Source organism: Tessaracoccus palaemonis, from assembly GCF_019316905.1.
Classification (GTDB): Bacteria; Actinomycetota; Actinomycetes; order Propionibacteriales; family Propionibacteriaceae; genus Arachnia; species Arachnia palaemonis.
This window is the reverse complement of the sequence record NZ_CP079216.1, coordinates 3,139,470-3,197,140: the sequence shown is the minus strand read 5'-3', so window position 1 is coordinate 3,197,140 and position 57,671 is coordinate 3,139,470. Positions and strand designations below refer to the sequence as shown.

Genomic DNA, 57,671 nt, shown 5'->3' with positions numbered 1-57,671 from the left:
GCGGCTCCCAGCTCGCCGAGGATCAACGGCTGGTCGGAGTAGGTCTCCTGCGCCCGGCCCCAGGCCGGATGGCGCGGAAGATTGATGCAGACCCCGCCGAACAGGTTGCCGCCGCTGGCGCGGACCTCCCGTCCGATCGCGGCACCGATCTGCTCCTCAAGGTCGCGGTCCCAGCTGGCGCCGCGGGCCATCGCGACGGGGAAGGCCGTTGCGTTGCCGACGACGACGCCGCGCGGCCCGTCGATGAAGCTGATGCCTGGAATGCCGAGCCGGGGCAGGGAGCCCATGACGAAGGGGACATAGCTGTAGCCGTGCTCCATGATGCGGCCACGGCCGGGCCAGAACTCGACGTCGCCATGGAGGATCGAAAGTTGCTCGTCGGCGGACATCTCGCCCAGGAGCAGTTCCGCAGCGTCCTCGGCGCTTTGTCCCGCGCGGACTGACACAACCAGCTCGTCGAACATCGAGACCTGTAACGCAGTGTCGGGGGCGACCTGGACTCGGGTCATTGGCACTCCTCAGTGAGTTACTTAACACTTAACAGGTATTAAGTTAGCAGTACGGTAACCCGGCATGGCCCCCGGGGTCAAGAGGAATCCCGTTCGGGCGGTACGGTGGCTGCGGACCCTCGGGCCGTGGCGCCCTTGACCCGAAAGGAGGCTGAGCTTGGCAGGCAACGGTGTTGCGCGCCGTACCCGGCTGTCTGGGGCTGAGCGGCGAATGCAGATCATCGAAACGGCTGGCGAACTCATCTCGTTCAGCGGCTACTGGGCTGTGTCCCTGAACGACATCGGCGTTCGATGTGGGGTGACCAACGCTGCCGTCCTGCACCACTTCGGGTCGAAGGAGAAGCTGCTCATGGCGGTGCTCGCACACCGCGACGAGGTCGATCGCGTTGCCCTGGCGACCGGGCTGGGCGTCGATCGAGCAGACCTCTATGCCGTGCTCCCCACCATCGACCTGGCGGTGATCTGTTCCGCCATGGTCCGTCGTAACGCCCAGCAGCCTGAGATCGTGCGTCTCTACGCCCTACTGAGCGCTGAGTCACTCGACCCCCATCATCCGGCGCACGAGTACTACCAGAAACGCGAGGCCACGGCGATCTCCACCTTCGCCTCTGCCAAGGCTCCTGGGGGCAACTCCCCCGAGCTCGCCCGGCTGGTGCTGGCGGCGATGGACGGTGTGCAGTTGCGCTGGCTTCGCAATCTCGATTCGATCGATCTCGTTGCCGACTGGGAGCTTGCCTCGCGCAGGATTCTCTCGGGTTCCTGAGGTGGGTCCGGTTCTCGCATGCCGTGTCCGTGCTTCTCCGCGGCGGCGATCTTCCCACAGTCGTGATTCCGTACGCCTTCGTCGCGGCTCACCTCGCCCCGAACTGTGAGGGGTCCGCGTCCGGCGTCGGGCCTGTCCTGTGTTGCGGGTACGTGCTACCTCGCCTTCCCGCTCTCGCGCTGGATCCGAAGGTTCTCCCTCGACGAGCCGGACGCACCACCATAGGATCAGGTCCGCGCCAACCGACCTGGGGCCTTCGGCACACCGAGGCACGGAGGGAGCGTTTCACGTGGAACCCTGGTGTAGTTAATAAAACGAGAAAACAATATATCGATAAACGGGTGAATATACTCTTCGCGGTCGGGAGTGGCCCGGTTCACAGGAGACCGGCCGAGTGGGGGTTGTGTGCTGCGCAGGCGGTCTGCTGCTTCGCACTCAGCCTCGGAGTCGGGTTCACCGCTCTTCCGCTCTACCGCTCGCCTGACTTGCACTCATCTGTGGTCGGCGGACCGTTGGAGAGTTGGTTCATCTCGGTCAGGGAATGGGCGCTTGAGGAGGACGGACTTGTTTGACTCCCCGGTACATGGCCGTCGGCTGTCAGGGGGACGACACGTGGAACGCGGGGAGATCCCGGCGCTGCGAGCGTGAACGCGGATGCAGACTGGCGCGTCAATGGACTTGACCCTCATCTTCCCGGGCATGCATGCGCTGGCCTTGCGGCTCGGATCGAGTACTCGTCTGCGGGATCACCCGAGTGGTGGGGGGCCGGGGCTCGATCTGATCCAGGAGGATCTCGTGCAACGGGGGTCATGGCCGTCCAGGAGCAGCCGGGTCGCCTTCCGTTTCACGTGAAACGGCATACTCGGTCGGCGGGCTACGAAGGGTCGTTCACCGGGCAAGGGGCAGGCTCTCCGTTCGTCACTGAGAGTGGCAAGCTCGTCCTGGCACCTCACGCGCCCAGGGCTCCGGGGCACACCAAGGTCGGGACTGGGCCTGCCGACGCGAGGTGAAACCGGTGAGGTGCGCTACGGATCCGATCTGGCCGGCACGCGGTTGGTGAGAGTTGTACCGACGCATGTTCGAGAGGGTCCCCGGACAGAGGGTTGATCCTTCAGGCGCGACGGACCTGGAAACTGAGGAGGGAATCGTCGACGCCGGGATGTGGCGGCAGAGTCCCTCCTCACGTCAGCACAGCAGCGTGGCGAGCACGCGCAGTGGTTGAACGAACGAACGAGAGCGCCCGGCTTGAGGCTCTGGCTCGTCGCCAGCGGCCGGACCGCTGCGCGACGGCGCACCGGTTTCGGCTGCCCGGAGGGTGTTGGGTAGGGTTTGTGTCGTATCGGTGAGGAGTCAATGGATGCCCCTGTTCTTCCGCAAGCGCAAGCCTGCTGATGTTGATGAGCCCTGGAAGGATCACGCGAGCGTTTCACGTGAAACGGGCGCCCAGCCGCGACGCGCGGCAGCCCTGGGCAATGCCGACGTCGACGACGAGTACGGCGAGGAGATCGCGCCCACCGAGGCGACTCGCCCCGAGTACCCACGACCGACGAGTCCGCGGGTCTTCGTCGTGGCGAACCAGAAGGGCGGAGTCGGGAAGACGACGACAACGGTCAACATCGCGACGGCTCTCGCGCTCGGCGGCCTGAACGTCCTCGTCGTGGACAACGACCCGCAGGGGAATGCCTCCACGGCACTCGGGGTCGAACATCCTCCCGGTACGAAGGGAACCTACGAGGTGCTGATGGACCAGGTGGGCATCATCGAGCACGCTCAGCCGTCGCCGCATTCGCCGAATCTCCACGTGCTGCCCGCCTCGATCGATCTGTCCGCGGCCGAACTCGAGCTCGTCAACGAGCGTGGCCGCGAACACCGGATGCGCGACGCGATCGCGACCTACATCGAAGAATCCGGCGTTGACTACGTGTTCTTCGACTGCCCACCGTCGTTGGGCCTCCTCACACTGAACGCGCTCGTCGCGTCGACGGAGATCCTGGTTCCCATTCAGACCGAGTACTACGCACTCGAGGGCGTGTCCCAGCTCATGCGAACGATCAACCGGGTGAAGGGCAACCTGAACGACAACCTGGTGCTGTCGACCATCCTGCTCACCATGGTCGACAGCCGCACCAACCTGTCGCGTGAGGTCAGCGAGGAGGTGCGCAAGCACTTCCCCCTGCAGACCCTCGACGCGGAGATTCCTCGATCGGTGAAGGTTGCCGAGGCCCCGAGCTTCGGGCTGCCGGTCATCACCCACCAACCCAAGAGCCCCGGTGCCGTCGCCTACTTCGAGGCGGCCCGCGAAGTCGCGATGCGCGCGAAAACGGAGGACTGAGATGGCAGCAAAGCAGAGCGGACTTGGGCGCGGCCTGGGCGATCTCTTCGCCCGCACCGACGACGACCAGACGGCCCCCCTCGAGGACGGCTCGACGTTCGAGGAACTCGACGTCTCGAAGATCGTCCCCAACCCGCAGCAGCCGCGGAAGGTGTTCGACGAGGACGACCTGGACGAACTGTCAGCGTCGATCAAGGAGTTCGGGGTCCTGCAGCCCATCGTCGTCAGACGAGCTGGCAAGGGCACGTACGAGCTCATCATGGGTGAGCGTCGACTCAGGGCGTCGAAGCTGGCTGGCGCTGCGACCATCCCGGCGATCATCCGGGGCACGGACGACACAGCCCTCTTGCGCGATGCCCTCCTTGAGAACCTGCACCGGGCCAACCTCAACGCCATCGAGGAGGCCCAGGCCTACAGCCAGCTGCTGGACGACTTCGCCTGCACGAAGGAGGATCTCGCGCAGCGGATCCATCGCTCCAGACCGCAGATTTCGAACACCCTCAGGCTCCTGAACCTGCCGCACACGGTGCAGAACAAGGTCGCGGCGGGCGTCCTCTCCGCCGGCCACGCCAGGGCTCTACTCGGCCTGGATGACGCCGATGCGCAGGAGCGGCTGGCAGCCCGCATCGTGGCGGAGGGGCTCTCAGTGCGGTCCACCGAGGAGATCGTCGCGCTCACCCGGATCCCGGGCGGCACCACCGCTCGCACTTCGACCCCGCGCGGCCCGCGACTCCCGTCCGAGCAGGAACAGTCGATCTCGTCCCGCCTCAGTGACCAGTTCGATACCCGCGTGAAGGTCGCCATCGGACGCAACAAGGGCAAGATCACTATCGAGTTCGCCAGTGGGGAGGACCTCGATCGCATCATGGCCATCTTTGACGGTAAAACGATCTGAAGCTACATCGATAAACCTCTAAACTGCTATATCGACAAATCTCTACGACTGGAGACCAGTATGAACGAGTCGGCCACCGCACCAGCGGACCTCGTCGACAAGGAGGACATCGCGGCAGTGCGTTCCGCGCTCGTGCGCTACCGCATCATGGCCTACGTGGTGGGCGTGCTGCTCGTCGTCCTCATGCTCGTGGGCCTCCCGCTGAAGTACATCTGGGGGGATGGCCGTGTGGTGACGTGGACGGGTGTCCCGCACGGCTGGCTCTACATGGTGCTGCTGATCACGGCCTATGACCTCGGGCGCAGGGTGAAGTGGTCTCTGAAGTGGTTCGTGATGATCATGCTTGCGGGCACGGTGCCGTTCCTGTCCTTCGTGGCTGAGCACTTCGCGACGAAGAACGTCCGGGCGACGCTCGCGGCTTCCGAGGCCGCCTGACGATTCTTTGGTCGGCCGGTTCCCTGAGCACTTCGACAAGCTCAGCACAGGCCCTGTCGAAGGGCCCCGTAGCGTGGGCCGGTTCCCTGAGCACTTCGACAAGCTCAGCACAGGCCCTGTCGAAGGGCCCCGAAGCGCAGCGAGGGGTGGTCCAGAGTGTCTCGGGGGAGTCCCTTCGCTTCGCTCAGGGCACCTCGACAGGCTCGGCGATCCGGGGCAGGGCCCCTCGACGGGCTCGGCGATCCGGGGCAGGGCCCCTCGACAGGCTCGGCGATCCGGGGCAGGGCATCTCGACAGGCTCGGCGACCAGGGGCAGACACCTCAACAGGCTCGGCTACCTGATGGGTTGGCTGGGGTGGGCCGGTTCCCTGAGCTTGTCGAAGGCCATCGAGACGCCCGGCTGCCTCCGGACCACCATGGCACTTTCGTGCCACCGGGCATCGGCCTGCCATTGACGGGCCCAGCGGACCGGTGTTGTATGGCGAATATGCTCCTCACAAGTCGACCAATGCACATACGTCTGGTTGCTGTCATCGCTCTCAGTCTCGCGATCCTGGCACAACCAGTGCCTTCAGGCGCACGCTCAGAATGGTGTAACGGTTACTACTTCGAAAACTTGCCCGTGCGGCTGACCGTCTACTCTTGCGGAGCGATCGGCAAGAACTCGTCCTTCGTGTCTGGGTATACCACCATGGGCTACTCGGCGGCAGTGGGACAATACGCATACCGTACGAAGGCCGAGCTCGTTGACAAGAAGGGCCGTGCGGTCGCAGGAGAGGCATTCGGGCAGGCTGAAATCGGAGCCGTCGATGGCGTCTTCAAGGCGCGCTGTTCCAACATCTCCGGGAAGAACAACACCCTGCAATGCGGCTACATCTGATCATCGGACTCGCCACACTGCTGGGGCTCACAGGGTGCTGGCCGACAACTACCCCGAGTTCGCCACCCCCGGCCGTGTCCACCAGCAGCCAGGCAAGCCCCGCGACTTACTCCGAGCCGCAGGCACGCTTCTCAAGCGTTACCGGCCAGGTCAAATTCGCATCTGAACAGCTCTTCGACATGTTTCAGCGCCATCTCGGCCACGGGTTCAAGGCAATCTACCTCGGTGAGCATTCGGGGGCTCGCATGTATCTCGGTACCGGCAGTGACTGGGCCTGCGCGGGCTTTTCGACTTCGACGCATTCCTCTGTTGGCTGTAATCGCATTCTGAGTGCGGGCGACACGCGCATCATGTCCAGCACAACGTTCCCAGGGATGCAGGTGATGACCATCATCGGCGTTCCCGACGGATTCACGACAGCGACTATGGAGGCCGCGACTTGCAGCGTCCATCGGAATGCCGTCGTCATCCTTGGAGGAGACGTGGAGAACGCACGCATCGAGCTGTCCGGGGGACCGTCACCCACCGTGCGATGGGAGGATGGGGTGACCCACGGGGGCGCTACCTGTTTTCCCGCGAGCACTCGCTAGAGAATCTCCTTTTGAGTGTCCACAGAAGCTAGGAAAGCGGCTCTTGACAATCGAGGGTGTGGTGGTGGTGTGAACACTCGACGTGCGCACGCTACCTTCGCGTGCCCTGACGTCGACCCTCTGCCGGCCATGGGCATGCTCGATCACGCCGCAGGCGGCGCAGTGTGGCACGGCAGCACGATGTAGGATCGCGCATCGTCGATGCTTGGCGGCGGCGCAGGTCACAACAGTGTGCTCAAGGCTCGGGGACCCGCCGTGGTCCGGTCAGGTGTTGGTCATCACGGGGTTGTCGACTTGGGCCGGTGGGGCGTCCTCGTCGTCCTTGACCCCACGGGCCGCGTAGACCCCGAACGCGATCGCTCCAGCGGCGAACACCCACCACTGGAGCGCGTAGCCGCGATGTGTCGCGGATCCCTCGGCCTCGGGGAGGGTCAGCGAGGCGGCGCCGAGTCCCTGGGCTGCGGAGTCGGCCTCGGAGAGCGTCACGTAGCCACCCAGCAAGGGGGTCGGCCACTCCTGCGCCAAGGCCTGAATGCGGACTGTCGCCATGTCGGCACCAGCGGAAGCCCGGTCGTCGGACGTCTTGTCGGAGGCCAGGAAGATGCCCTCGATCGACTGCTCGCCTTCCGGCGCCGCCGCCACGACGCCGCCCGCGTCGACCGATCCTCGGACGACGGCGACGTAGCGGCCGTCGGTCAACTGGACGGGAGTCACGACGCGAAGGGTGTCGGTCGTCCCGACCAGCACCTCGTCCTCCGGCAGGTAGACGCCCGTCAAGGTGACGGGCTTGCCGTAGATGTCGCTCATGGTCCCGTCGTCGGAGACCTGATCCTCGAGGACGACGGGGGCCTCCGCGGCACGCTCGGCCGAGACATCGCGGGTCGACTCCTCGTAGGAGTGCATCTGCCAGAGGCCGAGGATGACCATCACCGCGGCCACGACCGCGCTGGCAAGCATGATGAGGACGCGCCGGAGACGCGGGGTCATCCGCGACCCTCTGCCCGGGCGGTCGCCCGGTCGACCAGCTGGGCATACACGTGTCCCACGTCGGTGCCGTCGGCTTCCATCGCCAGCGGCGCGAGCGACGTCTCCGTCATGCCCGGTGCGACGTTGCCCTCCAGGAAGTAGGGGCGAGATTCGACGACCATCACATCAATGCGGGAGATGTCGCGTAGGCCGAGGGCCCGGTGCGCGGCGACTGCCAGATCGCCGGCGGCCGTGAGCACGTCGTCGTCAAGCTCGGCGGGGGTCACGAAGCGCGTGGCGCCGGCGGTGTAGCGCGACTCGTAGTCGTAGACCCCGGACTCGGGTCGGATCTCGACCGGGGGCAGCGCGCGGGGCCCGTCGCCAAGGTCCAGGACGGTGACGGCGACCTCGGTGCCGGTGAGGAACTGCTCGATGACGGCGACGGGGCCGTACGCGTAGGCCGCGACGAGGGCGCTGGCCAGCTGGCCGGGCTCCTCGACCTTCGTCACGCCGAGAGCCGACCCGCTGCGCGAGGGCTTGACGATGAGGGGGTAGCCGAGCTGTTCCCCGATGCCGTCCATCAGTGCCGGGGCGCCGAGTTCACGGAAGATGTCATGCGGGAGAGCGATCTGGAGGGGCGCGTCGATGCCGGCGGAACGCACGATCGACGTCGCGATGGACTTGTCGAACGTCAGGCGCGACGACGCCCCGTTCGGCCCTACGAAGGGGACCTTCAGCACCCCGAGGACCTCGCGCAGCGCGCCGTCCTCGCCCAGTCCGCCGTGCAGCATGGGGACGACCACGGGGTCGTCGGTGCGGTGGAGCAGAGGGACGAGGTCCGCGTTGACGTCGGCCTCGATCACCTGGCGTCCGGCCTCGCGCAGCGCCTTGGCGACCCTGCGCCCCGATCGGAGCGACACGTCGCGTTCATGGCTCAGCCCCCCGGCGATGACGATGATGGTCATGATGCCTCCTTGTCAGGTGAGGTTAGCGCTAGGGCCGGGGGCAGGCCGCGAGAGGGTGGGCGAATGCGACACCCCGAAGGTGTTCATGACCTCGAGCTCGCGCCGCACGACGTCGGCGAAGCGTCGCACCCCGGTCTTGATGCGGTCGGGGGGCGGGAAGCAGAAGGAGAGTCGGGCGTTGCGCGCGCCCTGGCCGTCGGCGTAGAAGGCCGGGCCGGGGACGTAGGCCACCCTCGCATCCACGCCGCGCGGGAGCATCGCCTGGGTGTCGAGGCCCTCCGGCAGCGTCACCCACACGAAGAAGCCGCCGGCCGGCCGGGTCCAGGTTGTTCCCTCGGGCATCTCCTCGGCGAGCGCGAGCAGCATGGCGTCGCGGCGGGCGCGGTACATGTCCTTGAAGATGTCGATCTGGCCTCGCCAGTCGTTGTTGGTCAGGTAGTCCGCGATGGCGTACTGGCTGAACACCGGCGGGCACAGCGTCGCCGACTCCTGCGCCAGCACGAGCTTCTCGCGCACCGCGTGGGGGGCGAGCACCCACCCGACGCGGAATCCGGGGGCGAACGTCTTGGAGAAGGAACCGAGGTAGATGACGTTGTCGTCGGCAGAACGCATGGCCGGGATGGGGTCGGCGTCCAGGGACAGCAGCCCGTACGGGTTGTCCTCGACGACGAGAACGCCCTCGCTCTCGCAGACGCTGATCACGTCGAGGCGACGCTCCCACGGCTGCGTGACGCCGGAAGGGTTGTTGTAGTTGGGGATCGTGTAGAGGAACTTGATCCGCTTGCCCTGCGCGCGCAGGCGCTCGATGGTCTCACGCAGCGCCGTCGGGCTGATGCCGCTCTCGTCGGTGGGGACGTGCACCACCTCGCACTGGTAGCTCAGGAACGTCCCGAGGGCGCCGACGTACGACGGCGACTCGGCCAGCACGACGTCTCCCGGGTCGCAGAAGATGCGCGTGACGAGGTCGAGGCCCTGCTGTGAGCCAGCCGTGATGGTGATGTCGTCGGGGTGGGCGGTGATGCCCTCAAGCGCCATCACGTCGACGATCTGCTCGCGCAGCACCCCCTCGCCCTGGCCGGATCCGTACTGCATCACCTTGGTGCCGTTGGTCTCGATCATCGCGGCGAGCGAGTCGGCGATGTGGTGGAGGGGGAGGTCCTTGATGTTGGGCATGCCGCCGGCCAGGGACACGATCTCCGGGCGGTTTGCGACGCTGAACAGAGCTCGGACTGCGGAGACCCGCATGCCCTCGGTGCGCTGTGAATAGCTGTCGACGAACCGGTCAAGCCGGGTGTCGTGGCGGTGTTGGTCGGTCACTGTCCTGGAGCCTCTGTGGGATGAAGGCGCCGCGGGCGCGGCGTCCTTCCGGCCAGATTAGTCGCCCGGACGCCTCCTCGGGAGGCCCTCTCGCAGGCGCCTGGCCCGGCGGTGCACCGTCGGGAAGGAGTCAGGAGGTGAGCGCGTCGTCGAATGCGGCGACGAGATCCTCTGCGCTCTGGTCCGTCTCGGTGGTGGGGAGCACCAGGAGGCCCGTCGAGTCCTGCACGATGCCGCACGCCTCCAGGCCCGTGTCCGCGGACGTCCCGCAGTAGATTCCGTCGCTGACCAGGACCTGACCGCTGGTGTCGTTCATGGTGACCCCCGCATCCTCGAGGAACTGCGTGATGGTCCGCTCGGGGAAGGTCACGAGTACCACGACGCGGGCGGTGCCGTCGGAGTAATCGGCGCGGACGATCTGTTGGTTCTCAGGGGCCGGGCCCTGGCTCTCGGTCACGTCGCCGCGTACGAGATCGCCGACCTGGACCGGCAGCTCCAGCGGATAGGCGGGGGTCGGTGAGGCGGAGGGCGACGGCGTCGCGGGCATGAACCCCCCGCCCAGCGCGACGCCGATCAGCACGGCTGCGATGACCATGGCCGCGAGCAGCGCCAATCCCCCGAACTTCACGACGGAGGGGAGCGGCGGACGGGCCGGCTCCTCGCGGGAGACGGCCGTCCACTGTCGATCCGGCTGCTCGTCCGGGTCTGGCGTGGACTCAGTGGTCATCAGATGAGCTCGTTGATGGCCTTCTTGAGCGCGTTCTTCGTCTTGCCGCCGGAGAGGGCCTTGGTGACGCGACCCCCCTGGAAGAACTGCAGCGTCGGGAGGGAGAGGATGCCCTGCTCAGCGGCGAGGTTGGGGTTGGTGTTGGTGTCGACCTTGACGAACTTCACGTCGCTGAACTCGCCGGCGAGCTCGTCGATGATCGGGGCCATCTGCTTACACGGCGAGCACCAGTCGGCCCAGTAGTCGACGACCACGAGCCCGTCGGCCATCAGCACCTCGTCGACGAAGGTCTTCTCGGTCACGTCAACAACAGCCACGTTCAAACTCCTTTGGGGTGGGCCCGCCCCGTCGGGGCAGCGGCTCACGATTCTACGCCCTCAGCTCCGGGCCCCTCTCGCAGACGCCAACGATATGCACCGACGCCAACGATATTCGCGTGAATATCGTTGGCGTCGATGAACTTCGTTGGCGCCTGGGAAATACCGTTGGCGTCCGTGGGTGGGGCCGGGTCGGGAGGGCGGTGTCAGTCCTCGAGGGACTGCAGGAAGCGCTCCGCGTCGAGGGCGGCGGCGCAGCCGGAGCCGGCCGCGGTGATCGCCTGGCGGTAGGTGTGGTCGACGAGGTCGCCGCACGCGAAGACGCCGCGCAGGTTGGTGGCCTGCGAGCGGCCGTCGACGACGACGTAGCCCTCGGCGTCGAGGTCGACCTGGCCCTTGACCAGCTCCGAGCGGGGGTCGTGGCCGATCGCGATGAACAGGCCGTTGACCTCGAGGTCGCGCAGCTCGCCGGTCACCGTGTCCTCCAGCGTCACGGACTGCACGGAGTTCTCGCCGTTGATGGTCCGGATGGCGGAGTTCCAGGCGAAGTCGATCTTCGGGTCGCGATGGGCGCGGTCGATCATGATCTTCGAGGCGCGCAGCTCGTCGCGTCGGTGGATCACGACGACGCTGGAGCCGAAGCGGCTGAGGAAGGTCGCCTCCTCCATCGCGGAGTCGCCGCCGCCGACGACGGCGATGGGCTTGTCACGGAAGAACGCGCCGTCGCAGGTGGCGCACCAGGACACGCCCCGGCCGGACAGTCGGTCCTCGTCGGGCAGGCCGAGGCGGCGGTAGCCGGAACCCATGGCCAGGATGACCGACTTGGCCCGGTACTCGACGTCCTCGGAGTCCTTGACGATCTTGACGTCGCCGGTCAGCTGGACCTCGGTGACGTCGTCCGTGATGAGCGTGGCGCCGAAGCGCTCGGCCTGCTTGCGGAGGTTCGCCATCAGGTCCGGGCCGTCGATGGCCTCCGGGAACCCGGGGAAGTTCTCGACCTCGGTGGTGTTCATCAGCGCGCCGCCGGACTCGAAGGCACCCTCGAAGACCAGCGGCTTCAGGTTCGCGCGGGCGGCGTAGATCGCGGCGGTGTATCCGGCGGGGCCGGATCCGATGATGATGACGTCGTGGATCTCCGACATGTGGCTCCTAGCGTTCAAGACAGGCAGCCCAAGTCTAGTGCGGGCCCCGCGAGGCCCCCTCCCCGCGGTTGGTGCTGCAAGCGAACCCCTGACCCCGACCCGACCAGAATGGGCGGGGAAGGGAGCGAGCATGGCGAAGAAGAAGACTCAGGACCCCGGACCGTCGGTGAAGGATCCCGAGGTGTACGAGGCGTTACGCGACGACGGGGCCAGCAAGGAGAAGGCCGCGCGAATCGCGAACGCCGCGGCCGCGACGTCCAGGTCGGCCGTCGGCCGCAAGGGTGGCGAGGCGGCCGACTACGAAGACCGCACCAAGGACGAGCTCCTGCAGCGGGCCCGCGAGTTGGAGATCCGCGGGCGTTCGTCGATGTCGAAGGATGAGCTCATCGACGCCCTCAGGAACCACTGATCCCGGTTCCGAGGGCGCCCGTTCAGCTCTTCCAGGAGGACCGGTACGCGAAGATCTCGTCGACGACCTCGAGCGGGACCTCCTCGATCGACGGGTACAGCCACGTGGGCTGGTTGTCCTTGTCGACCAGCAGGGCGCGGACGCCCTCGACGAAGTCGCCCTTCGGCAGCAGGCGCTCGGCCAGGCGCAGGTCCTGGTCGAAGATCGCGCCCAGGTTGAGGGTCTTCGCGCGGTTCAGCGCGCGGAGCGCGACGTGCACCGACAGCGGGGAGCGCAGGCGCATCTCCGCGGCGGCCTTGCGGGCGTTCTCGTCGGGGTGGTTCTCGAGCGCCGCGATGATGTCGGCGGGCTGGTCGGAGACGTAGCACTCCTCGATCCACGCGCTCGCGGAGTCGAACAGCGGCGCGGGCAGCGGACCGTCAGCGGACTCGTCGGCCAGGTTCATCAGGAGGGCGTCGCCGCCGGTGAAGGTGGCCGACGTGAGCGTGACGTGGCGGCCGACGGCGCCGGCGCGGGACAGCTGGTACATGATGCCGACGTCGGGGAAGAAGCCGATCTTCGTCTCCGGCATGGCCATCACCGTGTCGGCGTAGACGATGCGCCGGTCGGCGTGGGCGCCGATGCCGAGGCCGCCGCCCATCGCGATGCCGCGCAGGTGACTCGTCACGGGCTTGGGGTAGTCCGCGATGAGCATGTCGAGCGAGTACTCGTGCTCAAGGAAGTGCAGCCAGGCGCCACCCGAGGTCAGCGCCTGGGACAGGGCGCGCACGTCGGCGCCGGAGCAGAAACCACGGTCGCCGTTGCCGGAGAGCTCGACGGCGGTCACGTCGTCGTCGTTGCGCCACTGCACCAACGTCTCGGTCATGGTGTGCATCATGGACTCGTCCAGGGCGTTGATGGCCGCCGGACGGTTCAGCGTGATGCGGCCAATGCCGTCGATCACGTCGGTGACGATGTAGTCAGACATGGATGCAGCCTAATAGCTCAGGTGCGTTCATGCCGCATGGCCCCCTCCTCGAAGGGCTGGCGGATGCTCAGGACAGCCGGATGTTCGGCTTGAGCCGCGTGAGGACCGTGCGAGCCGTCTCCTGGTCGATGACAAGGTCCGTTGTCACCCCTGCGCGCAACGCGCCGAGCACCGCGGGAGCCTTCGCGAGGCCGCTGACCACGCAGATGCGACGCGGGATGCGCTGCAGCTCGGCGGGCGTCATCCCGGTGGCGCGCTGGTTGATCTCGAGGTCGCGGTAGGTGCCGTTCTCCCGCAGCATCACCGTGCAGACGTCGCCGACGACGCCCTGGTCTCTCAGGGTCTGGATGTCACCCTCGGTGAGGTAGTTCGACGCGTAGACGTGAGACTGCAGCTCGGAGTTCAGGCCGCCGATGCCGAACAGTGCGACGCGACACGAGTCCCGCACGTGGAGGATGTGGCGCGTGCTCTGCTCCCGCCACATCGCCTCCTTGGTGGCCGGGTCGTCGAAGAACGCCGGGAGGGCGAGCAGCTGCTCCTGGCCGCGGAACGCGTCGGCGAAGCGGTGCAGGATGCTGCCGACGTACGGCAGGCCGGTGGTCTGGTGGTTCGCGCCGCCGTTGAGCCCTATGACCGTGACGCCCGTGAGGTCGCGGGGGCGGAGGTGGGTCGCGACGGCGGAGACGGTCGTCCCCCACGCGACGCCGACGGTGTCACCGTCGGAGACGGTCTCTCCGAGGAGCTCGGCGGCGGTGCGGGCCACCTGGTCGAGCCGGAAGATCCCGCTGGAGCCGGGGCGCACCTGCACGATGTGCGCGCGGATGCCGAAGTTGCGGTGGAACAGATCGGCCATGCGGCCCACCGGGCGTGCCGGGTCGACGATCTGCACGCGCACGAGCCCCTGCTCGCGCGCCTCCTTGAGGAGCCGTGACACCGTCGACCTGGACACGCCCAGGTGGTGGGCGATGGCGTCCATCGTCTCGGACTGCACGTAGTACATACGTGCGACCGTGACGAGCGCCTCGCTGCTCTTGTCGGCCACGTGAACCTCCTTGTCCCGGCCATCTTAGGCATAGCCCTTTGCAGGGACGGGCTCTCGGGTCCGGTAGCCGCCTGGGCTGATCAGTACCCGCGGGAGGCGTCCGCCAGCTCCCGGTCGGCGCCGAGGGCGGCGACGAACTCGTCGGTGCTCATCGGCTTGGAGAACATCGGGTAGTCGAACTTGATCGCCGAGTCGTGCTCCTCGACGGAGGTGGCACCCACCGCGTCGGTCAGGGTGACGACCTCGAAGCCCTTCTCGTAGGCGCTGCGCATCGTGGACTCGACGCAGCAGTTGGTCAGGAAGCCGGCGAGCACGACGGTCGTGATGCCCTTCGAGCGGAGGACGAAGTCGAGGTTGGTCGAGCCGAAGGCGTCGAGGCCGCGCTTGCCCTCGATGACGATGTCGCCGTCGACGGGGGTGAGTTCCTGGCAGATCTCGGCGCCCCAGCCGCCGCGCACGAAGGAGGAGGAGTCGACGACGCCCTTCAGGATGCCGTAGGGGTGCGCGGTGATCTCGCCGTAGCCGGGCGCGAAGGTGATGGGGCAGTGGAGGACGGCGCCTCCGGCGGCGCGAACGGCGTCGGCCGCCTGCCGTGCGTGGTCGAGGACGTGCTCCTTGTCCATGACCTCCTTGACTGCGCCGTGGAGGGTGCCGCCCTCGGCGGTGAAGTCGTTCTGGAACTCGATGAGGACGAGGGCGGTGGTGGTGGGGTTCATCGTGGTGCTCCTTTGCAACCAGGGTCGATTTCCCCTCCAACTCTACGACTTTGAGCAAAGGCCGACGAGGAATCGAACGATCGGATGACAAGGACTTTCCCCCGGTAGATCGGCCGATTTCTGCAAGCTCGTCGTCGCGCAAGTGACGTCGCCTGCACGAACGTGCACCGATGTTGTCCGGAGCGTTCAGAACATGGACAGTGGGGACAAAGGGATTTAAAGGAGTCAAACGTGACGAAAACCTCACTCACGCCCGACCAGCGGGCAGCCTCGGTTGAGGCGATGCAGTCGCAAGTCTTCGACGTGCTCGTCATCGGCGGCGGCGTGACCGGCGCCGGGATCGCACTCGACGCCGCTTCGCGTGGCCTGAGCACCGCGGTCGTCGACTACCAGGACTGGGCCGCGGGCACGTCGTCGCGCTCCTCCCGCCTCGTCCACGGGGGGCTCCGCTACCTCTACAACCTGGACTTCAAGCTGGTGGCCGAGGCGCTGAAGGAGCGCGGGCGCCTGCTCACGACCATCGCGCCGCACCTCGTCGAGGCGCAGCCGTTCCTGTGGCCGCTGAAGACTCCCGTCGTCGAGCGGGCCTACTCCGCGGTCGGCGTCGGCATGTACGACGCGCTCGCCGTGATCGGCGCGGGCGGCCGGAAGACCGTCCCCACGCAGAAGCACCTCTCGAAGAAGGCCGCCATGCGGCACTTCCCCGAGGTGAAGGCCGACGCGCTGTGCGGCGCCATCGAGTTCTACGACGCCCGCGTCGACGACGCCCGCCTGGTCATCACGCTGATCCGCACCGCGCTCAAGTACGGCGCCGAGGCCGCGAGCCGCATCAAGGTCACCGGGATCGTCAAGGACGAGAAGGGCGCCGCGGCCGGCGCGGAGGTCACCGACCTCGAGACCGGCGCATCGTTCACCATCCGCGCCAAGAAGATCATCAACGCCACCGGCGTGTGGACCGAGGAGACCCAGGACATGGCCGGCGGCACCGGCGGCCTCAAGGTGCTGGCGTCGAAGGGCATCCACATCGTCATCCCGCGCGACCGCCTCAAGGCGAAGGCCGGGATGTTCCTTCGCACCGAGAAGTCGGTGCTGTTCATCATCCCGTGGCAGCACTACTGGGTGATCGGCACCACCGACACCGCCTGGCACGAGCAGCTCGAGAACCCCGTCCCGACGAGCGCCGACATCGACTACGTGCTGGCGCACGCCAACGAGGTCCTCGACAAGCTGCTGACCCGCGACGACATCATCGGCACCTACGCGGGGCTCAGGCCGCTGCTGCAGCCGAAGGTGCTCGACGAGTCGAAGTCCACCAAGGTCTCCCGCGAGCACACCGTCTCCGAGGTCATCCCCGGCATGGTCGCGATCGCGGGCGGCAAGCTCACCACCTACCGGGTGATGGCGGAGGACGCCGTCGACTTCGCGCTGGGCAAGGAGGCGGCCGAGGCCACCCCGTCGCCGACCGCCGGCCTGCCGCTGCTCGGCGCCGACGGCTACGACGCCGTCGTCAACCAGTCCGCCCGTCTCGGGAAGCAGTACGGGTTCGACGCCGATCGAATGAAGCACCTGCTGTCGCGCTACGGATCGGAGATCGAGGACCTGCTGGCCAGCATCGACGAGAACCCGACGCTCGCGCAGCCGCTGCAGCACGCGCCGCAGTTCATCCGCGCCGAGGTTTCCCGCGCGTGCACCGTCGAGGGGGCGCTGCACCTGGAGGACATCTTCGTCTCCCGCGTCCGCCTCAACTCCGAGTCCCGGGACCGCGGCGGCGCGTGCGTCGACGAGGTGGCCGAGATCGCGGCGAAGGCCCTGGGCTGGGACGACGCGAGGTCCGCGGCGGAGAAGGCCAACTACCGTGCCAGGATCGCCGCCGAGCTCGCGGCCGAGGAGCAGACGACGGACGCCGCAGCGTCGGCCGAGCGTGAGAAGGCCGTCGACATTGTCGGCGCTGGCGTGACCGCCTGACGCGACAGGGACGATCGTGGGGTGCGTGCCGCTGGCACGCACCCCACGTCGATTCAGGCGAAGTCGTGCCTCGGCGCTGGGCGGAGGTTGAACCATACGGCGGCCTGTCGTCGCGACGCGTCGGTGAGGATGGTGAAGGGGGCGACGACGATGCCCGCGTCGGCGGCCGCCTGAGCGAGGTAGTCCCGCAGCAGCCACACGTCGGCGGGATCCCCCGAGTCGGTCACGCTGAGCGTCCGGCGCAGCCGCTCGGCCGTGAACTCGAGGTCGTCGGCGACGACCTCCTCACTCAGCCCTACGGCGTCGAGGTGGGTGCGCAGCTCGGCTGCGGTCTGGCGCTGCTGGCGTGGGGTCAACGACATGTCCGCAGCATGGCACGACGACGGACGGCGCGGTCCGCTGCGGCCGAGTTGCGCGAGGGGGTGCGGGATGGCGGAGATTGAGCGGAGTGGGCATACTCGCCAGATGACCGTCGAAGCGCTGCGCTCCCTGCCGAAGGCCGAACTCCACCTGCACATCGAGGGGACGCTCGAGCCCGAGCTGGCGTTCGAGCTCGCGCGCCGCAACGGGGTGACGTTGCCGTTTGCGGGCGTCGAGGATCTGCGTCTGCGCTACGACTTCGACGATCTGCAGTCGTTCCTCGACCTCTACTACGCGTGCATGGCGGTGCTCCGCACGGCGGACGACTTCCGCGACCTCGCCCTGTCCTACCTCGAGCGGGCGCACGCCGACGGCGTCCGTCACGCTGAGTTGTTCTTCGACCCGCAGGTGCACGCCAGCAACGGCGTCAGCGGCGACGCGGTGATGGACGGGCTGCTGGAGGGGCTGCGGATCGCGGGGGAGCGGTTCGGCATGACCGGCGGTCTGATCCTCTGCTTCCTGCGGGACCTGCCCGTCGCGTCGGCGATGGAGACGCTGGAGTCGGTCGCCGGGCGGGCCGAGGACCTGCTGGGCGTCGGGCTGGACTCGGCGGAGGTCGGGCACCCGCCGGCGATGTTCACCGACGTCTTCGCGCGCGCCGCCGAACTGGGGCTCCGACTGGTCGCCCACGCGGGCGAGGAGGGCCCGGCCGCCTACGTCCGGGAGGCGCTCGACACGCTGCACGTCGAGCGCATCGACCACGGCATCCGGGCTGCGGAGGACGACGCGCTGGTCGCCGAGCTCGCCCAGCGCCGGGTCCCGCTGACGGTCTGCCCGCTGTCGAACGTGCGGCTGAAGGCGGTCGCCGACCTCGCCGCGCACCCCCTGCGTCGGCTGTTCGACGCCGGCGTCATCGTCACGGTCAACTCCGACGACCCCGCCTACTTCGGCGGCTACGTCGCGGCCAACTACGCCGCCGTCGCGGGCGAGGGCTTTACCGTCGACGAGCTGGTGACCATGGCGAGGAACTCCATCGTCGCGTCCTTCGCGCCCGACCAGCGGAAGGCCGAACTGCTGGCCGAACTGGACGCCTGGGTCGCCGACTCTGTGGGGATACCGAGCCGCTGACCCGACCTGACGTCGGTCAGCTTCCCTGCCCGGGACGAGGATCGGTCGGGTAGGGATGCTGAGGAGCCGGCCGGTACTGGGGAGGCGGGCCGTTCGGTGCGGTCGGCTGACCGTACCCGGGCGTCGGGCCCTGGCCGTTCATCCACGGCGCGGGGGTTCCTGACTGCATGGGCGTGGGTACCTGCGTGGGCTTCGGCCTGGTCATCAGGCGGATCAGCGACGAGCCCGCCACGTGGGCGGCGACCCCCAGCCCGAGGATGACCGCGATCCACAGCAGGCTGCCCTGGATGCTCATCAGGGTGTTGTTCTGCTTGCCGATCACGGTCAGCAGGTCGTTGGTGTACCACCCGTTGGCCACGGCCTGTTGGGGCGCGCCCGACGTGAGCCCGTTGTTCGCGTCGAAGCTCTCGCCCGCGAGGTCGAGGAGGTCCGCATAGCTGCGGGCGGTCATCCTGGAGGTCGTCATCGCGACGATGACGAGCGCTATCGCCACGGCGAACCACAGGATCGAGCGGTAGATCAGCACCGCCGACCCCTCTCGTTTCGGCCGGGGAGCGGCGGGCGTCGGGTACGGCCCTGCGGGCTGTTGAGATGGGTAGGACATGCGCGCCTCCTGTGGCGGGTGTGAACAACGCTCACCCTGCCACCCGGGACTGACAGACTCCCGGCGGCCCCTCCTTGACTGGGTCGCGCTCGGGCTCGATGTGCCGAGCAGGCGACGTTCCCCTATACTTCAGGGGTCTTCGGGGCATTAACTCAATTGGTAGAGTGCCACCTTTGCAAGGTGGAAGTTAGGGGTTCGAGTCCCCTATGCTCCACCGCTGTGATGAGTCGCGACTTCTGTCTCTGATCAGTCACGTGTAACTGCGGAGAGCCCCGCGTCGGCTCGGCTCTTCGTGTCTTGCGCCAGGTCTTGGGGCGGATCGTTGCTCCATCGACGCGTTGGAGTCACGTCGACGTCCAAGCCTTGACGACCCCGTTGTTGCGAAGCACCGGTGTCTGTTGCGTAGTTCACAGGGCTGGAGGCGGTGAGCGCCGGAGCAGGAGTATTGACTCGCTCACTTGCCTGTCTTCGCGTGGCCGGAACCATAGGACGGCGGGCTCGATCAGGGGCAACGCGTCCTTGGAGACCCACCTTCGCGCTGCTGCAGACGAACGTTCTCGACCGTCGCGCCTGGACCACCTGCGGGCGTGTCTGGGCAGATTGACGCCTATCGATTACGAGACCATCATGATGAACAAGACTGGGCCATCGCGGCCAAGTCGAAACTGTCAGCCTCTCGTTCAGCAGTCCCGTCACCTGGCGCTGACCTCATGGTCACGGTGAGGTCGAATCGGCCCCCAGCGTCACAGAATGTGTCAGGGTGGCTGTGTACGATCCGTTGCATGCTCAGGAGAGAACGTGTCCCTCCCACTCCTAAATGATGGCGCGTTGCCTCACGGGCGGTGGACCTGCGAGCCTGCCGACGTTGAGGCCGCTTTCGTGCACGGGCTAGCGCCCGCTCGACAGAGAATCTGGGATGACTGGGTGCAGTTGACCGACACTCTTCGAAGCAACGTGGGCCGGGTACCTGCTGCATGGCTCTCAGGTAGCTTTCTGACCGACAAGCCTGTGCCTGGTGATCTCGACAGCGTCTATGTGGTGGACACTGCCGACCTCCAGGCCTCAATGCTCGACCCGCTGAAGCAACGGTTCGTCACGGTGGTCGCTCAGAGTTCGGTCAAGAAACTCCTCAACATCAAAGTGGATTCGTACATCCTGGAGTGGGATCCAACGGACGGACCCGGCCCAACCTCATCCCCCGACTACTACTCCTATCGCGGATACTGGGACGACTTGTGGGTGAGGCAACGGGACTCCGACCCTCGCGTGGATTCGGTCCCCAGACGCGGATACGTGGAGGTGATTCTTGATGGCTACCGATGAAAACACACCCCGCATGGAACCGGGCGAAACCCTGTGGCGCCGCTTCCTTGCCCTTCCCGGGCTCGACGAGTTCCCTGTGCTTGACGAACCAGGAGACCTGACGCGTGCGGGCATCGAGACCATGGTGGCTAGTCAGCATGGCTCGGCGCGCGAGATGAGGTCCAGCGGCCAGCTCCGATTCACCGGGGACGCTGTCCCTGGGCATCGGGCGGATCTGGACGCGGTTGCCCACCTCTCCTCGGCTTGGCAGAAGTCAGTCACTGCGACGGGCGCCGCATTGGAGGGGATCAAGTCGATCCGCGGGAAACTGCCGGCAGAGGTGGTGCTCAGAACCCGGCTCGTGTTGTCGGCCTCCCCAGCGCGGGGCTCTGTGGTCTTCTTGGTCGAGCCCAAGCAGCTCCCGATGGAAGAGGTCGAGCCCGGCGGGAATCGGGCAATCACACCTGAGATCGCGAAGCGCCCACTTGCTGACTTGGCGTCTGAGTCGCTCGTGGAGTTGCTCGCGGCAACCCACGACACGCCAGATCTCACGGATGAGCTGGTCACAAGGCTTCGTGATCTCGGGCCGCGAGTGGGCAGCGCCGTTGGCGGCCTGGCCCGGGCCATCGAAGAGAGTGGCATCACCCTTGACGTCGCGTGGCGTGAGCCCACGCGGCCGACGCGTCGCGCCATCGTGAAGCCCTTTGAGGCGAAGTATCTAGCCGAGGTCGTTGAGGGCCGGGGACTTAACGCGATGGAGGAGACGCTCACCGGTCAACTGGCCACAATCTCAAACCGGCAGCAGTGGGCCCTGCAAGTAGGTGACAGGTTGCTCTTCCTGGACATGGGGGACCTCGGTGGCGATGAGCTGACCAAGTGGAACGTCGATGACCTGGTGGAGGTCACCGCTCTGACGACCACCCAAGAGCGCCCGGATGGGCGTGTGAGTCGGCGGTACACGATGATGTCCATCCGAGCCGCTCAAGGGACGCCCACCGTGTTGAACGACGAGGCGTAGCCGGCATGGAATGGATCGCGGTTCTTACTCCCGCCGCTGCTTCGCTACTGACGTTGCTACTCGCCAACAGACACTCGTCGCGCATGGCTGACATGGCTAGAGCAGAGTCGAGAGAACGCTTCCGATTCGAGGCCGCGCAGAGTCGATACACGGACCGCCGAGATGCGGTCATAGCCTTTGATCAAGCCGCCGAACAAGAGTCCGAGCGCATCGCTGACTTCGATGAAGACCCGCGTAATTCTGGGCTTTCTGTTACGGATTTGGTAGACGGCTACCGACTGGACGGGCTCATGGCCGCACATGCCAGGGTCGCCGTCCTCACAAGTCGAGAGGTCACCGGGGCCGCAACCGCGGTGAAGGACGCGATTATGGGCCTGCTCTGCGGACGCGAAGGGGCGTGGCTCGCATACGGGGTCGCCATCGACCGGTACCGCGAGGTGAGCAGGCACTTGCTATCAGGAGGCACTGGGCTGAACGCCTCGACCCAGTCCGACTCTTCGCGCTAGCCGGAAGGCGGCGTCTCACACAGGGTCGATGTGTCGCTGTGTGCATGCCGTGGGTTCCGGAGAGCTGGTGCCTCGAACGGCCCCGGACAACGCCCATCAACCGCACTTAGCATCGGGCTCTCGCGCCTCCAGGGTGGGGCGCCCACGGTCTGGGGTCCACACGACATCGAACATAACGCTCGTCACCATCCACTCATCTGCATCCCGTCGTTGCTCGGAGGAACGGTATTCGGGCCGTGGCGGTGATTGCGGTTCTGGTCAGAGTTGCGTTCGCAACGATGACCTGACACCGAGGCGACAAACGCTCGCCAAGACGCGGGCTGGCAGGTGCTGTGCTGTTGGAGCACGAGTCCACGCCTGACCGCGTGAACATCACCATCGTGGCCCGGCTGGATCGGCTACAGAGCGTCAGCGGAGATCGTGGAGAGGCGAAGTCGGGTAACGGTCGGTTGGTGATGACGTCAAGAGATCAGATCCCAGAGAGCCGCTGGCCAGCAGCAATACCGATCGAGAGAGCGCCCCCGAATGCGGCGACCAGTAGCTGTCCGATGACACCGATGATGCCAGCTGCGGCGAGCTGGGCTGGACGTCCAGGCCGACAGCTTCCCGCAGGTCAGATGGCCAACGAAGGAAGGCGGCTATCAATCCTGTAAGGCCGCGCTCGAGCTCGGCGGCCTCCACCGAGTCCTGCCTCGCTCGCCACTCGCCGACTCGACTGACGAGACGACCGTCTCTGGCGAAAACTGGTCGGGATCACGAAGAGTCATCTCCCAGTTTGTGACCGGATCAACATCTTTCATGATGTATGCGGCATTGCGCAGAGTGAAGGGTGCCGCCGTGCCGCGCGTAGGCTCGGGCGGCCGCGCCAGCAGACTCGGCAACGGCAGAGCGTTTGGCCTGCCAGGCCTGGTGATCTACCGGCTCTTCGGACCTGAGCGTGGGGTCATAGTCGTAGACCGCCGCCGATGAGGAGCATTCTGAGGCGGTAGTTATCGGGGTCGCGGAATCCTCGGGCGACGCGGCGGGCGAGTTCGATCAACCCGTTGATGGCTTCGGTTCCGCCGTTGTTGGCGCCGCCGGTGGTGAAGTAGCCCAGGAACGCGTCTCGCCACTGGTTCAGGGTCCGGCCGAGGCGGGCGATCTCCGGGATCGGACACGACGGGAACGTGGCCAGGATCTGCTCTGCGACCCTGCGGCCGTCGGCGTGGCTGGGCTGGTGGTAGACCGAGCGGAGCTGTTGGGCGCAGTGCCAGGCGACCTCGACTTCGACGTGTCGGTCGTCGGCGGTGAACGCGGTCTCGAGGCGTGTCTTCTGCCGGTCGGTGAGGTGTTCCCGGCCGGCGCGCAGTAGGTTGCGGATCCGATACAGCGGATCGTGTCTGCGGCCGCGGTGGCCGTGGATGTCTTGCTGGACCCGGCGGCGGACCTCGTCGACCGCGGTCGTGCCGAGCTTGACCACGTGGAAGGCGTCGATCACCGCGATGGCGTCCTCCAACTGGTCGTCGATGGCGTTCTTGTAGCCGTGGAATGGGTCCAGGGTGGCGATGTCGACGCCTTCGCGGAACGTGTCGCCGCGGGCCTTCAGCCACGACGTGTAGGCCTCGCCGGAACGACCCGGGACCAGATCAAGGAGCCGCGCCCGGACGTGTCCGTGCTGGTCGCGGGTGAGATCAACCATGCCGGTGAACTCCTTCGGGCCGCGTCCACCCTGCTCGACAGGCCTGGTCGAGACGTGATGCCAAATGTGTTCGTCAACACCCAGCGTGGTGACACCGGCGAAGCGCGACTCATCGTCGGCGGCTGCTTCAAGGATCGGTTTGACGGCTCGCCACAGCGTCTTCCAAGCACAACCCAGCTGACGGGCAAGACCCTGAACCGAAGCGTTCTCGCGGCGCATCTGCCCGACCGCCCACGATGTCGCCCGAGCGGTGAGCAACGCTCTGGGCCGCGCCACGTCGGGGTCTTGTTCCATGAACGAGGTCACCGGACACGACGGCTCCGGACACAGCCATCGTCGTTTCCGCCACCACAACCGCACCGGCGCCGTGAAACAGGCAGCGTCGATCAACTCCACCCGCTGCCGGCCATGCGCATGCGCCACGACCCCACATGTCGGGCAACCCATCACCCCCGGCAGCCGGGACTCGACCTCAACCCGAAGCCCCGCGTCGTCGCGATGGACACCGGTCACGTGGAGCCCGGGCAACCCCAGCAGAAGGTCACAGCGCTGGCAGTAGCCGCCGCCGGCACGGCAGCAGGACGTAGGATCGGGCATCGTCGAGGTCCTTGAAGATCAGGTGGTGTGGTAACCCCGATTCTTGAGGGCCTCGACCCCCTCCCGCCCCCCGACACGCCCGCCGCCGGATCCACGCTCACCCCACGCTCAGGTACGAAGAGCCGATCTACCGTCGGCTCGGGTTGTCGCAGCGCGCAGGCGTCGTGTGTGACCACGCGCGCACTGTTCAAGAGGTCCACGTAGGCATTCCGGAACGAGATCATCAAATCCGCATCCTGCCTGTACCGGTTGATTGGCTTCACGACACAAGTCGCGAGGATCAGTCTGACGTCACGCGAAGATGGCACGGCAGCTGTTGGCGTGCTCTACGAAGACCTCGACGAGCGACGGTAATCGCGCGTTGATCACCGTCACTGGAGTTCTGTGGGCGTTGGAGTGTGCTGGGAGCCGGAGCGGACCGTCCGCGCCCGCCTTGCCTATCCTGCCGACCTTCGATGCGTTTCCGATCAACGACCTTGATGATCTGTACCAGCTTGTCAGGCACAATTTGAGCTATCAGCGAGGCGCGCGGGCTCCCGATCAACATAGTGGTCTCATCGGGACGCCCGCCCCAATCCTCTGCCCCGCCGCGGTGCTGAAGTGGCGGCTCCCACCTTGTCCCCGCACATGACCGATCAAGATCGGATTTGAGGCGTATCGCCTTGTCAAGGCACATTCGAGGTGGTCGTCGGCCGATGAGTGTAGGTTTCCATCAACAAACAATCACCGCTCTGGGTCGGCCCAGAACGGGACATGCCTGATCGAGCCAGGGCCGACGGTGGGATCGTAGGTCACGACCATTCCGTCATCGGCGGCTTCCCTGGTGATGCGGGAGGATTGAGCCTTGTTTCGGTCGGAGATGCCGAGGCGGGCACGAACGCTGGAGTTGGTGGTCGGCTTGTTGCTCATGTCCCGCGTCAACGAGGGCAGCGGGACTTCGGTTTCGGAGCTGTGGATGACCCGTGCGAGTCCGGCGACTTGCTCGAGCAGGTCGGAACGTGGGACGTCCAGGTCGAGGGTGTGGGCGATGATCCGGACGCCCGCCCGCTTCACCACGTGTGTCCGCTCGTCCTCCGACCCCTTCGCGTAGACCAGGTGTCCCTCGTCGAGGCCGAGGACCGTGCAGTAGGCGAGCAGCTGGTAGAGGTCCGCTTGGGGGAAGCCGCTGGGCTTCTCCGCCTTGTACTTCGCGTCGACCACGACCCGCGGAACGCCCTGCTCCAGCCAGACGAAGTCGGGCTTGACCGGCACCGTCTCCGCCTCGTCGAGGAAGGCACCGTACTGCAGCTGTGACCGCCCGCCGAAGGCCCGGAACGCCTCTCGCAGAGCGACCGTCACGAAGTCCTCGAAGACCCTCGCCATGTTGAGCAGATATCCGGTGACGACGGTGTCGCCCACGCGCTGCTCGAAGGACCGGCCGGCCAGGATCAACTCGGCGAGCTCGAGGGCGGGAACGTAGCGGGCGTTGAGTCGGCTAGGGGTCCAGGCCGGCCGCACCCCGCGAGGGAGGCGCGACACGTCGGCCAGCTGGAGGCGGAGCCGTTGCAGTCCGCCCCTGTGCCGCCGGGTCACGCCGGGCAGAGCCAACAAACGTTCAACGGCTGCGAGGAGAAGCTGGTTCTCGGGGATGTCGACGGTGAAGTCGTCGTAGCGGACCTCCAACGGGACCTCGCGCCCGAAGCGACGGCGGAGCTGGTCCGCCTCGCGGATGCGACCCCGCAGGACGGGCAGGCTGTCGTCGACGGTCACGTAGCCCTTGAGTAGCCCCTGGTCGACAGCCCGGCGGGTGAGCGCCAGGAATGCGTCGGCGAGCGCCTCGGTAAGTTCGGCGTCCGGGTCCAGGTGGACCAGATCGTCCCGCCAGTGGCTTGGGCGACGGGCGTAGCCCATGAGGAACACCAACCGGTTGATGTCGATCTTCGGGCGGATGATCACCTCGATCCCTGCCACGCTCACGACGCCCACCTGGGTGCCCGCCGCGACCTCCCACCAGCCGGACCGGTCGGTCCTCGTCATCTTGAGGACACCGGACTCCAGCAGAGCGTCGGCGGTACCTCCCCTCAGGTGGACGAGGTGAGGTGGCTCGCCCTCACGAAGGATCGGCGGCCGCGTCGTCATCGTCCGCCTCGGCGGGCCCCTGGGATGCGGCGACGCGCGCCAAGATGGCGTCGAGGCCGTAGCGCTTGCGGACGTCTATCCCGTCGCCGAAGTGGTGTTCCTCCAGCAGCGGCAGGATGGCGGTGCGCCAGGCGCGCTCCAACCCGCCGTCGGCGTGCACCGCGTCGCGCATCAGGTACGAGGGCCCGATCTTGAAATCGTTGTCGTCGATCCGTCGGTTCAGCTCGTCGAGCAGGTCTGCGACCACCTCGTCTCGTCCGGTCGCAAGCAGCCAGCGGCGCAGGACATCGCTGGTGGGAAGCTCGGACGGGTGGAGCGGAACGAACGCGAAGCGGCGGCGCATCGCAGCGTCGACCAGCGCGATCGACCGGTCGGCGGTGTTCATCGTCCCGATGATGAACACGTTCTCCGGCAGTGTGAAACCGCTGTCGTCGTCGGTGGCGTAGAGGAGATCGACGTTCTGGCTGCGGTACTCGAGCAGGAAATACAGCTCGCCGAAGATCTTGGCGAGATTGCCGCGGTTGATCTCGTCGATGATGAGGAAGTAGGGCGTCGACGGGTTGTCCCGCGCCGCGTCGACCACCTTCCGCAGCGGACCTGGCTTGAGCTTGAAGCCACCCTCCTCGAGGGGACGGTAGCCCTCGAAGAAGTCCTCGTACGAGTAGGCGGGGTGGAACTGGACCAGGCGGACGTTGTCGCCGGCCAGGTGCCCAGCGAGGTGCTGCGCGATGAACGTCTTCCCGGTGCCGGGAGGGCCGTAGAAGATGAGCTGCGGTCGGTCGCGGAGCAGGTCGATGCACTCCTGCAGCCAGGGCCGGTCGACGTGCAGGCGTTCGGCGAGCTCATCGGTGGCGTCGGGCAGCACCAGCTCGCGAACCGTCGGCGACGGTACCGGCTCCTCCACCTGGGTTGGAGTGAGCAGCTCCTCGAGCAGCCCGAGCTGCTGGCTCATCTCGACGACGTCGTACTGCACCTGCAGGCGTGACTTGATCTCGGGGGCGAGGTCGCCGTAGTCATGTCCGTCCGGCGACCAGTCGACGTCGCGACGCAGATTCGACAGGCCCCCGGGCGAGGGGACGTACTCCGCCGGGCCGGTGATCGTGCCCACGTGGAGCTTGCCCTGGCTCGTGGTGACCATCACGTCGCCCAGGCGCATGCGCGACAGGAAGGCATGGAACTCGTCGAGCTTCGCCGCCTTTGCTGCGTAAGAGGTCTGCGAGTAGTCCTCGTCGACGATCACCTTCAGCTCCGCGCGGCTGATGCCCGCCTCGACCTCGCGGAGCTTGGCGGCTCGCAGGGATGCGAACCCGGAACCCAGCCAGGTAGGCACCAGATCGTGACCGTCGACCGACGACCCCCGCACCAGCCAGGCGCGCCGTGGGAGGGGTTCGAGAACTCCGATGGTCTCCAGATACTCGCGGAGATCCTCGGCGCGGACACGCTGAGTCTCGTCGGCGTTCCCGGAAGGGCCGAAGATGACGCCCTCGGCTTCGAGGGCCTCGCGCTGTGTAGTTCGAGAATTGTCGGCCCAGCCGAAGCCGGCGACGGGTCTGCCACCCTTTCCGAGCACACGGTGCGCGGCCTCGGCGCCGCTCCCGTTGGTGAAGTTGCCGACGGTCTGCGGGTTCGTGGAAGCGATCGCTGCCAGGTCGCCGTAGGTCGTCCAGGTCCCTGGCTCGACCGCGTCCAGGGCAGCCTCGAGGATCACGAGGTAACGGGGGCGTTCGAGGCGGGACGCATCCCGTGGCTCAGTATCAGAAGGCCCCGGATCGACGCCCCCTTGCGCCAGAGCCTCGAGGCGTTCTGCCGCACTGTTGCGGTGGGCGCTGAAGACCGTCCTCGCGCCGTTGATCGTGTTCTGCAGATCCTGCAGGAGTGCGGTGCGGGGGACGAACTCCGGCTGCCACTGCACGGGCACATAGTGACGGCCCATTTCAGGGGCGGTGGGGTCATAGCCGTAGACCCCGATGCACCGGCCCACTGCGATCATGCCCGGGTGCGTCACGAGCGGCATCACGACGATGTCGCCGACAGCGATCGAGGTACGGAACGCCCACAGCTGGCCCATTGTGGCCCCGCGACTCGCCCTGGTCGCGTTCGGATACAGCCGATCCACGACGCCGCGCACCTGCTCGCGGCTGGTGAGGGACGTCATGTCCGGGACGTCGGACCATCCGATGCTCGCCCGTCCGAGTTGGAGGTTCGATGCTTCGGACCCCCCGTTGCTGCCGGCGCGGACCACCCAGGCGCGCGCGGGGCCCTCGCCGCGAGCCGGCGCGTCATGCTCGGGTCCGTCACTCTGCATTGTCATGCCAGTTCCTCTTCGAGCGCGGAGCGGTACGGAGTACCCGTGTCGATCGCTGCCTGCATTGCGTCGTAGATCTCGAGGATCATGTCCTTCGAGCGGAAGGTGCCGTGCGCCGCGATGTCCTTCCGCTTGACGATGGGGAAGCTCTCCATGATGTAGTCGACGTCATCGCGGGAGATCCCGAACATGTAAAAGAAGGCAGCATCGAGCTCGAGACGGCACCGATACCTCGTGTCCGCCACCCACGGAACGGGAGGCTCGATGTTTGATTCCAAGGCGCGTGTGTAGGCGTGCAGCTCGTTACCAGATCCCGTGAGAACCGCCACGCGGCGGATGATCCACTCAGCGGTCCCGCCGAAGACGTCATCCATTTCATCAAAGGCCTCCCGCGGCAGGATAGGCAGTTGGCTGAAGGTGCCTTGAGGTACTGACGGTTGCGACAAGAACTGCCGAAGCATGTAGTCGAATGGGTAGGAGTTGTACTGCGCGATGAGCAGAGCTAACGCTTGGGCATCGGGTCCGGCGCTGAGGATCCAGCCGTAGGAGGCCGCGCCCCACGGAAGCAGGCTAGCAATGACCGTTCGTTCATCGGTATTGCGAGCGACTCTCCGGAAACCGAGAAGCGCAGTCTCGGTACCCCAACGGCGGCGGCCCAAGCGGTCGTGAGCCACCTCCTCACGAACCCAGTATCGGGGGAGCACTCGCGCGTCATCGGACTTGTCAGTGTTGTGAAGGATGTCCGTGTCCCCGAGGCCTACGAAACCTGCGGCTCGGTGGTCATACTGCCACCCCATCTTGCCTTCATAGAGGGGGAGCATGCGCTCGACCTGCTGCGTCATGCGTGGACCTCCTGGTTCCAAGGCGCGCGATACGAGGTGCCGGACGCTTCGGCCTCGCCGAGGGCGTCGTAGGCGGCGAGGATCAGTTCCTTCGTGCGGTAGCTGCCGAACGCCGCCTCGTCCTTGCGCTTCACGATCGGGAACGTATCAAGCACGTACGACACGTCGTCGCGGCCAAGGCCGTAGACGTGGAACATCAGTGCATCAAGCTCTGCCCTAACTCGGGCTCGCTCGTCGGGGTCGGCGATCCAGCCATTGAGTCTGTCGACTCGCAGCTCGAGCCATGATGCGAGCGGGCGGTCAAGAGGGATACCTACATTTGCGTAGGCACTTGGCGACGGAAGAGGCAGCTGCTTCACGACAGAGAACTGCAGGTGCATGTTGCTCAGCTTCTGACGAGCCGCGAAGTCGAACACGAATGATGAGAAAGCAGCGGCGAAGCTGGCAAGCTGTCCCCGAGGAGCTCCCAACACCATGTCGAAGTTGCCGCCACCTGGGAGTGAAGTCGGCATGATCGTTCCGATTGCAGTCCTCACGTCGCTCGTCCTCGCGATGCCACGCCAGGCGAAGTGCGGTCCCGCTGGCTTCCTAGACCCCCAGGCGCGGTCTGAGTCAGCCTCAGCAACCCAGTACCTGGGAAGTGGATGCTCGTGCCGATCTTTCTCTGCCTCGTCCATCGGACGAATCTGACCGTCCGGCTCATAGGTGGCCCACCTCGTGTCGAAGAGGTGAATCATCTTCGCCTCGTAGAGAGGCAGCATCCGTTCTACTGACCATGCGGCTGTCCCTGCGGGGGGGGGGGAGTGGTCGCTCGAAGACGTTGCCGTTCAACGTCCAGCCGTCGGCCTCGAGTTCGTCGCGAGTGTGGAAGAGGTGCGAGTCGCTCGTCATGTTGAAGAGCCCTTGCATGAAGCTGATGCCCCACGGGTTGCCGTTCACCGGATCGTTCTCGTTGATCAGCACGGGGACGCGGCGGTAGATGCCGAGCGTGATCTCGGCGTCCCGGCGGGTGCGGAAGATCGGGCAGGTTCCGGTGTTGGGGTTGAGGAGCTGGATCTCCTCGGGGGTGAGCTCGAAACGGGCGTCGTCCTTGAGTAGGTCGGACGGGTCGTGCGCGAAGAACGCGAACTCCGCCTTGGGCACCCGCTCGCCGCGCCCTGCAAGGGTCAGCAGGCAGAACTTGAATGAGCGGTGCACGCCAACGAACAGAGGCTTGGCGTTCTCGAAGTCATACAGGCTGACGAGAGAACCACGCTTGACCAGGTCCTTGAAGTAGTACTGCGTCGTGGCGTCGGTGGCGATCCCCGTCGGGAGGATCATGCCCATCCGCCCATGCTCCGCGACCAGATGGCGGCTGCCTTCGGCGAACACAGAGTCCGTCTTGATTCGGCCGCGCCCGCAGAGCGGAAATCGCCCGGAGGCAGCGAGGAAGTGGCGAGTCGCGTCGAGGTGGCGTTTGGCTGACTCGAACTCGCTCGACAGCCTTGGGTTGTCGACCGGCAGATCCCGGATTAGTCGCTTGCGTCTGGCGCCGCTAGCCGCTGCGATCTGTGGGTCCCTCGCGGCGAAGAACTCCTGCTCCTTCAGCTCCACGTGTTCCCACGGCGGGTTCCCGAGGACGACGTCGAAGCCGCCGGTCCAGCCGAGGGTCTCATCCTGGCCGCCGGGGTGGAAGAGGTGAGGGAACTCGACGTGCCAGTGGAAGAACCGGTACTCGGTGGCCAGCGCCTGGATCGTGTCGGCCGTGTCTGCCGGGAGGCTCTCGCCCCGCTCGATGGATCGGACGGTGCTGTCTGTGATCGCCTTCGGCGCCCCGGGCAGCTTTGGCCAAACGAAGCCGGCGCACCAGGCGTCGGCCACGAGTCGGAGTCGCTGGACGGTCGGATCGGATTCGAGGGCATGCAGCTTCTGCTGCCGGGCGTGTACGTCGGCGAGCGACGCCGCTCCCACGCCGGTGATGAGGCTGGCCAGGTCCTGGGCAAGTGTCGGATCGACCGCGGGAGCCGGCGCGGCAAACAGCTCGTCCTGGCCCGCTCGCTCCGCCTTGTTCTGCTTCTTCAGCGCGGCGGTGACCTTCTTGTCGTCTCCCTCCAGGGCGGCGAACGCGTCGTCCGGCACCCCGCCCGCGATGAGGCCCGGGGTGGTTCCCATCAGCGAGTTGCCCACCTTGATCTGGGCGTCGAGGAACGCCAGCGGGCGACCCGGGTCGAGGGTCTCCAGCCAGAGCGACACCTTCGCCAGTTCGGCGGCGAGCGGGTTGATGTCGACGCCGTAGATGCATCGGCCCACCACGTCGGAGAGGGCCTCGCGGATCCGCTCGGGCGGGGGTTCGGGGTCGCCGGTGCGGATCGCCGCGACGCGCTTGGCGATGCGCCGGGCGGCCGCGACGAGGAAGTGGCCCGAGCCGCACGCGGGGTCGCACACGGTGAGGGCCAGCAAGGCGGACTCCGGGTCGGGCTGGCGTTCCGCCCGGTCGAGGACGGGGTCGAGGGCCGAGTCGAGGAGGCACTCGATGAGCGAGGTGGGCGTGTAGTAGGAGCCCGTGGACTTGCGGTCGTTGCCGGCCGAGTTGAGCAGCTCGAACCGGCGGCGCCCGGCGTCCCACGAGGGGACGTACTCAAGCAGCGTCTCGTAGATCGAGCCGAGCTCCTCCGCGCCGAGGTTGCGGTAGTCGACCACCCGCCTGACGCGCGACCCCGCCTCCTCGATCAGGCTGAGCTGACGCACCGCTCGCAGCAGCGCCTCATTGGAGAGCTCCGCCTCGCGGAACACGTCGAGCGGGCCGGCGTCGAACAGCCCGCCGATGCCGATGAGGCCAAGCTCAGGACGCCCGTCGACGGAGCCGAGGCCGTCCCAGACGAGGTTCAGGGCCCGCCACTGGTCGGTGTGGCGGGTGCCGCGACGACGCCGCGCAGTGCGGCGGAGCCGAGCGGTGGAGAAGAAGTCGAGGTAGCGCTGCCTCGTGGTCGGCGCAGCGTCGGGATCGAGCAGCAGCCCGCGGTCCTCGGCCACGAAGGTGAACAGGAGACGGTAGACCACCCGGAGGAGAGCGTGGTTGACGTCCTCGATGCGCAGGGTGCCGTCGGTCAGGCTGTCGCGCAGCGCACCGTTGGCGTGATGGGCGAGGAAGCCGGTGCCGAGGGTGGTGATGGCCTCCCGAACCGAGTCGCGGAGCTGATCGAGCGCCCGGGTGCCGGACTCGATCGACTCGCTCCGCCAGGCCTCGAGCCAACAGGATGTTGGCCCCAGCCCCTGGTCTCGGATCGCCAGCCGTGACTCGTGGCACACGCTGAACAGGACGAGGAAGTCGGCGAAGAGGTCTCCGTCGAAGATGGCCTCCAGGTCGAACTCCACGTAGGACGACCCGACGAGCGATGTCGAGTCGCGAAGCAGGCGCAGTGTCACACCGTTCGACAGCACGGCCCAGAGGTGCTCGTCGGACCGGTTGAGGAGCTCCTGCACCATCGACTGAGGCGACTGGGAGGCGGCGCCCGCGACCCCCTGCGTGCGGCGGTCGAGCTCGACGCGATGACCGAGCAGGTGCATGGGCACCTGTTCCCACAGGTGTGAGATGGGTGCGCTCTTGCCGTCGACGTGCAGCCCGCCCGCCGGCGTGGTGGAGACGCGCCCGAACCCGAGCTCGCGCAGCAGGATGAGGAGCCACCGCTCGCGCGTGAGACTCGTCCCGCGGTCGGACTCCGGGAGCCGCTCGGCGGCCTGCCGGTAGGTGGCCCACACGCCGGTCAGGTACGCCCAGGCCCTGTTGGCGGCCTCACGGACGGACTCGCCGGGAGCGAGGTGGTAGTCGGCGGAGGACTGCCCGGGCAGAGCGCCAGCAGAGATGCGCGACAGCAGTTCGGCAGGGATGAGGCCACCCTGCACGCGGACACCGACGAAGGATTCACCAGCCATGACTTCAGCCCTTCGGGACCGGGACGAACACGTACACACCCAGGACATCCGGCGGGTTCTCCGCCCGGACGCCGAGCCCTCGGACAGCCGAGCCCGACGCGGCGCGGACCCGACGGTGTGAGGCGCGGATCCGTTCGGCGAGGGTCGCGCCGTGCTGCTCCAGGTGGGGCAGGAGGTCGGGGAGCTTGGACAGAGCAGAGTCGAGGTACGGCCGCGGGTTGGCGACGTTGCCGGTGGGCGTCGCGTCGAGCAGCGCTCTAACCGCGGACTCATCGAGCCAGGTCAGCTGTCCGTCAGCGGTGGTGAAGGCGAGGGTGGCGACGTCCTCGGCCACCGCCGTACGTTCCCCGGCGCGCGACGGGAGGGTGAGGTGGAACCGGTACCGCATGAGCAGCAGGGTGGTTCGGGCCTCGACGGCTGTGGTGCGGATGACGGCGCAGCGCCGCGCGGGGCGCGCCTCCGCGGGGAGGCCTGCGTCGAGGGCGGATTCCAGCACGTAGGTCGCGATGGCCTCCACCGCGTCGTCGGTGCGGTGCAGGACGTTTTCGCCCCGGGCGACCGGGAAGTCGTCGACGAACCGGAGCCCCGTCTCGCGGCCGGGGGGCAGGGCGTCGAGCAGCCCGGCGGGCAGCGGTGCCGTGGTCGCGGTGAAACCGGCCTGCTGCGGGGTGAGCGTGGACTTCAGCTCCCGCAGCGCCGTCTCCGTGAACGAGCGGACATCCGCGTGGGTTCCCAGATGGGCCCGGATCTCCGCCACCTCGGCCTGCACCTCGTCAGGGTGGATGGTGCGCTGCGCGAACTTCGTTCGGGAGGCCTTCTCGCGCTCGGCGGCGGACTGCCATTCGCGGTCGAGCTCGTCCGTCTTCTGCTGATACTCGATGTCGAGGGTGTCCTGGCGGTGGTCGTCGCCACGGAGGATCAGCCCCTCCATCAGCGCCTCGAGGACCGCATCGCTGTTGTCGGGTACGGGCACCGAGACGCCGGTTGCCTTGCGGATCGCGAGGTGCTTGCGGAGCAGGACGTCGAGGACGATGCCGTCGATGTGGTTGTCGCGGCCGTAGAGGGTCACAGTGCGCACCACGTCCCTGCGCTGCCCGAACCGGTCGACGCGGCCCTCGCGCTGTTCGTGGCGAGTGGGGTTCCAGGCCAGGTCGTAGTGCACGACGGCCTGGAACTGTTCCTGCAGGTTGACGCCCTCGGAGAGGCAGTCGGTGGCCACGAGGACCGTGGGTCCCTCGCTCGCGGTCAGTTCGGCGATCCGCGCGACCCGCTCGGCCGGCGGAAGGGTGCCGGTGACGGCGCCGACCGTCGTGCCCTTGCCGAGCTTCTTCCTCAGATGCTCGGCGACGTACTCGGCGGTGTCGATGAAACGGCAGAAGACGATGGGCGCGTACCCGTCGGCGAGAAGCTCCTTCACCTGCGCGGTGATGGCGTCCAGCTTCCGGTCGCCCGTGCCCTCGAGCTTCCGTGCGCGGTCGAGGAATCCGCGGAGCCTGCGCTGCTGGGCCGTGCCGGACCCGGCTGCCTGATCGGCGCCGGGCGTGACGTCTGCGGATTCGAGCGCCTCATCGTCGGCGGCGTCGAGAACCGTTGCGCGGCCCAGGGCGTCCGCCTCGCTGGCGGACTCGCCGGCGAGCGCGGCCGAGCGGGTGGCCAGCGTCTGCGCAGCGGCCCGGGGTGACGAGGCCAGGGCACGCAGGAGGGCGAGCACCGACCACCAGCTGACGCGACGCTCCAGCGCGCCCTGGGCGTTGCGCACGGTCTCCCGGGCGTATGCGAGGACATCGTCGAACAGGTCCCGGTAGGCGGGGGACAGGTCGTAGGCGGCCTCCTTGGACAGCCGGTCGGACGGGAAGGGGGTGTTCTCGTCGAGGAACTGTCGGATGTCGGCGCGGCGGCGCTGCACGAAGTGGCGGGCCAGGAGCTCGCGCCCGTTGGGCTGCTCGAGGTCGATGTCGGCGAGCTGGGGGTCAAGGAGCGCGATGAGGTTGCGGAACGTGGCGTCCTTGCCGCTGTGTGGGGTGGCGGTCACCAGCAGGAGATGACGGTCCGGCCTTGCGGCGAGGTCGCGGACGAGGTCGTAGCGCTGGGTCCGGGCCTTCCCTGCCAGGCCGCCGTCGGCGACGCAGGTGTGCGCCTCGTCGACGATGACAAGGTCCGGGCAGGTGCGGAGGAACTCGTTGCGGCGGCGGTCCGACTTGATGAAGTCCGTCGAGACGACCGTGACGGGGAATCGCTCGAAGATCGATTCGCCCGCGATGCACTGCCGCTCCAGTCGGCGGACGGTGCTGGCGAGGACGAGTTCGGCCTCGAGCCCGAACTTGGTGAGCAGTTCGTCGGCCCACTGCTCGGCGAGCGCGGGGCTGCAGAGGACCACGAGGCCGCGGGCGTCACCGACGGTGAGCAGCTCGGTCGCGATCAGGGAGGCCTCGACGGTCTTGCCGATGCCGACGTCGTCGGCGATGAGGAGTCGAACGGTGTCCTGCCGTAGTGCCATGAGGAGTGGGACGAGCTGGTAGGCGCGGGGTTCGACAGCGATCGCGGCGAGCGACCGGAATGGGCCGGCGCTGGACCGGAAGCCGATCTGGAGCGCGCTGCGCAGCAGGCGGGCGCTGTGGTGGTCGCCCAGGTCGTCAGGGCTGGGCGCGGGGAAGGTCGCCGGGGCGACGTGCTCGATGGCGGGGAGCACCCCCGCGATGTCGTCGTCGGTGCCGCCCAGCGGTCGCAGGACCAGGAAGTCGTCCGAGCTGTCCGGGAGCACCACCCATTCGCGTCCGCGTGTGGCGACGAGGCTTCCGACTGCGAATGCGGTCACGCTGTTCTTCCCTCTCCGAAGACGAAGCTGTGTTCCTTGACCAGGGAGTCCCAGTCTGCGTCGTGGCTGAACCTGAGCCAGGTGTACCCGGCGTCCATCAGGCGTTCCTGGACGGCCGCGTCCTCTGCCGCCTTGTCCGGGCGATCATGCACCGGCCCGTCGATGAAGATGACGACCCGGGCATCCGAGTAGGCGAAGTCCGGTCGACACCCGGCGTCGCTGAGCAGCGGTTGGGCGGAGTCGGGCAGCTTGTAGTCGCCCTCCAGCAGCAGCCGGATCCAGCGTCGCTCCAGATCCGAGTCCGAGGCATCCATCAGTGCGTCGGCGTGGTCGCCGCGGGTCTGCGCGGACGAGGACGCCACGGTCCTGCCGGAGGCGAGGTCAAGGAGGAGATCGCGGATGGTGTGCCGGTCGATGGATGCGTGGTCGCTCTGGTTTCCGTAGGACAGCAGGCAGTCGTAGCAGGCGCGCTCGCACCGCTCCTCCCTGGCCTCCGGCGCGCTGAGGTCCGCGCCGGTGTCGGGATCGAAATGGGCGATGCTGAGGGCCGTGCGGGCGGCCAGCGCCAGGGCGTCCGGCTCGGCCTGCAGGCGACGGAGGACGCCCGCCCCTCCCTCGGCGGACTCCGTGAACAGCATCCGGCTGCGGTGCTCGGGGTCCGGGAGCGCCTCGCTCGCCAGCTCGGAGTCCTCCAGCTGGAAGGCAGCCTCGATGCCCCGCTCGAGTGCGTTCCGGAGGGTGACCGCGGCGTCATCAGGCAGCGCAGCTGCGAGGCGAACGACGAGGATGTTGCGGTGGTCGCGGACGTAGGGGATCACCCGGACGGCCTTCGCGAGGTCGGGATCGCCGTCGGGGTCGGTGGCTAGTGCGTTGTCGCCCTTGGACTCGGAGATCCACGCCCCCTCGACGGGATCGAGGTAGAAGCCGACGGTGCTGGGGTCCTTGCGGCGTCGGCGCCCGCGGTTGGTGACCCTGACCTCGGCGGAATCCCCATAGACAAGCTCCGCCAGCGGAGCCCCGTCGCCGGCGACGATCTCGGCGGCGAGCTTCCCGGAGCGGCTGCCGTGCTCGGTGAACCGGTACGACGTCTGCAGCTCGTAGCCTGCTCGGCGACGCTCCTCCTCGTCGGAGGAGATGCGCTCGCGGCGTCTGGTGTAGACGGTGGTCAGCTGCATGAGCCCGTAGGTCGTGGAGCCGAGCTCGCTGCCGCAGTTCTCGCACACGTCGAGCCCAGGCTTCCGGTCGTGGTGGTATCCGCATTCGCTGCACCGGCGAGCCTCGGAGGTGTCGATCACTCCTTGGCCGGTCTGGGACAGCGGGACCTGGACGCGGGTGACCTCGTAGCGGGCGCCCTCGTGGTAGATCAGGGCCCCGGGGCCGAACTCGGAGATCGCCATGAAGCGGGGACGCTGAATGTAGTCGCCCCCGTCGAACTTGCCCACCGCTCCGCGCACCGCGGGAATGTACGCGGCGAGCGGGAGCCTGGGGAAGCTGTAGCCGGGAAGGAACCCCTCGGAGGCCAGGTAGCGGTAGGTGTAGAAGTCGGAGTGGTTCGACTCGTCGTCCTCGTTGCGTAGGAGCCGTAGCTGGCTCTCGGCCTCACGCCGTCGGGCCTGAGCCGCCCGGTGGGCCTTCTGCGAATGGCTGCTTTCCAGCACGATCCGGTTCTGGGTGGCCTGGTCCGCGAGGGCAGCCCGGTAGAGCTTGCGCCACCGGTCGCAGGCCTTGTCGAGGTTGCTGGGGGCCTTGTTGACGACATCCTCCACCCAGTTGTCCTGCCACCAAGCGGTGGCCTGCAACTCTGTGAGCATCGGAGCGACGATGCTCTGGGCGTGGCCAATGGCGCGCCTGATGGCGTCGCTGTCTGCGAAGGCGTGGGCCTTCTCCGGCCTCATCACGAGGGACGGGTCCTGGCCCTCGGTGGCGAGGAGATCGGTCATCTTCGAGCCGAGCTTCTCGCCGGTCTCGGCGAGCCACACCGCCTGGACGTGGCTGCGGAGCAGCGCCTCGTTCGTCAGGTCCAGCCGGGGCGCGGCGACGGATCCTGCGACCATGTCGGCGGGTCGGCGGAAGTAGTACTGGTCGTGCGAGTTGCCGGTGGCGCAGTAGGTCAGGACCAGCGCGGGCTGGCCGGAGCGCCCAGCGCGGCCCGAGCGCTGCGCGTAGTTCGCCGGGGTGGGGGGCACGTTGCGCAGGCCGACCGCGTTGAGGCTGGAGATGTCGACGCCCAGCTCCATCGTCGGGGAGCAGTAGAGCAGCGGAAGGGAACCCTCTCGGAACTCCCGCTCGCGGTTCTCCCGCTCGGCGGGCGGAACCTGTGCGGTGTGCTCTCTGGCGGACAGCCCGCGCAGCTCACGCGCCACTCCTTCGTAGAGCGTCTTGAAGAACGCGTTGACCCGACCGCCGGCGTCGGCGTCGAGGGTCTTGCGGATCGGATCGGATGCGGCGCTGGTTCCGTCGCCGGCGTTCCACCGGATGGCGGAAGCCTTCAGCCTGTGGCCCCGTTGCCCGTCGCTGTCCACCTGAGTGAGGATCCCCACGCGGCTGAGCACGGAGAGGATGTCGTGGATGACCTGCTGGGCCTCATCGGTGGTGAGGCGGGCGGGCTGGGACGGGAACTGGTTCGGTCGACGGAGGTATCGGCCGAGCGCCGACCGGCCGGTGAGGTGCAGGCCCTGGCGCGGACGGCCGGGCTGCGAGGCGAAGGCGAACACGGTGCCCACCGGGGCCATTTGCTCGTTGCCCGGCATACTCCAGGCCCCCGCGAGCTCCTGGGACGACTGCCTCTTGATCTTCTCGAACCCTGTCTCGGTGAGGCAATCGACATCGACGGCGAGCACCTTGCGGAACTCGTCGACGATGATCCGGCAGAGCTCCTCGCGGTGGCCGTTCGCCGCATCCCGCAGGGCGGGATGCTTCGATTCCCAGAGGCCCTGGTCCGCGGCCACGTCGTTGAGGGACTCGTAGCTCACCCGCAGGAGCCCGGTCTGTTCGAGGTTGGGCATGGTGATGCGCCAGCCGCGCTGAAGGTCGAGGTACAGCCGGTACTCGACCAGCTCGCGCAGGGCGCGCTCAGTGCGGGCCTTCGCGGCGTAGAGCGCTTCTGGTGACGCCGCGTAGTCGGCGAAGTCGAGGCCGAGGGCGTTGACGACGTGCGCGGCGACGTCCTCGTGGGTGAGGCCCTCAGGGTTGGACTTCATGGCGGCGAAGAGCGCGCCTCGGACCTGGGCGATCTGGACGAAGTCATTGAGATGACCGGCCTGCAGGCTTGCGTCCTGCCGGTTGTCGACGAAGGTGAGGAGCTTGCGTGCCTCCTTCGGGAGCTCGTCCTCCGGCACTTCACGCAGGGCGCGCACCATGCTGGAGGAGATCACCGAGATGGCGGAGCTTCGACCTTCGGCATCGAGAGTGGCGAGCTTGGAGAAGTCGCGGCCACGGGTCTGTTCGTAGCTGACCTGGCAGGAGAGGCAGAACGTGAACGGGGCGGGGATGAATGCGGCCGGAGTGCCACCCACGGGGACCTCATGACCCGCGGTGTCGACGGTGACCCGGCGGGGGAGGTACCTGACCTTCGCAGGAAGGGGGTCGTTGTCGACGTCCACCCAGGAGTCAGGAAGCCGCCCGTCGGCGATCGGGTCGACTGGCCAGGGAAGCGAGGTGGAGATGTAGAGGTAGCCGTCCTGCGCGGAGTCCTCGGACACATCTCGGGAGGCGCGGGGCTGGTAGCTGGTCTCCCCGGCACGGGTCACGGCGCGGACCACGGCGTACTCTTGGCCGCATTCGCGGCAGAAGGCCAGCGGGTAGAGCAGCTTCTCCTTCGCCGACGGGACAGCGACCTGGTACTTCGAGGTGATGAAGCGGGTGTCCTCGGGTTCCAGTGACACGTAGAGGGTGTCGCCCTTGGAGATGAACTGGTGCAGCCGGAACGCGAAGAGCGGGCGGCCCGTGCGTGGGTGTCGCACCTCCGACCCCTCGAGGAGGCACCGCTGAATCGCCTCGTGGCAGTCGGGCACAGGTTCGTCGGTGATGTCGGAGAGCGCGGGCGCCGCGTGTTCCCTGAGTCGTCGTGGGCTCTGGCGGACGAGCTGGCCGGTGCCCTCCTCGGTGGTCAGGCCGAACGTGGTCTCGATCCAGGCGGCGAGCGGCGAGGCCGCCAACGCGTCGAAGTCGCCGGGGAGCTGACCGGACCGGACGGCTGCCCGAAGGCCCGTGACGTCGTCGTCGCGCCCGGTGGTTGCCCTGGTGAGGGTCTCGCCGATGACGTGGTCAGGCGTGACGGGTGCGCCGAAGATGCGTGTGGCGACTTCGGCGACCGTGCGTCGCTGATCGATCGAGGAGCCGCCGCTGGCCATCGTCGCCGAGGTGCCGATGCACTGCAGGTTCGGCGATGCGCAGGCGTCGCGGACCCGTCGCACGAGCATCGAGACGTCCGCACCCTGGCGTCCGCGGTACGTGTGCAACTCGTCGAGGACGAGGAACTGGAGGCCTCGGGCGGCCTTCACCAGGCGGGCGCGCTCGTCTGGGCGGGTGAGGACGAGCTCGAGCATGACGTAGTTGGTGAGCAGGATGTCGGGCGGGTCCTTCAGGATGCGGTCCCGCTCCTCGCCGGACTCCTGCCCCGTGTAGCGGGCGAAGGTCACGGGCTCATTGCCCTCCCCGTAGCCGTTGCGGAGGAACTTCTCCAGCTCGCCGCGCTGCGAGTTCGCGAGGGCGTTCATGGGGTAGACGATGATCGCCTTGACGCCCGGGGTCTTCGGCTGTCGCAGGACGTGATCGACGATGGGGACGATGTAGGCCAGCGACTTGCCGGAGCCCGTGCCGGTTGTGAGCACGTAGCTCTCGCCCGTCCTCGCGACCTCGATGGCCTCACGCTGGTGCCGGTGGAGCGTGATGGGGGAGGTGCCTCGGTCCTCGAGGTGCTGCTTCACCCGGAAGATGGGATCGCACTCGGGGTGGAGGATTCCATCACGCACCAGCTCGTCGACGCTGCCCCCGGAGGCGAATGCCGGGTTGAGGGAGATCCAGGGCTCGGGCCACTGGCGATCGGCGTCCAGCTCCTGTTCGTAGTGATCCTTGAGCCGCGCGTCTTTCACGTCGATCGACGAGGTGGTGAATGCGCGGTAGTCCTCGATGACCGTCTCGCGCACTTTGAATACGTCCAAAGTTGCCTCCTCGTGGCGTGCTTGCACCCTAGCGGACGTGGCCGATGCGTGGTCAGGAGCCCGGTAGGTCATCCGATGGGGCGTTCAAGCCGTCGCTCTGTGCGGCACTGTGCGGCGGGAATGCTGTCAGTTTCAGTGAGCTCGTTACACCGCCAGCGTTTGCACGTTGTGGGTCATTGAGGTACGCCCAGGAACCCAAGACCGATGTCGGTGATGCCTGCGATACTTCAGGCAACGTCGAAGATGTGGCTACGAGTCGCCCGCCGACGAGAAGGAGAACTGGGATGGACGAGGCACCCGAGGCGGCCGACCGTGAGGACGACGGCACGGGTTCGGCGCACGCTGAAGGAGGTCACGCCGCGTCTGATGAGCTGGAGCACGCACCGTCAACGACCCTTGTGGAAGTGACCCCGGGCGTTGCGGTCCTGTTCGGTGAAGTTCCGGATGGCGTAGAACGCATCGGCCTCGACTTGATCCCATCGTTCGACCGAGTTCAGCTCTCCACGGCTCTGGGTTCACTGGGCAACACAGGCACGATCGTTGGAAACGTCGCAGAGGCTGCGTCGAGCGCGCAGGGCCTCTTCCGTGTCAACGATGCGACGCTGTCTCTGTTGAAGAGCGGCGGGGAGATGGCCGGGAAGGACGGGGCAAAGCTCGGAGCGATCTTCAAGAACGGCAAAGTGGTCGGGCAGGCACGTTTCATCCCGGCGTCGATGACGGCCGCAGCGGCCATCGCAGCCATCGGTCCAGCCGTCGCCATGATCGGGCTCCAGATGCAACTCGGTGAGATTTCGGGTCTCGTCCGCACCAACATCGCGCTCACCACACAGACGCTCCAGGCCATCCGAAGCGACCAGTGGGCAGAACTGAGGGCGCTCGTCAAGACGGTCGACGGTGCTTTCCAAGAGGCTCGCGAGCTTGGGTCCGTCAACGAGTCCGTGTGGGAACTCGTCTCCCACGAGGCCTCGGCGATCACTCAGAAGTGGGAGCTGTACCGGGAAAACGTAGGTGGACACGTCCGAGAACTCGGGAAGCTCGATGGGCGGGCACGACGCCAGTACCTCGAATCGAACGCCCAGGCGATCATGTTTGACACCCACGCCTTGCTGAACTCACTCAAGATGTATGCCCAGTACCAGGCGCTCCGGGCGGTACGAGCTCGCATCCGTAGCGCGAACGATGCCACGGAAGGCCAAGGCGGTGTCAACTCGTCGAAGCAACATCGGCTGCGAGGAGGGCCTCGAACTTCTCCCTCGGGGTGTAGAACCCCAGTGATGCTCGGGGGCGGTCGTTGAGCTCATCGGCGATCGCGTCGAGGTAGGCCTGGTTGCTGGTGATGTAGGTGCCCTTGGGTAGGTACTCCCGGATCAGTCCGTTGGTGTTTTCGTTGGTGCCTCGTTCCCATGGCGAGCGGGAATGGGCGAAGTAGACCGGCAGGTTCACGGCAGCGGTCAACCGGGCATGTTCGGCCATCTCGGATCCTTGGTCCCAGGTCAGCGAGGTCCGCAGTACCTCGGGGAAGGGCCACATTCGCTCGGCCAGGGTGTCGGCCACCGCGACGGCTTTCTTCCCCTCGGGGAGGCCGCAGATGATAGTGAAACGGGTGACTCGTTCCACCAGCGTGGCTGCTGCTGATTTGCCGTGGGCCCCGATGATCAGGTCTCCCTCCCATGCACCGGGGATCCTTCGTTCGGTGACGTCGGCGGGCCGGTCATCGATCGAGACCATCGCGACGATCGGGGCCCGGCGCCCGTCTTTTGAGCGTGGTTCACGGCTGGTGCGCTTGGATCTGAGCATCACCGAGTGGCGGGCCAGCTCGCCCTTGGGGAGGGCGTAGATGAACCGGTAGATCGCTTCGTGGGAGACCTGCGCACCATCAGCGGGTGTGGAGTGGACCATGGTCTCCACAGTGGGGTCACAGGCCTCCAGACGCAACCGTCCCGCGATCTGGCGTGGCGTTCGGGAGCGTTTCAGGTCGCCCAGCACGCGGGCCCGCAGTACCGGGTCGGCATCGATCTTGCGGGTCTGGGGTCGTCGGCGGCGGCGCTGGGCCTCGACGTCGGCTCTCACCACGCGGTAGCCGCAGGTCTTAGTGGAGTTACGCCGGATTTCACGGCTGATGACGGACGGGGCCCGATCGATGTGGACCGCGATCCGGCGGATGCCCCAGCCGGCCTTCAGACCGGTGGAGATCTCGGCCCTGTCGTGGGCGGTCAGTGGCCGTCGTTGCGTCACGCGGGAGAACCTCTCATTGACCTGCAGTGTTGCTTCCACGGTATGACACTGCCCAACTCTTCAACCGGATTACAACCAGCACCCCGACTGAGATCGACGAGTCCCTTGGCGAGATCAGGCTGCTTACCGAGTCACTCGTGCGCGAGCTGCGGATCATCGCCGAGCTGCCGGGTCGAGCTACGGCACCACTGACGAAGAAACGGAAAGACTCGGAGGCTTCTCGGCTTACGTGCGAAAAGCTCCTCGAAGCGATCGAGCCTTTGGCTGACATGCTCCGGCCGGTAGTCCGGATGCCTGTCGTGCCGGATACCGTGTGCGCGCCCAAGGGCCTCGATCTTGAGCCGTACCTCCATGTCCTTCGCTGGTTCCTTGAAGACGACGAGCCACTCCGCGGTGTGGCGTTCCCGTACGAAGTGGGAACTCACAACCTCGCCGGAGTTGTGCCGTTTCTCGCCAGTCGGGTAGATGCGACCTGGAAGGCGCTCGCACCAGGTAGGGCCGGTGCCATCGTGGAGAAGTTCGCGTCGAGCACATTCATTGCGGTTACTGCCCGACGAATCATCACCGCCGATCCAAGGAGCCTCCTGAGGCGGGGGGAACTCGGCTCGATTCACTCGCTGGACGAGGTGCAGTACGTGCGCCCTCGCTCCAACCACGGAGCAGGCGTGCGACCCACCATCGACGTGACGACAGACCATCGAGATATTCACTGGATGTTCCCCGAGACCGCCGACCTCGAGCACGTCGACAACCTGGTCGCGTTGCTCGCCCAGGGAACGCCCCGCGTGGCCCCAACACCGGTGGCGATAGAACAGTCCGACGCACCGGGCGACACAGACGACTCCTAGGCCTGCGGCAGCGAGGCGGCTGTGAACCCGGTGGTCGAACCGGTGTGTGTGCTGCGGGCTCGCCGTTTCGGGCTCCGATCCTTCGCTTCGCTCAGGGCACCTCGACGAGCTCGGCGATCCGTGGTGGTCGGCGGTCCGTGGTGGGCTCGGCGGTCCGTGCCGGTCCACCCTTCGCTTCGCTCAGGGCACCTCGACAGGCTCGGCGAACCGTGGTGGGCTCGGCGAACCGTGGTGGTCCTCCCTTCGCTTCGCTCAGGGCACCTCGACAAGCTCGGCGATCCGGGGTGGGGTCGGCGAACCGTGGTGGGCTCCGCGAACCGGGGCTACTTGCCGCTGTAGACGGGGAAGGCGCTGGAGGCGCCGTATTCAGCGGCCCGGAGGTTGAGCAGCGTGGTCATGTCCTCGTCGGAGATGGTGAAGTCGACCTGCGCGTTGGAGCGCATGTGGTCCGGGTTCGCCGTCTTCGGGAGCGACACCGTGCCCAGTTGGAGCGTGTAGCGGATGCAGAGCTGGGGGACGGTGACGCCGTAGGCGTCGGCCATCGCACGGACGTCCGCGTTGTCCAGGATCTCGCCGTGGGCGATGGGGGAAAAGGCCTCGACGAGGATGTCCTTGTCGGCGCAGTAGGCGAGCAGGTCGGTGGGCGTGTTGCCCGCGTGGACCAGGAGCTGGTTGAGGTGGGGAGCGACGGTGGCCGCGGCCAGGATGTTGTCGACGTCCGGCTCGCGGAAGTTGGAGATGCCGATCGCGCGGAGCTTGCCCGCCTGGTGGGCCTCCTCCAGCGCCCGCCACGCCTGGCGGTTGCCGTCGGAGTAGTCGCCGCCGCGGAAGTCGCTCCACGGCTGCGGGCTGTGGATCAGCATGAGGTCGACGTAGTCGAGGCCGAGCTTCTTCAGCGATCCGTCGATCGAGGCGACCGCACGGTCGTAGTCCTTGATCTCCGCGGCCAGCTTCGTGGAGACGAACAGCTCGTCGCGCGCGACGCCCGCCGTGCGGACGCCCTCGCCGACGCCCCGCTCGTTGCCGTAGGCCTGGGCCGTGTCGATGTTGCGGTAGCCGATCTCGACGGCCGCTCGCACCGCGTCGGCGGCGACGGCGTCGTCGATGAACCACGTACCGAGCCCCAGCTTGGGGATCTCGACGCCGTTGGACAGGGTGTAGGTCTCGTGCAGGATGGTCATGCTTCATCTTCGCCAGAAGCGGTCGCGATTCCTGCTGGTGGTCGGACACAAATCGCAACCGCTTCCGCGGGGAGTGGTCGAGGCGGGAGACTGAGCGCCATGCTGACTGTGCGCGTCACCGCCGACCACGACCTCGCCGTGCGTCTCCGCGACGAACTCGAGCAGGAGCCCACGGTCTGAGACCTGGCGCTCGTGCCCGGCGTCGCCGCCGACGGGAGCGGGGATCTGCTGCTGTTCGAGATGGCGCGCGAGAACGCCAACAACATCATGCGGCTGCTCCGCCACGCCGGGGTGCCGGCCGTCGGCAGCATCGTGGTGTCCGAGCCGCTCACCGTCGTGTCGGACGCGGGGTCGGCGGCGGAGGCCGCGGCACCCGGGCACCCGGCCGACGGGGTGCTGTGGGCCCAGCTCGCCGACAAGTCGCGGGAGGACGCCCGCCCGTCGGCGACGTTCTTCGTGTTCCTGCTGCTCGCGACGCTGATCGCCGGGATCGGGCGCGTCCTTGACCAGCCCATCCTCATCATCGGGGCGATGGTCGTCGGCCCGGAGTTCGCCCCGATCGCGGCCATCTGTTACGCCATCGTGCGACGTCGTCGCGGGATCGCGGGCCTGGCTCTGACCACGCTGCTCGGCGGGTTCGCCGCCTGCGCCGCGGCGGCCTGGGCGGTCTGGGCCATCGCCTACGCGGCGGGCGTCTTCACCTACGAGCAGGCGACCACCGGGCCTGCCACCGACTTCATCATCTCCCCGGACGGCTGGTCCTTCGTGATCGCGGTGCTGGCGGGGATCGCCGGGGTGGTGTCGTTGACCAGCTCGAAGTCGTCGGCCCTGGTCGGGGTGTTCATCTCCGTCACGACTGTGCCGGCCGTGGGCGCGATCGGACTCACCCTCGCCGTCGGCGCGTGGGAGGAGGCGCTCGGCGCGGGCCTGCAGCTCGTCATCAACATCGTCGGCCTGCTGGTGGCGGGCGTCGTCACGCTGTTCGTGCAGCTGCACTTCGGCCGCTGGTTGGGCAGGATCACTGCGTCGCGTCGACGGACGAGGCCCTGAGCCTCGGGCGAGGTGCACTGACCGGGGCCGCCACCCGCGGACGCCAACGGTATGCACGGACGCCAACGATATTCGCGCGAATACCGTTGGCGTCCGTGCATACCGTTGGCGTTTGGGAAATTGCGTTGGCGTCTGGCGGCGTCTGGCGGGGTCTGGGCGCGACTGGGGGCTTCTGGCTGGAGGGGGAGCCGCGACGACTCTCGGCCGCCACGAGCCGTCGGCGCCCGACTCAGGTCAACACCCCTGCGTCGTAGCCTGTTCGCATGACGGACCTCAGCGCACCCACGGGACACGAAGAGTCCCTTCGGGCGCTCCCAGCCGACGACGGCAGTACGCCACGAACGCTCGTCCTCGGCGCGACGGGCTACATCGGCGGCCGACTGGTACCCCGGCTGCTGAACGCCGGGTACCGAGTGCGGGTGCTGGCGAGGGACGCGGTGCGCGCGGCATCCTTCCCCTGGGGCGGGGACGTCGAGATCGTTGAGGGTTCCGCCGACGACGCGGATGCCGTGGCCCGCGCGGTCGAGGATGTCGATGTCGTCTACTACCTGATCCACTCGATGGGCGCGGGGCGGGGATTCGAGGAGACTGACGAACGTGCCGCCGAGATAGTCGCGCGTGCGGCGGAGGATGCCGAGGTCCGCCGCATCGTCTATCTCGGCGGACTTCATCCCGACGACGTGGAGCTGTCGCCGCATCTGCGCTCGCGGGTGCGGGTGGGCGAGATCTTCCTGGACTCGGGCGTTCCTGCGCTCGTGCTGCAGGCCGGCGTGGTCATCGGGTCCGGGTCGGCGTCGTTCGAGATGATCCGCCACCTCACCGATGTGCTGCCGTTCATGCCGGCACCGAAGTGGGTGCGCAACCGCATCCAACCGATCGCCATCCGCGACGTGCTGCATTACCTGCTCGGCGCGGCCCGGGTCGATCCGGGCGTGAACCGGTCCGTCGACATCGGCGGACCGGACGTGCTGCGATACGGGGAGATGATGAACGGCTACGCGCGCGAGGCGGGGCTGCCCCGACGGGCTATTGCTGCCCTGCCGGTGCTGACGCCCGGCCTCGCGTCGCACTGGGTGAATCTCGTCACCCCCGTGCCCCGGTCGATCGCCCGCCCCCTTGTCGCGTCGTTGCAGAACGAGTGCGTCATGAAGACCCGCGACGTCGACGACCTCATCCCCCCACCCGACGGCGGCCTCACCCCGTATCGCGAGGCTGTGCGCCTCGCGCTGGGGCGGCTGAACGCCGACACCGTCGAGACGAGCTGGCAGGACGCCGAGGTGTTCGGCGCCCCGAGCGACCCGCTGCCCAGTGATCCGGAGTGGGCGGGGCGAACGGTGTTCACGGATGCGCGCCAGCTGGCGACTCCGGCATCCGTCGACCGGCTGTGGACTGTCATCCTCGGGATCGGCGGCGAGAACGGCTGGTACTCGTCGCCGTTCCTGTGGGCCGCTCGGGGCCTGATGGATCGACTGGTGGGTGGGGTCGGTCTCCGGCGCGGGCGGCGCAGTCGCACTGATGCCCGAGTGGGCGACGCGATCGATTTCTGGCGCGTCGAGGCAGTGGACAGGACGGACGCGGGGAACCTCCTGCGCCTCCGCGCCGAGATGAAGGTGCCGGGCACCGCATGGCTGGAGATGCGCGCGGGTCCCGACGTCGACGGCGCACGGTACGAGCAGCGCGCGGTGTTCTTCCCGAAGGGGCTCTTCGGGCGGCTCTACTGGCTGGCCGTGCTCCCGTTCCACGGCGCGATCTTCGCCGGCATGGCGGCGCGGATAACGTCGACGGCTGAGGCGCCGGAAGCCGAGCCCTGAGCGTCGACTAGCCTGCGGGCATGAGCAGGTATCTCGCCATCTTCCACGGCGCCGGTCGCGAGGTCGAGAAGGCCGAGGTGACGGCGGAGCAGAGCGCGTCGTTCCTCGTCGACTGGGCGCGCTGGGCGCAGGACCATGAGCCCGCCATCGTCGACAACGGCGCGCCGCTGCTCCGGAAGACGCGGCTCACCTCGGAGGACGACGAGGACTTCACCGACACCAAGGTCGCGTTCACCGTCGTCGAGGCGTCGTCGCACGCGGACGCCGTGCGCATCTTCCTCGACCATCCGCACCTGGCGCTGATGACGGGGAACTGGATCGAGGTCCTGGAGTGCGCGCCGGTTCCGCGGTAATAGTGGGGGATGTCGATCGGGTCGCGACGGGACCTCTCGCAAGCTCGAGGCGCTTCGACAGGCTCAGCGAACCGGGATGGCTCGAGGCGCTTCGACAGGCCTGTGCTGAGCCTGGCGAAGTGCTCAACGACCCGGGGCGACCTTCGCCGTCTTGGACGAGGAGGTCGACACCGTCGTGTAGCCGGCTTTGGAGCCTGTGACGTGGACGGTGAGGGTCTTCCCGACGGAGTACTTCGTGAGCGTGATGGTCTTCGCGGTGTGGCCCTTCAGCTTCTTCCCGTCGCGGTACCACTGGTACTTCCATGTGGTGCCGCTCGTCCAGCTGCCCGCCTTTGCCGTCAGCGTCCTGCCGACCTTCGCCGTGCCGGAGATCGTCGGCTTCGCCGTCTTCAAGGTCCCCGCCTTGACGGCGGCGGTCCTCGATGAGGCGGTGGAGGCTGTGGCGTAGCCGTCGAGGGTCCCGGTGACGTGGACGCTGAGCCGCTTGCCGAGCGAGTACTGCGTCAGGGCGAAGGTGGATTTGGTGGAGCCGGCGAGCTTCTTCCCGTCGCGGTACCACTGGTAGGTGAACCTGGTGCCGGTGGTCCAGGCGCCCGGCTTCGCGGTGAGGGTGCCGCCGACCTTCGCCGTGCCGGAGATGGTCGGCTTCGCGGTCTTCAGGGTGCCGGCCGTGACCTTGGCGCCTGCGGAGGTCCTCGTCACCGTCCTGTAGCCGTCCCTGGTGCCCGTCACCCGCACCGTCAGCGTGGTGCCCAGCGAGTGTTTCGTCAGCGCGAAGGTCGACTGGGTGTAGCCCGCGAGCTTCCTGCCGTCGCGGTACCACTGGTACGTCAGCCGGGTGCCGCTGGTCCACGTGCCCGCCTTGGCGGTGAGCGTGCCGCCGACCTTCGCGGTGCCCGTGATCGTCGGCGTCGACGACGTCAGCTGCTTCGCCGGTGCGACCGTCGCGTCGTGCCCCGCGTAGCTCGGCTCCACCCAGGCCGTCTCGCCCCACGGGAACGCGTTGGCGTTGAAGTTGGCCAGCGCGGCCAGCTCCGCGTCGTCCTTCCACGGGTTCGCGTCCGGGTCATCGGCGCGCTCGCCCATGCCATACGGGTTCTCGAAGTTGAAGGACATGCACCAGAAGTTCTGGTCGGTGACGATGCCGCCGTAGGTCTTTACCGCGCGCATGATGGCGGCCATCGTGCGGTCGATCTTGTTGTCGGCGATGTGCGCCTCGACGTCGAAGTCCTCGGGGAAGGTGAACATCTGCCCGGCGACGGGCGCGTTCGGGTAGCTGGAGGAGGCGAGCTTCCCGTCGGTCTGCTTGGCCGGGAAGGAGACCTGACCGGCCAGGTACGAGGGGAACGTCACGGACACCGCGTGGCCGATCACGCCCGAGCGCAGCTCCTCCGCGCCGATCTGCGTCAGCTCGTTGGCGATGCCGACCACCGAGTTGGTGCCCTGGAGGTACTGAAGCCAGTAGTTGTCTGATCCGACGGTGCCCGTGTCCGGGTCGGCGTAGAAGTAGCCGGCAGATGCGAAGTTCCAGACCCCGTCTGCGTCCTGGGAGGCGCCGAAGTAGCCCCGGAAGATGCCGGTGGCAACGTCGTACACCGCCAGCGCGTGGTCGCCGCCGTCGCTCGCCCTCGCCCAGTCGGGAAGTGGGATCGTGCCGGTCGTGACCTCGGCGAGACGTGGGAAGCTCGTCACCCGGGAGTCCGTGGAGGTGAAGGTCGCGAAGTCCTGGTAGGGGTTGGACGAGTCGACGGTGTAGATCGGGATGTTGTCGTGGCTTGCCACCCCACCGCCGATCGAGACCCCCGTCTTCAGCCGCCCGCGCCAGTGGTCGTTGAGGTAAAGGTCGGGCAGCGGACCGTCGACGAAGTCCGCGATCTGCTCGGAGTTCGCGGCCACCGGCGCGGCTGAGATGTCGCGCTGCACGAAGCTGCCGGTGCCCAGGTAGCCGGCCGGGTCGAGCGGGGAGGAGTTCACGACCTCGGCGAGGTCGGCGGCCGTCTTCGTCTCGTCGACCTCGGCCAGCACCGGGGTCGCCGAGGTGTCCGGGGTCGTGTAGCACGTCGGCCCGTCGGCGATCTGCGACGCAGACGTGGGCGTGTAGTTGGTGCCGGCCGGGATGCAGGTGGCGGCGTCGGCCGGCGCCGTCGGGGCGACGAGGCAAGCCAGCGATGCTGCGACGAGCAGGGCGAGGGGGTGGCGCATCTGGGGGTCCACTTCGGAACGGCGTCGGTCTGTTCGGCGCTGATCCTGCCGGAGCGAGGCGCTCCTGACAAGCCATCTCGCTCTTGTCGGTGTCCTTTGAGAGGCACTGGTGGACAAAGTCGCCTCGATTCGCTCGGCGCCCTGGAGCCGGGCAAGCCGCCTCGCTTCGCTCGGCGCCCTTCGACGAGCTCAGGGAACCGGTTCGTTGAGCGCTTCGACAGGCTCAGCACAGGCCTGTCGAAACGCCCTGAGCGCAGCGAAGGGACTCACTAGACCTCCGCCCCGCAGCGAACGGGACTGACCCGTTCATCGCCTCGCTTCGCTCGGCGCCCTTCGACGAGCTCAGGGATCCGGAGCAGCTCAGGGAGCCGCCGGCAGGCGCCGGTTCAGCAGCTCGGACATCACCAGGCCCAGCGCGACGATCACCACCAGGTAGAACGGGAAGATCCAGAGCCCCGTCAAGGACGACAGGGCGCCGAAGAGCGGGGGCATCAGCGTGGAGCCGGTGTAGGCGGCGGCCATCTGGATGCCGATGATCGCCTGCGAGTTCCGGGCGCCGAAGTTCACCGGAGTCGAGTGCACGATCGCGGGGTAGATCGGGGCGCTGCCCAGGCCCGCGATCACGAGTCCCGCCAGCGCGGGCAGGTCCGTCGGCAGGGGCAGCGCGATCAGCACGAGACCCACCCCGACGGCGATGAAGCCTCCCCGGATGAGGGCCCTGTCTCCGAGGTGGTCGGCGAAGAACCCGCTCAGGAAGCGCCCGGCGGTGATGCCGAGCAGGAAGAGGGCGCCGAAGGTCGCGGCCGTCGCCGGGTCGATGCCCCGCTCGGACACGAGGTACGTCGAGGCCCACAGGATCGTCGTGCTCTCCACCGCGCAGTAGGCGAAGAACGCCGCGAGGATCAGGACCACGCCGGGGATGCTCAGTGCGCGCTTGAGGGAGACGTGCTCGTGGGAGGCCCCCTCCGCCGCGTCGGCACCCTCGTGCACGACCCGGGGCCGGGCCTTGTCGACGCGCGCCCACAGCGGCAGGCTCACCAGCAGGATGATCGTGAGCGCGACCTGGATGCCGCCGACGCTCTGGTAGGCCGTCGACCAGCCGAGGCCCACGCTGATCGCGGCGCCCATGATGAACGGGCTGATCGACGCGCCGACGCCCCAGAAGCTGTGCAGCCAGTTCATGTGCCGCGCTGCGTAGTGGAGCGCGACGTAGTTGTTCAGCGCTGCGTCGACGGCGCCCGCGCCCAGGCCGTACGGGATCGCCCACAGGCAGATCATCCAGAAGGACCCGGAGAACCCGAAGCCGAGGAGCGCGGTCGCGGTCATGGCGACGCTCACCGCGGTGACCAGCCCGACGCCGAAGCGCCGTGTCAGGCGCTCGGACAGCAGGCTCGAGACGATGGTGCCGGAGGCGACGATCATCGTCACGATGCCGGCGTACGACACGGGGACACCGAGGTCGCCGTGCATGACGGGCCAGCCGGATCCGATCAGCGCGTCGGGTAGCCCCAGGCTGATGAAGGCGGCGTAGATGATCGCCAGGAGGAGTGCGTACATGTGTCAGTGTCTCCGGGAATCGGGTGGGTGGTGCTGGGGGGCGGTCGGTCAGGCCGTGATCTCGACCAGGTTGCCGTCGGGGTCGGGAACGACGCTCTCGTAGTAGCCGTCCCCTGTGGTGCGGGGTCCGCTGAGGGCGGGGTAGCCGTCTCTCCCCAGGCGTGCGGTGAGCGCGTCGACGTCAGCCGCCGAGCCTACCGAGAACGCCACGTGATTGAATCCCTGGGCGAGTCGGCCGCCCGCGTCGTCGAGTACCGGGCGGGTCATGAGTTCCAGCCGTGCCCCGCGGTTGAAGCTCAGGAAGTAGGTCCGCAGGCCCGAGGACGGGTTGTGGTACCCGGTCCCGGCGACGCCGCCGAAGTACGTCTCGTAGAAGCCGCGAGCCCGTTCCAGGTCGTCGACGTAGAGGGCGATGTGTTCGATGCTCGGCATGAGTTCCTCCTTCGGAAGCGCCCACGCTACGCATTCAAATGATCGTGCGCACTGATCGGAATCCCGAGAAATGATCAACAGGGGTTCACAGATCAACTGGGGTTCAGCACTGCCAGGTGAGCGCAGTTGGTCATCACGAGTCCCTCCTCGACATCATTCATCGAGCGGACAGCCCAACGACCGAGCATCCCGGCGGATCGCCCGCGAACGTCGCCTACGGACTTGCACGCCTAGAGCATCCGGTGTGGCTGCTGACGGAACTGGCAGACGACCCCGCGGGAAGGCTGATCGCGACGCACCTCGCCGCCCCTGGGGTGGAGCTCATCGTGTCGCCGGCGTAGACCGAACGCCGACCGCGCGTGCGGCTCTCGACGTGAGCGGTATGGCTTCGATATCGCCTGGCAGTCTCGCGCTGGTCGCTCGTGTTCAGCGAGCCGCTCCGACCGCCATGTCCCATCGTGGTTCTCCTGACACCGGGCAATCACTGTCGCGCGGGCAGGTGCGCACCCGGCGACGCGCGCCGGGGGTCTACTGTGCGCTGAGCGCTGGGTAAGGCACCGAAGTACGAGCGAGGGTGCGAAGGACCTCGTCGAGGATCGCCCCCGGCGAGCCCTGGTGATCGTTCGTCCACCAGCGGTCTCCCACGAGTTCCCAAACACGAAACGCCACCGCCGAGATCAGCGCGACGTCGAGTTCGTCCGGACTGCGACCAAGCCGCTCCGCGACGACCGCCTCAAGGTCGGCTCGCGAACGGATCAGTATGTCGAGCAGGCGCGCTCGCGCCGGCGGAGAGTCGTCGACCATCGCGCGGACCGCGGCGAAGCGCTCCACATCCTCGATCGCCTCGAGCGAGCTGCGGATTGCCGCGGCGAGCGCCTCAGGGAGCGGTTCGCCATCAGGTCGTTCGCTCAGCTGATCAGCGACATCCATCCAGGTTGTGAGCTGATCCAGGAGCAGCAAGTCCTTGGTGGGGAAGTAGCGGTACAGCGTCGACGCGCCAACCTCGGCCTCAGAGGCGATCTGCTCCATCGTTGTCTGCTCGTACCCCTGCTCGACGAACAGCCGATACCCGGTGTCGAGCAGGAGCTGGCGAGTCCGAGCCGCCTTCCGTTCGCGCAATCCCATGGGAGCCATCCTATCGGTAGGTGACAGTCACTTCCATATGGAGGTGACGTGAGTTAGGATGAGGATGTCAACTTCATATGGAAGTGACACCCACTATCCAGATTGCTCACACGAAGGAGTGTGTAGGTATGAGCGCATCACCCCCGGCTCCCGCCGCAAGCACCGTCGCCGTCGCGGACGAGGATTGGACCAACAAGCCGCGCACCCCCATGGGCCGGCTCGTCCCCGCCGTCCTCCTGTCTCAGATTGGCTTCTATGTCGCCGTCCTGACGCCCATTCAGCTTCTGCTGACGTTGCATCTCACGTCCTTGGCGGGCGGCGGTGACGCGACGGGCGCGTTCGGCATCGTCACCGGATTCGGAGCCCTCGTCGCGCTGCTGTTCAACCCGATCGCGGGTCGCATCAGCGACCGCACCCGGCTGAAGTTCGGCCGCCGCCGGACGTGGATCCTGTTCGGCGCGCTCTCGGGTGCAATCGCACTCGTCGCGATCAGCGCCACCACCGAGGTCTGGCAGGTCGTCGTCCTGTGGTGCGTCGTTCAGGCGTGCTTCAACTTCCAGTTCGCCGCCAACAACGCACTTGTCGCGGACCAGGTCCCACCGGGTCGGCGAGGCGGCATCTCCGGCCTCGTGGGTCTTACGCTCGCCGCGGGACCACTGCTCGGCCTTGCCGTCGCCAACTCCGTCGAGCCCGGCTCCGCACTGCAGTGGCAGGCCATCGCAGCTGTCGCCGTGGTGGTCGCGGTGGTCGCGGTACTCCTCGTGCGCGATTTCCCGGCCGGTGCGCGGCCTGACCCGCAGCGACGTAGCGGAGTTGCCGGGGTCTTCCAGACCTTCTGGATCAACCCCATGCGCCACCCCGCGTTCGGCTGGGCGTGGGCAGTGCGATTCCTTGCAACGTGCGCATACGCCGGCACCTCCTACTACGCCTTCTTCTTGCTGCAGCGCTTCGGCATCTCCGCTGAGGAAGTTGGCGCAATCGTGCTCAACATCTCAGTGATTTCGATCGTGCTGTTGGCGGGGGCGAGCGTCGGAGCGGGCTACCTCTCTGATGCTGTCAAGCGGCAGAAGCCGTTCGTGATTGTCGGTGGCATCATCGCATCGTCGGGCCTTGTGCTCATGGCTTTCGCGCCATCGATCACGATGGTCTATGTCGCGGCCGCCCTCGTAGCCCTGGGCACCGGAGCATTCTTCGCCATCGATCTCGCCTTGTGCATCCGAGTGCTTCCCAACAGCGCCGACGCTGGACGTGACCTCGCAATCATCAACATCGCCAACTCGCTCCCACAGTCGCTGGTGCCGTTCATCGCGCCAGTCCTCCTGTTGATTGGCGGCTACGTCGCGCTGTTCGGGTTCCTCGCGCTGCTCGGCATCCTTGGGTCCGTCGCAGTACTGCGGATCCCCGAGATCGGACAGGAGCACAGTGCCTCTCGCTGGACAGTCCCCATTACCCGGCACAACGCCATGGACTCCACCTCCGCCTGACACCGAAAGGTCCGAATCATGAGCGTCTTCGCTTCAACCCCCATCCGACCACGAGTCATCGAGACGGTGAGTGCGTTCACCCTCACCGACACTGAGCCTGGACTCAGCCCCGACCAACTCGCGGCCCACCCTCGCAACTGGACCCCGGCAGTTGTGCCCGGCGGGGTGCACGAGTCCCTGCTCGCCGCCGGAACCATCGACCACCCTTACTACGACCGCAACGAGGGCTCCGTAGCCTGGATCGAAGAGCGTGACTGGTGGTACCGCGCCACCTTCGCAGCTCCCGTCAACCTCGAAGACGATGAGCGCCTCCGAATCGTGTTTCACGGACTCGACACCGTCGTCGACATCTGGCTCAACGACGCCCTGCTCGGCTCGCACGCCAACATGTTCCGCCCCGCCGAGTTTGACATCACAGACCGCGTCCAGGCGACCAACGACCTGCTGCTGCGGTTCTCGCCGCCACTGGCGGGACTCAGCATCCCGGCCAACATTGCCGAAGCTTTCGAGCGACTCGAGCCCGTGCTCGCCGCCGCGAAAGCCGCGGACCCGAGCGCAGAGATCGTCATGTCTGACGTTCTCGCCACGTCAACGCTGCGCCGCAAAGCAGCGTTCTCGTGGGGATGGGACTTCGCCCCGCGTGTGCCTTCGCTCGGCGTCTGGCGCCCAGTCGAACTCCAGCGTCACGGGCGCGCCGCCATGCGTGGACATCACATCCGCACGGACGCTCTCGACCTCGACCAGCGCACAGCGCGCCTGAGTCTGAAAGTCGAGACCGAAGGCCGCGCCGACGGCGAGCTCACAGCCCGCGTCTCCCTCACCTCGCCTGCAGGCGCCACCGCCGAGTATGACCTTCCGATCGTGGACGGAGTCGCAGTAGCCGCCGTGACGGTCGCCGACGTGGAACCATGGTGGACCCACGACATCGGCACCCCAGCTCTCTACGACGTCCGGATCGAACTCCTCGACAACGGAGAGGTGCGTGACGTCGCCACGGACCGCGTTGGCCTGCGCACGATCGAAATCGATCAGTCCCCCGACGTCGACGGCGGGCGGATCATGCGCTTCATCCTCAATGGCGTCCCGATCTTCGCGCGCGGCGCATGCTGGTTGCCGGCGGACATGCTCGTGGGTTCGATCCCTGACCAGCGATACCGCGATCTTGTGCGCCTCGCGCAGGACGGCAACATGAACATGCTCCGCGTTTGGGGCGGCGGGATCTATGAAGCCGACGCCTTCTACGACGCCACGGATGAACTCGGCATCCTCGTATGGCAGGACTTCAGTTTCGCCTGCGTCGACTATCCCAGCGACAATGCTGAGCTCCTCCGCGAGGTGGAGCTAGAAGCGGAATACCAGGTCACCCGCCTTCGCAATCGCGCGAGCCTCGGCATGTGGTGCGGCAACAACGAAGTGCAGGAGTTCCACGGGTTCGCGTATCAAGACTACGAGCCCGGCCCCTGGGGCTGGGACATATTCCATCGCATCCTCCCCGACGCGGTGCGCCGGTTGGACGGCAGCACGCCTTACCGCCCCGGAAGCCCCTGGGGCGAAGGAACGCCGGAAGGGTGGATGGCCGTCAACGGCGTCATGGACGGAGACCGCCATGCCTGGGAGGTGTGGCACGGCTCGGATTGGGGTGCCGGCGGCGGCCCATTCGACTCGATCGGCGAAGCCCGGCACTACCGGCGCTACGCCAAAGACAAGGGCAAGTTCATCAGCGAGTTCGGGATTCATGCCTCACCCGCCCGCTCCACCCTCGAGCGATGGATCCCTGCCGACAAGCTCGCGGTGCACAGCGAGTCCTTCGACCACCACAACAAGGATCACCCCAAGACCAAGGGCGATGCGATCCTCGAGATCATCACGGGCATCCCGAGGACGATTGACGAGTACGTCGACTACACGATGGTGTCCCAAGCGGAAGGACTCAAGTTCGGCGTCGAGCACTATCGGCGCCGCCAGCCCCACTGCAACGGAACGCTCGTCTGGCAGTTCAACGACGTGTGGCCCGGGTTCAGCTGGTCGCTCATCGACTACGACACGGTGCCCAAGGCTGGCTACTACGCCGCCAAGCGCGCTTTCACACCAGTACTCGCAAGTTTCGTC

45 protein-coding genes and 1 tRNA gene (2 of these 46 cut by a window edge) are annotated in these 57,671 nt (G+C 67.2%); 20 read left to right on the top strand and 26 right to left on the bottom strand.

Annotation, left to right across the window (positions count from 1 at the left end):
- Positions 1-509: the 5' end (the start) of a beta-glucosidase family protein gene (locus tag KDB89_RS14485; RefSeq protein WP_219082227.1), read on the bottom strand. 1,696 nt of this gene lie to the left of the window's left edge; only the first 509 of its 2,205 coding nucleotides appear in the window; it begins with the start codon at positions 507-509; the stop codon falls past the left edge of the window.
- 211 nt (positions 510-720) lie between these two features.
- On the opposite strand from KDB89_RS14485, the gene KDB89_RS14480 reads away from it, so the two are divergent.
- The 5 genes from KDB89_RS14480 to KDB89_RS14460 all read left to right on the top strand — a co-directional run bounded on the left by KDB89_RS14480 (position 721) and on the right by KDB89_RS14460 (position 5,814).
- Complete coding sequence (locus KDB89_RS14480; protein ID WP_219082225.1) at positions 721-1,272, top strand: TetR/AcrR family transcriptional regulator; 552 nt, start codon at positions 721-723, stop codon at positions 1,270-1,272.
- A gap of 1,357 nt (positions 1,273-2,629) precedes the next feature.
- On the top strand, positions 2,630-3,604 hold the full coding sequence (locus tag KDB89_RS14475; RefSeq protein ID WP_219082223.1) for a ParA family protein: 975 nt from the start codon (positions 2,630-2,632) through the stop codon (positions 3,602-3,604).
- Between the two features lies 1 nt (position 3,605).
- Positions 3,606-4,499: a ParB/RepB/Spo0J family partition protein gene (locus KDB89_RS14470; protein WP_219082221.1), complete on the top strand. Its 894-nt coding sequence runs from the start codon at positions 3,606-3,608 to the stop codon at positions 4,497-4,499.
- A 60-nt stretch (positions 4,500-4,559) separates the two neighbouring features.
- Complete coding sequence (locus tag KDB89_RS14465; RefSeq protein WP_219082219.1) at positions 4,560-4,934, top strand: DUF3817 domain-containing protein; 375 nt, start codon at positions 4,560-4,562, stop codon at positions 4,932-4,934.
- A 622-nt stretch (positions 4,935-5,556) separates the two neighbouring features.
- Positions 5,557-5,814, top strand: a complete 258-nt coding sequence (locus KDB89_RS14460) for a hypothetical protein (RefSeq protein WP_219082217.1) — start codon at positions 5,557-5,559, stop codon at positions 5,812-5,814.
- An 854-nt stretch (positions 5,815-6,668) separates the two neighbouring features.
- On the opposite strand, the gene KDB89_RS14455 is transcribed toward KDB89_RS14460, so the two are convergent.
- From KDB89_RS14455 to trxB, 6 genes are all read right to left on the bottom strand, one after another.
- Complete coding sequence (locus tag KDB89_RS14455; RefSeq protein ID WP_219082216.1) at positions 6,669-7,391, bottom strand: SURF1 family protein; 723 nt, start codon at positions 7,389-7,391, stop codon at positions 6,669-6,671.
- Positions 7,388-8,335 (bottom strand): D-alanine--D-alanine ligase family protein, encoded by a 948-nt coding sequence (locus KDB89_RS14450; protein WP_219082214.1) that lies wholly within the window; start codon positions 8,333-8,335, stop codon positions 7,388-7,390. Before KDB89_RS14450 ends, KDB89_RS14455 begins: the two co-directional genes overlap by 4 nt.
- A 12-nt stretch (positions 8,336-8,347) precedes the next feature.
- On the bottom strand, positions 8,348-9,652 hold the full coding sequence (locus tag KDB89_RS14445; RefSeq protein WP_219082212.1) for an aminotransferase-like domain-containing protein: 1,305 nt from the start codon (positions 9,650-9,652) through the stop codon (positions 8,348-8,350).
- Between the two features lie 130 nt (positions 9,653-9,782).
- Entirely contained in the window at positions 9,783-10,379 is a 597-nt protein-coding gene (locus KDB89_RS14440; RefSeq protein WP_219082210.1) for a hypothetical protein, read from the bottom strand.
- On the bottom strand, positions 10,379-10,696 hold the full coding sequence (gene trxA / locus KDB89_RS14435) for a thioredoxin (RefSeq protein WP_439654859.1): 318 nt from the start codon (positions 10,694-10,696) through the stop codon (positions 10,379-10,381). The genes KDB89_RS14440 and trxA overlap by 1 nt, the downstream gene beginning before the upstream one ends.
- Before the next feature lie 206 nt (positions 10,697-10,902).
- Positions 10,903-11,838 (bottom strand): thioredoxin-disulfide reductase, encoded by a 936-nt coding sequence (gene trxB / locus KDB89_RS14430; RefSeq protein ID WP_219082206.1) that lies wholly within the window; start codon positions 11,836-11,838, stop codon positions 10,903-10,905.
- Positions 11,839-11,968: 130 nt separating this feature from the next.
- Here trxB and KDB89_RS14425 point away from each other — a divergent pair, with 130 nt between their 5' ends.
- Positions 11,969-12,247, top strand: a complete 279-nt coding sequence (locus KDB89_RS14425) for a DUF7218 family protein (RefSeq protein ID WP_219082204.1) — start codon at positions 11,969-11,971, stop codon at positions 12,245-12,247.
- A gap of 22 nt (positions 12,248-12,269) precedes the next feature.
- On the opposite strand, the gene KDB89_RS14420 is transcribed toward KDB89_RS14425, so the two are convergent.
- From KDB89_RS14420 to KDB89_RS14410, 3 genes are all read right to left on the bottom strand, one after another.
- Entirely contained in the window at positions 12,270-13,214 is a 945-nt protein-coding gene (locus KDB89_RS14420) for an enoyl-CoA hydratase/isomerase family protein (protein ID WP_219082202.1), read from the bottom strand.
- 67 nt (positions 13,215-13,281) lie between these two features.
- Entirely contained in the window at positions 13,282-14,214 is a 933-nt protein-coding gene (locus tag KDB89_RS14415; RefSeq protein ID WP_219084346.1) for a sugar-binding transcriptional regulator, read from the bottom strand.
- A gap of 122 nt (positions 14,215-14,336) precedes the next feature.
- Positions 14,337-14,972, bottom strand: a complete 636-nt coding sequence (locus KDB89_RS14410; RefSeq protein ID WP_219082200.1) for a cysteine hydrolase family protein — start codon at positions 14,970-14,972, stop codon at positions 14,337-14,339.
- Between the two features lie 231 nt (positions 14,973-15,203).
- Between KDB89_RS14410 and KDB89_RS14405 the strand changes: the two genes are divergently transcribed.
- Entirely contained in the window at positions 15,204-16,937 is a 1,734-nt protein-coding gene (locus KDB89_RS14405; protein ID WP_255556019.1) for a glycerol-3-phosphate dehydrogenase/oxidase, read from the top strand.
- A gap of 53 nt (positions 16,938-16,990) precedes the next feature.
- Here the strand turns inward: KDB89_RS14405 and KDB89_RS14400 are convergent, their stop codons facing one another.
- The gene (locus KDB89_RS14400; protein WP_219082198.1) at positions 16,991-17,299 is read right to left on the bottom strand and encodes a DUF2316 family protein; all 309 of its coding nucleotides are present in this window, start codon (positions 17,297-17,299) and stop codon (positions 16,991-16,993) included.
- 103 nt (positions 17,300-17,402) lie between these two features.
- Between KDB89_RS14400 and KDB89_RS14395 the strand changes: the two genes are divergently transcribed.
- Positions 17,403-18,425 (top strand): adenosine deaminase, encoded by a 1,023-nt coding sequence (locus tag KDB89_RS14395; protein WP_219082196.1) that lies wholly within the window; start codon positions 17,403-17,405, stop codon positions 18,423-18,425.
- Between the two features lie 16 nt (positions 18,426-18,441).
- Here KDB89_RS14395 and KDB89_RS14390 read toward each other — a convergent pair whose 3' ends face one another.
- Entirely contained in the window at positions 18,442-19,029 is a 588-nt protein-coding gene (locus KDB89_RS14390) for a hypothetical protein (RefSeq protein WP_219082194.1), read from the bottom strand.
- 141 nt (positions 19,030-19,170) lie between these two features.
- On the opposite strand from KDB89_RS14390, the gene KDB89_RS14385 reads away from it, so the two are divergent.
- The 4 genes from KDB89_RS14385 (at position 19,171) to KDB89_RS14370 (ending at position 21,855) form a co-directional block, all read left to right on the top strand.
- Positions 19,171-19,243, top strand: a tRNA-Ala gene (locus KDB89_RS14385).
- Positions 19,244-19,779: 536 nt separating this feature from the next.
- Complete coding sequence (locus KDB89_RS14380) at positions 19,780-20,352, top strand: DUF6932 family protein (RefSeq protein WP_439654858.1); 573 nt, start codon at positions 19,780-19,782, stop codon at positions 20,350-20,352.
- A complete protein-coding gene (locus KDB89_RS14375; RefSeq protein WP_219082190.1) occupies positions 20,339-21,349 on the top strand; it encodes a hypothetical protein in 1,011 nt (336 codons plus the stop codon). Before KDB89_RS14380 ends, KDB89_RS14375 begins: the two co-directional genes overlap by 14 nt.
- Before the next feature lie 83 nt (positions 21,350-21,432).
- The gene (locus KDB89_RS14370) at positions 21,433-21,855 is read left to right on the top strand and encodes a hypothetical protein (protein WP_219082188.1); all 423 of its coding nucleotides are present in this window, start codon (positions 21,433-21,435) and stop codon (positions 21,853-21,855) included.
- A gap of 943 nt (positions 21,856-22,798) precedes the next feature.
- On the opposite strand, the gene KDB89_RS14365 is transcribed toward KDB89_RS14370, so the two are convergent.
- The 8 genes from KDB89_RS14365 to KDB89_RS14330 all read right to left on the bottom strand — a co-directional run bounded on the left by KDB89_RS14365 (position 22,799) and on the right by KDB89_RS14330 (position 41,284).
- Entirely contained in the window at positions 22,799-24,130 is a 1,332-nt protein-coding gene (locus KDB89_RS14365) for an ISL3 family transposase (RefSeq protein ID WP_219082186.1), read from the bottom strand.
- Between the two features lie 723 nt (positions 24,131-24,853).
- A complete protein-coding gene (locus KDB89_RS14360; RefSeq protein ID WP_219082183.1) occupies positions 24,854-26,248 on the bottom strand; it encodes an McrC family protein in 1,395 nt (464 codons plus the stop codon).
- The gene (locus KDB89_RS14355; protein ID WP_219082181.1) at positions 26,220-28,559 is read right to left on the bottom strand and encodes an AAA family ATPase; all 2,340 of its coding nucleotides are present in this window, start codon (positions 28,557-28,559) and stop codon (positions 26,220-26,222) included. The genes KDB89_RS14360 and KDB89_RS14355 overlap by 29 nt, the downstream gene beginning before the upstream one ends.
- On the bottom strand, positions 28,556-29,395 hold the full coding sequence (locus KDB89_RS14350; RefSeq protein WP_219082179.1) for a hypothetical protein: 840 nt from the start codon (positions 29,393-29,395) through the stop codon (positions 28,556-28,558). Before KDB89_RS14350 ends, KDB89_RS14355 begins: the two co-directional genes overlap by 4 nt.
- Positions 29,392-30,072, bottom strand: coding sequence for a hypothetical protein (locus KDB89_RS14345; protein ID WP_219082177.1), 681 nt, complete (start codon positions 30,070-30,072; stop codon positions 29,392-29,394). Before KDB89_RS14345 ends, KDB89_RS14350 begins: the two co-directional genes overlap by 4 nt.
- Before the next feature lie 22 nt (positions 30,073-30,094).
- Positions 30,095-33,307: an Eco57I restriction-modification methylase domain-containing protein gene (locus KDB89_RS14340; protein ID WP_219082175.1), complete on the bottom strand. Its 3,213-nt coding sequence runs from the start codon at positions 33,305-33,307 to the stop codon at positions 30,095-30,097.
- A gap of 4 nt (positions 33,308-33,311) precedes the next feature.
- Positions 33,312-36,122, bottom strand: coding sequence for a DUF8741 domain-containing protein (locus tag KDB89_RS14335; protein WP_219082173.1), 2,811 nt, complete (start codon positions 36,120-36,122; stop codon positions 33,312-33,314).
- Positions 36,119-41,284: a DEAD/DEAH box helicase gene (locus KDB89_RS14330; protein WP_219082171.1), complete on the bottom strand. Its 5,166-nt coding sequence runs from the start codon at positions 41,282-41,284 to the stop codon at positions 36,119-36,121. Before KDB89_RS14330 ends, KDB89_RS14335 begins: the two co-directional genes overlap by 4 nt.
- 284 nt (positions 41,285-41,568) lie before the next feature.
- On the opposite strand from KDB89_RS14330, the gene KDB89_RS14325 reads away from it, so the two are divergent.
- Positions 41,569-42,579, top strand: a complete 1,011-nt coding sequence (locus tag KDB89_RS14325; RefSeq protein WP_219082169.1) for a hypothetical protein — start codon at positions 41,569-41,571, stop codon at positions 42,577-42,579.
- On the opposite strand, the gene KDB89_RS14320 is transcribed toward KDB89_RS14325, so the two are convergent.
- Positions 42,488-43,558 carry an IS30 family transposase gene (locus tag KDB89_RS14320; RefSeq protein WP_255556000.1) on the bottom strand — a complete coding sequence of 357 codons (1,071 nt, stop codon included), beginning with the start codon at positions 43,556-43,558 and terminating at the stop codon, positions 42,488-42,490. The two genes, KDB89_RS14325 and KDB89_RS14320, sit on opposite strands and share 92 nt — an antisense overlap.
- 98 nt (positions 43,559-43,656) lie before the next feature.
- Here KDB89_RS14320 and KDB89_RS14315 point away from each other — a divergent pair, with 98 nt between their 5' ends.
- Positions 43,657-44,367 carry a hypothetical protein gene (locus KDB89_RS14315; protein ID WP_219082167.1) on the top strand — a complete coding sequence of 237 codons (711 nt, stop codon included), beginning with the start codon at positions 43,657-43,659 and terminating at the stop codon, positions 44,365-44,367.
- A 323-nt stretch (positions 44,368-44,690) separates the two neighbouring features.
- Here the strand turns inward: KDB89_RS14315 and KDB89_RS14310 are convergent, their stop codons facing one another.
- Entirely contained in the window at positions 44,691-45,548 is an 858-nt protein-coding gene (locus tag KDB89_RS14310; protein ID WP_219082165.1) for an aldo/keto reductase, read from the bottom strand.
- Positions 45,549-45,740: 192 nt separating this feature from the next.
- On the opposite strand from KDB89_RS14310, the gene KDB89_RS14305 reads away from it, so the two are divergent.
- The 3 genes from KDB89_RS14305 (at position 45,741) to KDB89_RS14295 (ending at position 48,762) form a co-directional block, all read left to right on the top strand.
- Complete coding sequence (locus KDB89_RS14305; protein ID WP_219082163.1) at positions 45,741-46,598, top strand: DUF389 domain-containing protein; 858 nt, start codon at positions 45,741-45,743, stop codon at positions 46,596-46,598.
- A 263-nt stretch (positions 46,599-46,861) separates the two neighbouring features.
- Complete coding sequence (locus KDB89_RS14300) at positions 46,862-48,409, top strand: SDR family oxidoreductase (RefSeq protein ID WP_219082161.1); 1,548 nt, start codon at positions 46,862-46,864, stop codon at positions 48,407-48,409.
- 20 nt (positions 48,410-48,429) lie between these two features.
- The gene (locus tag KDB89_RS14295) at positions 48,430-48,762 is read left to right on the top strand and encodes a hypothetical protein (RefSeq protein ID WP_219082160.1); all 333 of its coding nucleotides are present in this window, start codon (positions 48,430-48,432) and stop codon (positions 48,760-48,762) included.
- Between the two features lie 123 nt (positions 48,763-48,885).
- Here KDB89_RS14295 and KDB89_RS14290 read toward each other — a convergent pair whose 3' ends face one another.
- The 3 genes from KDB89_RS14290 to KDB89_RS14280 all read right to left on the bottom strand — a co-directional run bounded on the left by KDB89_RS14290 (position 48,886) and on the right by KDB89_RS14280 (position 52,953).
- Positions 48,886-50,964 (bottom strand): hypothetical protein, encoded by a 2,079-nt coding sequence (locus KDB89_RS14290; RefSeq protein ID WP_219082158.1) that lies wholly within the window; start codon positions 50,962-50,964, stop codon positions 48,886-48,888.
- Positions 50,965-51,324: 360 nt separating this feature from the next.
- Positions 51,325-52,521 carry an MFS transporter gene (locus tag KDB89_RS14285; protein WP_219082157.1) on the bottom strand — a complete coding sequence of 399 codons (1,197 nt, stop codon included), beginning with the start codon at positions 52,519-52,521 and terminating at the stop codon, positions 51,325-51,327.
- A 48-nt stretch (positions 52,522-52,569) separates the two neighbouring features.
- The gene (locus KDB89_RS14280) at positions 52,570-52,953 is read right to left on the bottom strand and encodes a VOC family protein (protein WP_219082155.1); all 384 of its coding nucleotides are present in this window, start codon (positions 52,951-52,953) and stop codon (positions 52,570-52,572) included.
- Positions 52,954-53,069: 116 nt separating this feature from the next.
- Between KDB89_RS14280 and KDB89_RS14275 the strand changes: the two genes are divergently transcribed.
- Entirely contained in the window at positions 53,070-53,294 is a 225-nt protein-coding gene (locus KDB89_RS14275; protein WP_219082153.1) for a PfkB family carbohydrate kinase, read from the top strand.
- Positions 53,295-53,481: 187 nt separating this feature from the next.
- Here the strand turns inward: KDB89_RS14275 and KDB89_RS14270 are convergent, their stop codons facing one another.
- Complete coding sequence (locus KDB89_RS14270) at positions 53,482-54,078, bottom strand: TetR/AcrR family transcriptional regulator (protein WP_219082152.1); 597 nt, start codon at positions 54,076-54,078, stop codon at positions 53,482-53,484.
- Positions 54,079-54,155: 77 nt separating this feature from the next.
- Here KDB89_RS14270 and KDB89_RS14265 point away from each other — a divergent pair, with 77 nt between their 5' ends.
- Both KDB89_RS14265 and KDB89_RS14260 read left to right on the top strand, forming a co-directional pair.
- A complete protein-coding gene (locus tag KDB89_RS14265) occupies positions 54,156-55,562 on the top strand; it encodes an MFS transporter (RefSeq protein ID WP_219082150.1) in 1,407 nt (468 codons plus the stop codon).
- A gap of 18 nt (positions 55,563-55,580) precedes the next feature.
- Positions 55,581-57,671: the 5' portion of a glycoside hydrolase family 2 protein gene (locus tag KDB89_RS14260; protein WP_219082148.1), read on the top strand. 507 nt of this gene lie beyond the right edge of the window; 2,091 of the gene's 2,598 nt are visible here — the first part of the coding sequence; the start codon lies at positions 55,581-55,583; its stop codon lies off the right edge, out of view.

What these genes read in the sequence shown, in the direction of transcription:
- KDB89_RS14270 (WP_219082152.1), bottom strand. Translation starts at nt 54,078, where the DNA reads ATGGGATTGCGCGAACGGAAGGCGGCTCGGACTCGCCAGCTCCTGCTC.
- KDB89_RS14400 (WP_219082198.1), bottom strand. Translation starts at nt 17,299, where the DNA reads ATGTCGTTGACCCCACGCCAGCAGCGCCAGACCGCAGCCGAGCTGCGC.
- KDB89_RS14410 (WP_219082200.1), bottom strand. Translation starts at nt 14,972, where the DNA reads ATGAACCCCACCACCACCGCCCTCGTCCTCATCGAGTTCCAGAACGAC.
- KDB89_RS14450 (WP_219082214.1), bottom strand. Translation starts at nt 8,335, where the DNA reads ATGACCATCATCGTCATCGCCGGGGGGCTGAGCCATGAACGCGACGTG.
- KDB89_RS14370 (WP_219082188.1), top strand. Translation starts at nt 21,433, where the DNA reads ATGGCTGACATGGCTAGAGCAGAGTCGAGAGAACGCTTCCGATTCGAG.
- KDB89_RS14350 (WP_219082179.1), bottom strand. Translation starts at nt 29,395, where the DNA reads ATGACGCAGCAGGTCGAGCGCATGCTCCCCCTCTATGAAGGCAAGATG.
- KDB89_RS14300 (WP_219082161.1), top strand. Translation starts at nt 46,862, where the DNA reads ATGACGGACCTCAGCGCACCCACGGGACACGAAGAGTCCCTTCGGGCG.
- KDB89_RS14375 (WP_219082190.1), top strand. Translation starts at nt 20,339, where the DNA reads ATGGCTACCGATGAAAACACACCCCGCATGGAACCGGGCGAAACCCTG.
- KDB89_RS14285 (WP_219082157.1), bottom strand. Translation starts at nt 52,521, where the DNA reads ATGTACGCACTCCTCCTGGCGATCATCTACGCCGCCTTCATCAGCCTG.
- KDB89_RS14465 (WP_219082219.1), top strand. Translation starts at nt 4,560, where the DNA reads ATGAACGAGTCGGCCACCGCACCAGCGGACCTCGTCGACAAGGAGGAC.
- KDB89_RS14280 (WP_219082155.1), bottom strand. Translation starts at nt 52,953, where the DNA reads ATGCCGAGCATCGAACACATCGCCCTCTACGTCGACGACCTGGAACGG.
- KDB89_RS14355 (WP_219082181.1), bottom strand. Translation starts at nt 28,559, where the DNA reads ATGACAATGCAGAGTGACGGACCCGAGCATGACGCGCCGGCTCGCGGC.
- KDB89_RS14380 (WP_439654858.1), top strand. Translation starts at nt 19,780, where the DNA reads ATGTGTCAGGGTGGCTGTGTACGATCCGTTGCATGCTCAGGAGAGAAC.
- KDB89_RS14365 (WP_219082186.1), bottom strand. Translation starts at nt 24,130, where the DNA reads ATGCCCGATCCTACGTCCTGCTGCCGTGCCGGCGGCGGCTACTGCCAG.
- KDB89_RS14440 (WP_219082210.1), bottom strand. Translation starts at nt 10,379, where the DNA reads ATGACCACTGAGTCCACGCCAGACCCGGACGAGCAGCCGGATCGACAG.
- KDB89_RS14340 (WP_219082175.1), bottom strand. Translation starts at nt 33,307, where the DNA reads ATGGCTGGTGAATCCTTCGTCGGTGTCCGCGTGCAGGGTGGCCTCATC.
- KDB89_RS14415 (WP_219084346.1), bottom strand. Translation starts at nt 14,214, where the DNA reads ATGTACTACGTGCAGTCCGAGACGATGGACGCCATCGCCCACCACCTG.
- KDB89_RS14290 (WP_219082158.1), bottom strand. Translation starts at nt 50,964, where the DNA reads ATGCGCCACCCCCTCGCCCTGCTCGTCGCAGCATCGCTGGCTTGCCTC.
- KDB89_RS14295 (WP_219082160.1), top strand. Translation starts at nt 48,430, where the DNA reads ATGAGCAGGTATCTCGCCATCTTCCACGGCGCCGGTCGCGAGGTCGAG.
- KDB89_RS14425 (WP_219082204.1), top strand. Translation starts at nt 11,969, where the DNA reads ATGGCGAAGAAGAAGACTCAGGACCCCGGACCGTCGGTGAAGGATCCC.
- KDB89_RS14470 (WP_219082221.1), top strand. Translation starts at nt 3,606, where the DNA reads ATGGCAGCAAAGCAGAGCGGACTTGGGCGCGGCCTGGGCGATCTCTTC.
- KDB89_RS14480 (WP_219082225.1), top strand. Translation starts at nt 721, where the DNA reads ATGCAGATCATCGAAACGGCTGGCGAACTCATCTCGTTCAGCGGCTAC.
- KDB89_RS14390 (WP_219082194.1), bottom strand. Translation starts at nt 19,029, where the DNA reads ATGTCCTACCCATCTCAACAGCCCGCAGGGCCGTACCCGACGCCCGCC.
- KDB89_RS14475 (WP_219082223.1), top strand. Translation starts at nt 2,630, where the DNA reads ATGCCCCTGTTCTTCCGCAAGCGCAAGCCTGCTGATGTTGATGAGCCC.
- KDB89_RS14360 (WP_219082183.1), bottom strand. Translation starts at nt 26,248, where the DNA reads ATGACGACGCGGCCGCCGATCCTTCGTGAGGGCGAGCCACCTCACCTC.
- KDB89_RS14310 (WP_219082165.1), bottom strand. Translation starts at nt 45,548, where the DNA reads ATGACCATCCTGCACGAGACCTACACCCTGTCCAACGGCGTCGAGATC.
- KDB89_RS14420 (WP_219082202.1), bottom strand. Translation starts at nt 13,214, where the DNA reads ATGTCTGACTACATCGTCACCGACGTGATCGACGGCATTGGCCGCATC.
- KDB89_RS14325 (WP_219082169.1), top strand. Translation starts at nt 41,569, where the DNA reads ATGGACGAGGCACCCGAGGCGGCCGACCGTGAGGACGACGGCACGGGT.
- KDB89_RS14345 (WP_219082177.1), bottom strand. Translation starts at nt 30,072, where the DNA reads ATGGACGAGGCAGAGAAAGATCGGCACGAGCATCCACTTCCCAGGTAC.
- KDB89_RS14265 (WP_219082150.1), top strand. Translation starts at nt 54,156, where the DNA reads ATGGAAGTGACACCCACTATCCAGATTGCTCACACGAAGGAGTGTGTA.
- KDB89_RS14395 (WP_219082196.1), top strand. Translation starts at nt 17,403, where the DNA reads ATGACCGTCGAAGCGCTGCGCTCCCTGCCGAAGGCCGAACTCCACCTG.
- trxB (WP_219082206.1), bottom strand. Translation starts at nt 11,838, where the DNA reads ATGTCGGAGATCCACGACGTCATCATCATCGGATCCGGCCCCGCCGGA.
- KDB89_RS14455 (WP_219082216.1), bottom strand. Translation starts at nt 7,391, where the DNA reads ATGACCCCGCGTCTCCGGCGCGTCCTCATCATGCTTGCCAGCGCGGTC.